This window comes from Nocardia sp. NPDC004151, assembly GCF_042874235.1.
In the GTDB taxonomy this organism is placed as follows: Bacteria; Actinomycetota; Actinomycetes; order Mycobacteriales; family Mycobacteriaceae; genus Nocardia.
The window spans coordinates 1-54,662 of record NZ_JBIAMR010000028.1; the positions used below are offsets into that span (position 1 = coordinate 1).

Genomic DNA, 54,662 nt, shown 5'->3' on the forward strand with positions numbered 1-54,662 from the left:
CACAACAACAACCCAAAAAACCCAACCCGTCTTTGTGTTGGTTTTTGTGCCCGCGCCCGGCGGCCCCTCTGGCCCCCCCCCCCCCCCGGGGGGGGGGGGCCCCCCCCCCCCCCCCCCCCCCACCACTCCCCTGTCCCGGTCCCTCGCTTTACCGCCGGTAAAGCGCTCCAGTGGCGGGCTTGCGGACACCCAGGAAATGTTCCGGGCCCTGTGCTTACCTGCTGGTGCGGCTGCATACGCCTCCTAGGGTCCCTGTCTATGACCGAACCCGCTGTCGCCGCGCCGGTGAAGCTGCCCGTGCGCCACACCCGTTCCCAGAGCGAGAAGCGCTCGTTCTCAACGCAACTCAGGCTCGCCACCCTGCGGCGCCTGAGCTGGGTCGTCCAACACGGCTACGTGCTCACCGACACCGTCGACGCCGCGGTCAACGCCTACCTCGACTCCGCCGGTGTCCCGCACCCCGACCAGGACGGCGTCATGCCGCCAGAGTTCTGAGCCGCTCGACGGCACACCGATCCCCAGAAGAGGCACGCCGATGTTCCTTCGCCCCACCAGAACCGTCCCCGACACCGATCCGCTGCTCACCGCCGACCTGCCCGAACGGGTCCAGACCGGCCGGGACCGCCTCGCCTACCAGCACGACCCTGCCTTGCGTGACGCGTTGTCCGAGCAGGAACTCCAGGCCGAGCGTCAGCTGGCCGAACGGGTCCGTGAGCACCGCCGCACCGAGCAGCTCGCGGAGCTCACCACCGCCGAAGCGACCGCGGCCGAGGTGCGCAAGACCACGACCGAGATCGTGCGCACTGAAGCCCGCGACCTCACCCTGGCCCGCCGCGCGCTGGCCGAGCAGCGCCGCGCGTCGAGTCCCCACGCCCAGCTGGCCCAGCTGTACCGCATCAAGAAGTGGTCCGGTCGCGCGCTTGCCGGCGTCGTCGCCGGCGCCATGGCGTTCTCGGCCGCCAACGTCCAGCACAACCTCGCCCCCGGCGGCCCCAACGAGCCGCTGTACTGGATGAGCTACCTCCTGGAGGCGCTGATCTCGACGGTGCTGGTGGTCTTCATGGTCTCCGGGTCGGCGGTCGCGCGCTGGAAAGTCGTCGAGGGCGAGAAGACGATCCAGCGGATCGAAGTCGCCCTGCTGGGCGGGTCGATCCTGCTCAACACCTACCCCTACCTGCGCGCCCCGCAGGACTGGGCCGCGGTCGCGGTGCACTCGGTCGCGCCGATCATGATGGGCGTCGCCCTGTTTGGGCACACCGCAGTCGCCAAACGGATGGGTGCGGCCATCACGAAGGCCTCGCTGGAAGTCTCGGCCACCGACGACACCGCCGAGCGCCTGGCCGAACTGCTCACCCGCGCACGCACCACCACAGCGGTACCGGAGCGCGGCATCGAGCCGCGCGACGACGCCGCGGCGCAGGAGGACTTCGCACACGAGTTCACCGATCTTGCCTCGCGCGCGGAAGGCACCGCTGCGCACGAGTCGCGCGCGCGCGAACGGCTCGCCGCGCACGCGACCCAGACCGCGCGCGGAAGCGCGCGCGACGACGTCGATCGCGCGCCGCTCGCGCGCTACGAATCGGAGCTGCCGCGCGCGGAATATGCCGAGCCGCGCGCGACACAGGGCACGTCATCGATCGCGCGCGACATCGACACCCCGCGCGGTAATCCCCCAGCGGATCCAGAGGGGATCGCGCGCGACGATCGCGCGCCGCGCGCCGCGCATAGCCCCGATGAGCTGGGAAATGACGGCGAACCGATCGCCGAGCGCGAGGACAACGAAGAGCCCTCTGCGCGCGACGACTCCGAGGCGGTCGCGCGCGATCTGACTCCGCTCATGGCGCTGGTTCGCGCGCCCCAGGCCTCGCGCGCGACGCGCGAAACGACCCGGCCGTCGCGCGCGCACCGGGCGCCGATCGCGCGCGCAACGGCGGTCGACGGGGCGCTCGCGCGCGCGGCCGATCGCGCGCCGCGCGCGACACCGATCGCGCACGAGGAACGCGGCAGCGGCCCGTTCGCGCGCGAGATGACGCCGGCGGAGGCAACCCGGCTCGCGCGCGCGGTGGGGGAGCGGGGCAAGTCCAAGCAGCCGATCGAGGTGCTGGCGCAGATCTACCGCGCCAAGTCTCAGGGCATGACGACCAACTTCATCGGCGACACGATCGTTCACCTCCCGCACTCCACGGTCGGGCGGGCAATCAGCGCAGCGATCGCAGTATCCGGTCCACATGCGCTCGACTGAGCACGCACGTACGCGACAGCCCCGGCGGTACCCGCCGGGGCTGATTCGTGTCCGGGCACTACTCGGCGCGCGACAGCATCTCGGACATGGCGTCCGACAGACAGCCCGTCCGAAACTGCCGATCAGCAGCCGAGTTCGCGGCCACTATTTCCCTATGAGGTCACGTCAGCGAACGCTCCCGCCCGGTCGGCTTCCCGGTACACTCATACTGTGCCCCAGGCAGAGCAAGGTAACATTTACCCCTGGTAAATGAGGTCTCCTCCTTGGTGGAGGAGCCCACCCTGGGCGGGTGGTCGCTGCGCTGGGCCGTGGTTTTCCGACGAGCGGAGGTGGTCGCGAGTGGTCGCGGAGCAGGGTGTGGCGGGGTCGTTGGAGGGCCGGGCGCGGGGTTCGCAGAACCTGGCGCGGGCGCGCCGGCGGCGGCGTCGCCCGAACATCGAGGGGAAGAAGCAGACCCTGGAGGTGGTGTTCTCGGAGGCGGAGTTCGCGAAGGTTCAGGCGTTGGCGGACGAGGTGGATTGCACGGTGCCGTGGTTCGTGGTGCAGGCGGCGGTGTACCCGGCGCCCGCGTCGTCGAAGGGCGATCGGTCCTCGGACAAGCCGTGGCTGCCGTGGCCGCAGCGCAAGGCGCTGTCGGCGTCGCTGATGAGCGCGACGGGCGCGTTGGACGAGGTGCGGCTGGAGCAGCTGGCGAAGATCGGCAGCAACCTGAACCAGATCGCGCACGTGTTCAACGCCGACGGTGTCGCCTCCGATGAGATCGCGGAGGTGCTGGAGGCGGTCGAGGAACTGCGCGAGACGATGACGGAGTTGCGGGAGCGGGCCGAGCGTATGGAGGAGTTGGCGCGGGAAGCGGTGCGCCGATGAGCCGCCAGGGTCCGCGCGGTCGGGGGTGGTCTGCGTGATCGCGAAGATTTCCCGTGGGCAGAAGCTCGGTGGCCTGATGGTCTACCTGCTGGGCAAGAGCGACCACAACGAGCACAAGGATCGGCACATCATCGCGGGCTCACCGACGGTGATGCGGGCGGCGTGGCTGGAGCATTTCGACGGCGAGAGTCCGGAGGTCGGTGCAGCGTCGCGTGAGGCGGCGTTGGCGGTGGCGCACGAGATCGAGATCCCGCGCGCGCTCTACGGCACGCAGGCCCGGATGAAAGCCCGCCCGGTCGCGGTCGGGGTGGGTGGCCGTGAGCCGGGCCTGGACGTGGTCGAGCCCGCGGGCAAGGGCGAGAAGTCGGTGATGCGCAATGCGCCGGTGTGGCATTGCGTGTTGGCGTTGCAGCCCGGCGAGGAGCTCGACGACGCGAAGTGGTCGCAGATCACTCACGAGTTCATGGCGCGCATGGGATTCGCGGGCACCAAGGACGGCAAGGTCGCTCAGGCACGGTGGGCGGCGGTGCGGCACGGGCATTCCGGTGAGCACGGCGACGGTCAAGATCACATCCACATCGCTGCGAGCCTGGTCCGTGAGGACGGGTCGAAGGTCTCGACGTTCGACTATGGGCCGGGTAGGGCCAAGGGGGATTGGAAGCGTGCTGATGAGGTGTGCGGGGAGTTGGAGCGTGAGTTCGGGCTGCAGATCCTGACCACCCGTTCCGAAGGTGGTGGGCTGTCGCAGAATTCGCGTGCGGAGATCGAGCGCGCCAAACGCCTGGATGCTTCCGAGACCGAGCGGGAACGGTTGCGGCGCCTGGTGCGTGCGCACGCGGTGGCCTCGGATTCGGAGTCGGAGTTCGTGACCGGGTTGCGGGCGGCGGGGATCTCGATCCGCCCGCGCTACGCCGCCGGCACCACCGACGAGGTGACCGGCTACTCGGTGCGCTGGCACCGCGACGGCAGTGAGATCGGTCCGTGGGTCGGCGGCGGCAAGCTCGCCAAGGACCTCACCTTGCGCGCATTGCGCGAACAGCAGTGGGACGACAGTCCCCAAGCTCGCCGAGATGCCCTGTCCGCGTGGAATGCGCGCACCGGCGGCGCGTCGAAGACGGCACGCGGTGGGCGTGGGGACGGCGTGGACGCGTGGCAGCGGGCCGCTGACGATATCGCGGGATGGCGCGAGCGGCTCGCGCAGATCCCGCACGATGACCGGCGCCAGTGGGCCTACATGGCGGGCCAAGCCGCCGGGGTCTTCGCGGCCTGGTCGGAGGTTTTCGAGGGCGATCAGCCCGGCGCTTTCGCGGCGGCAGCGAAGGAAATGACACGGTCGGCGCAGGTCGAACGCGCGGCCCACCGCTGGCGGCCAGCGCGCGCGGCGCGGTCGAACGTGTTCGCGGACACCGCGAAACTGCTGCTGGACAACCCCGGAGTCGGTGTCCCGCGCAGCCATCGGCGGGAGGCAGCCGAGGACGCCGCGGTACTGATGGCGGCGCTGCTGCTGGCGTTGATGCTCCTGCTCCTGCTGCTGGCGGTGGCGGTCGTGGCCGAAGTCGCGCGGGCGCACCGGTCGCGCGGGGAACTCGGGCGCGCGGTGGAGGTCGACCTCATGACCCACCACCACCTGGATCCGGTTCTGTCGCAATGGGAAAGCGAGCTCGAAGACCGCCGCTTCCAGTGGGACCGCGACGCCGCGCAGGTGTTCACGGCCGCCGCCGGGCGGGCCGCGCAACGCGGCCTGGCCGCCGCGGCCGTCACCGTCTCGCCCGACACCGACCAGCCGACCGGACTCGACCGCACGACCGATGTCGAACGGCGCCAGGTCGCTGCTGTGGCCGGTGAGCCGGTCGCAGCGTCGGCGGCAGAACCTGTTGCCGCACATCCTCGTCGGAGGTTCTACAGCGATCTGCCTTATACCGAGCGGGCAGGGCTACGGGCGGCGGCAGTAGCCAGTCGAGCGTTCGGGTCGGATGACCTGCGTCCACGCGGGTGGACCGATGCCCTGCTCGACGGCGAGCTGGCGCACCGGCGGGCCGAGGTCGATCTGCTGGCCGCCGACATCGAGGCGTGCCGCGCGGGTCAGGGCCCCCATGCGGTGGAGGTTCGTGCGGCCATCGTTGCCGAGACGCGGGCGGCGGAGAAGATTCCCGCCGCGCAGCAGGCGCGAGACGACGCCGACCAGCTCGCCGTGGAGCAGCGCAAGCTTGTCGGGAAGCGCACCCGGTTGGAGCAGGAGCTGGCCGAGCTGCCACGCCGCAAGGTCCTGGCGCGGGGCAAACTGCAGGCCGAGCTCGCCGAGACTCTCACGGAGCTCGACGACATCGCGCCACACGTCACCGGCGCCGCCCGTGCCGCCGAGGCTGCCGCGAAGGCGACCGGTGTGCCCGAGAACGACTGGAATTCGACGCTCTCGCATGCCGATCCGCGGCACCAGAAGATGCGACTGAACGCGGCGCTGAGCACCGACCGGCACAACACCGACGAGGACGCCACCTACCTCTACGGGTTGCAGCGGGATTTGCAGGCCATCGAAACCGAACATGCGCGGCGGGCGAAGCTCACCCCTGCCCAGCAGGCTCGTGAAGCCGACTCGCGCACCGAGACCTCGACCCGGAACCCTGCCCGTTGGCAGGTGTCACCACCGACCGGTCCCGCACCCGAGATGCCTTACCGGTCACCGGATCCGAGGCGCGGGCCCGACCACGGGATCGGCCGATAAACAGGCGAGACCGCACACGGGTGCGTCCAGTTTTCTGGACACACCCGTGTACTCGGCAACTGGTCAGGCGGCCCGCCGATTCAGCACAAGGGTTTTGCCGAGGTCGGTGGCCACCTTCTGGGCACCCACCGTTCTCACGAGGCGATGGACGTGTGCTCCGTTCCAAGGAGCGGTGCCGGCAGGGGTGGACAGCCCCTTCTCGTTGAGTGCGGCCGCGATGCGCCGGTACGACAATTCGGCGTCGAACAGAACGACGATCACGGTCAGCGCCTCACGGGAGCAGCTCATGGGCCTGCCCGGCCGACGCCCGCTCACTGCTTGCCTCCCCGCAGCAAGGCCCGCAGCGCAGTCAGCAAGTCGCGCAGGATATTCCGGGCCCGCAGGCCGCGTTCCCGGCTGCCGCACAGGGCGACGGCCACGACGACCGGAATCAGCAGTGAGATGACGAGGACGGGCGCAGCGACCAACCAGATCACCGCGGTAAGCCCGGGCGCCAGTGAGGCGATAGCCGGGGTAAACATGTGGCCCCTCCTAGGGGAGTTAGGCAGGACCACACGCCTGACCAGGGGTCAGGTGCGCAAAAGTCCTGCAAGTCGATGAGTTCGGATCGACTTGCAGGAGTTGGGGCCGCGGGTGCGGCGAGGGCGGGCGACGACCAGTCGCCCGGGCGGCATGCAGCCGACTTCGCGGTGAGCCAGTCGTGCTCGCCCGTAAGCGATCTCGGCACGTTTGGCCGCGAGCGCACGGAGGAAAGCCTCGCGCTGTTTGTCCTCGCTGCGGATTCTCGCAGCAGTATGCGCCCCGGAAATCCAAGCCTTCGACCGCTGGCGGAACCGGATGACTCGAGAGAGGACTTCCCGCCGGGCCGCAGCTTCGCGGAGCGCCTGAATATTGACGAGCAGTGAGCTCACGCCGCCGCGCAGCTGGTCCTTGAGGTCCTTCCAGACGTTCTGTAGTTTGTCCCCAAACTCTTTCCAGACGTTCGAGACGCTCTGCAGTTTGTCCCCGAACTCTTTCCAGGCGTTCGGGAGCTCCAAGGTGAGGAAGGGTGCAGACAAGTCGGGCTGGTAGGCCCGGACTGCCGATTGGAGGGCCAGGTCGGGCTGCAAAGTGGCAGCGAACCGACCCATGTCCATCGTGGACACCGTGGAAGAGAGTTGCTTTGCTGCGTCCTGCAGCACGGACGAGGCAGAGAACGCCGCTGTTGACGCCTCGCTGGCAAGTGCTTGCATCGCCGGCATCGCCGGGGCGAGTTCTCTCACTGCCGCCGTCATCGACGTCTCGCGGGGGAGTGCTTGCATCGCCGAGGCCACCGATATCTCCGGGGCGAATGAGAGTTGTCTGGCTACGTCCTGCATCGCGGACGAGACGGAGAACGCTGCCGTCGAAGCCTCGCGGGCTAGTGCTTGCATCGCCGGCATCGCCGGGGGGAGTTCTTTCACTGCCGCCGTCATCGACGTCTCGCGGGGGAGTGCTTGCATCGCCGACACCACCGAGAGGGCACCGACCGAGAACGGCTCATTGAGGCGACCGAGGACAGCCTGCTGCACGCCGGTAGTCACCCGGCCGGACAGCTCGGCGCCGATCGTCATGGCTGCCAGTGTAGGAAAGGCCCTCGGGTGTCTGGTAATTCGCCCGCCACGTCGTGTCGATCTTTTTTCGGGCCCGCCATATGCCAAGACGCAGTCGAACCTGCCGATAGCGGTGGGGTCACGCAGCCGGGGCTGACGCGACGGCCGATGCTCACCGGTCGACCACTAGTCCGGGTTCTGGCTGCTCAGAACCTGAGCCAGAGACGGCCCGTGCGGTCGGTGACGTGGTCGCGTCCGATGTTGCTGCCGCACCAACTTCGTTGGCTTGCCACGGATCGACCTCACCGCCACGGGAGCAGCCGGTACTCCTGGAGCGTTTCGTGAAGGGCTGCGGCGGCTTTCAAGGTGGCGGCGTGCTCGCCGCGGGCGAGGGTTCCGGTCCGCGCCCAGCTGCCCAGGGTGGTCAGCACCTCGCGGATGCTGCGCGGAGAACCCAGGACCAGGGCGACCGCGGCACGGTGCGCTTCGGCTGTGGCGGCGGTGGTTTCGGGCTGGGTTTCGGGCATCTCGACCGGGGGGACCGACCCGTCCACGCCGTGATACGCCTGCCACAGATCGCGGATGAGCCACTCCATCCGATCCTGTTGCCACGCCTCGCGCGGCCGCGGCGGGTCCTTGCGTAGCCGTGCAGCGAGTACCCGCAGCAGTCTGTCGGTGGCCTCCCCGTCGGACAGCACGCGCTCGACCGCGCCGTCGGGGGAGAGGGGACGGCTGCGGTCAACGACTCGTTCGCGGATCTCCTCGTGGACCTCGATCACGCGGCCGGCGGAGCGGGCGGCACGGCGTTCTTCCGAAGCCAGGCGGCGGCATTCCGGCGAGCACCACACGCGAGGACGGCCGCGCCGACCGGTCGAATCCTCGACGGTGTTGCCGCACCGCTGACACTGTTTGGCGTCCATGACCGCGAGGGTATCCAATTTTCGCCGGACGAAATTTCCCGAAATATCCACGTTGGTGCAAGAGGTGTGTCGGATTTTTGAGATCAGTTGGTGATCGGGTTGGGGGAGTTCGCGGGTTGGGCGGAACGGGTCGTGGTGGTGGTGCGTCGGAGTAGGTGTGGTTGAGGTTGAGAGAGTCGGTCAGGTTGTCGAGATGTGGCCGCGGCCTGACGATGTCGCGGCCCGCTGGCGACAGGCGCGTGTGCGGATCGCGCTGCAGCTGACCTACGGGCGCGCGTCCGAGCGTCGGCGGGCGCGAATCCTGGCGCGGTCTGAGAGGCCGCCCGGCTCCCACTCGCCCTCCATCTGATGCAGTAGGCAACCCGAAGCCATATGCGGCGGGCCGTCGAAACGTAGGGTTCCGCCCATGACCGGCACCCGGCTCGCCGACCTTCGTGCAGAGCTGTCCGCTGTCGTCGACCGGATCGAGCGCGCACTCGCCGCGGGCGAAGACACCACCGCTCTGGAGGACCACGCGAACGACCTCCAGGACCAGATCGACGCCATCCTCGAAGTCGGCGGCGCCGAGGAGTACGAGGCGGTGCGCCGACGCGAACGCCCGCAGGCCGAGCCGCCGCCCCCATCGGATCGACTGTTCTGAGCGGGCCTTCCGGTCGCGGCACGTGTTTTCGCCGGACGAAATTGCAGAAGTGAACGGCCAGAATGCAAGAGATTTGACCTGTATGAGGCATTCGCGAACAGGGTGGTGATGTCGGTGCGGCTGCCTACCCTCAGGAGGGAGCAAGAGAGCTTCGGCGACGCATGGGGGTGACATGGGGACGCAGTACAGGTATCTGTGCGGGCACTGCAGGATGTGGCACGACTACCCGTTCTGCCCCTTCCGCCGGCCGCAGCCGCGTCGGGTGATCACCCGCGGCGAGATCCAGACTGAGCTGGAGTTGCGCGAGCTCGAACGTGCGGGTGTCATCTCGCCGCGCAAGCCGTTTCGGTTGCGCTGGGTGTTCCTGCCGATGCTCGCTCTCGTCGTGTACTTCGTGCTGCTGCTCCTGCTCTGAGCCCACGAAAGGCGCCCACCGACGGCTCCACGCCGTGGGCGCTACCAACGCGACAGGACCGATCCTCGGGCCTGCGGTGACAGCCTGGAAAAGCGCTCACCGAACACCGTTGGACTGCAGCAACTTACCCACACCTCAAGGTGTGCGCTGAGCGCTGGTGCGATTTCCCTGAGGTGTGTCGGTGAGGGTGGGCACCATGAAAGGTGCACCGATCCTGGTGCATCGCAGGGGAATTCGATAGGGGGCCTCTCATGGGCCGTGATACCAGCCGTCACCACGCCTACGAGCTGTGGACCGACGAACGATACGCCGAACTGGTCGAGCTGCTGGCGACGGAGTTGCCGCTCGCCGAGATCGCGCAGCGGACCGGCCGCAGCATCTCCGCCCTCCAGATCCAGCTGCGCAAGCTGGTCCCGCTGGAGTACGCGTTGCGCCCCGGCGACGCCGAGGAGGTGGTGCGGACGCTGCTGGTACCCCCGAGCTACGACTGGCGGGCGGTGCTGCGCAAGCGGGCAGGCAACGATCCCGCAGGTGACGGCCACGCCGTCGTCGGATCCGGTGGTATTCAGACCAGCCGCAGAACGGGGCGCTCATCGGGTTGGCCGAGCAGAAGCCGCAGGCGGGGGATCTTCCACTTCAATTCGCGGGCGAGGTCGACGGCGGTCAGGGTGCCGTTGGATTCGGCGAGTTCGAAGGCCTTGGCGAGCAGGCTGGGGACCTCGCCGGGGTAGTTCGTCGCGGGGTCGGGGGCGATGATTTCGAGCTCGTAGAGGTGGTTGAGGCGCTGGTAGGCGCGGCGGGCGCTGGCGTCGGAGATGGTGCCGAGCTCGCGGCAGCGGTACACCAGCGATTTGAGCGAGACGCCCCATTCCTGGCTGATCTGCTCGAGCGCCTTGACGTCGAACCGGTTGGGCAGGTGTTCGTGGATCTGCTCTGCGGGGGTGAGGAATTCGGCGGCGAAGGCGTCGGCTTCGCGTTCCTGCTCGGCGTCGCCGGGGGCGGCGTCGCGGTGTAGGACCAGGTGGCCGAGTTCGTGGGCGGCGGTGAACCGGTGCCAGTAGACGTCGCTGCTGCGATCGGGAGTCAGCACGATCAGCGGCCGCGGCATCCGCGAGGTGGAGAAGGCGTTGATCGTCGGGGTGTCCGCGCCGGCGAAGGGCACCATCGTGGCGACGATGCCGTGGCGTTCCATGGTCCGGATCAGGTGGGGGATGGGGCCGATGCCCAGACGCCAGTGCAGGCGGAGTGCTCGGGCGGCGGCGGCCGGGGTATCGGGGAGCCTGGTGGTGTCGTCGGGCAGGAAGCCGGGCAGGTCGACCGGCGGGAACTGCACGTACTTCTCGAGTGCGTAGGTCAGTTCCCAGACCTGCTCGACGAACGCGACGGCCTTGGCGCGTTGGGAGGCTCGGGTCGAACGCAGGCTGCGGAAGTGCGCGGCTGATCCGTCCAATCGGGCGAACGGGCGGCCGCCGGCGAAGAATTCAACCGGGACGTCGAGTACCTCGGCGAGCCGGACAAGATGATCCGGCCGGGGCGGGGAGGTCTGGGATTCCCACTGACTCACCGCCGCGCCGGACACCCCGACCTGCTCGGCCACCGCGGCCTTGGTCAGGCCGGCCAGCTGCCGGGCCTGGGTGAGGCGACCGGCGTCGAACACATCGGCCACCACGACAGCGGTGGCCGGCGCCGAGTCGGCGCCGGTACGGAACAGGTGTAGCTGGGATCGTTCAGTCATCACTTCCGGTTTCAGATTCGGGGGCAGGAGGCTGGCCACCATCCGGGGTCACCGCCGGGTTCCGAGGCGAGAGCACGAACTCCTCGAGCGGGGCCTGATCGAACCGCGCGGCCGTAACGGTATTCGTATCCGGGCTCGGAACGGAGGTGAGCGGTCGTGCCGAGACCGGACGCGATTCCCCGCCGCCGATCTCGCCCATACGAGGAATTTCCTCGACATGGCTCCAGTCCAGACGCCCGGACTCATCGCCCAGCGAGGCATCACCCCAGAAAACGCGCAGAACGCCAGCGTGCGGGTTGGCGGCGAAGGCCAGCACGATCAGACGCCCCGCCTCCGCGGCATCGTGCAGGAACGCCTCTTCGGCCTGCAGCTCAGCCTGCAGCTCCTCGTCGGACATCGCGGCGTGGTCGAGCGAGAGCTGATCGGATCCGTTCGTCGCACCGAGCGCCAACAGCCGTTTGCGCACGTCGGAGAGGTTCATCTTCGCCGACTCCAGCGGGGCGTACGCGGTGTCGCCGTACTTCCACGGGTAGATGATCAGGTTGCTCTCGTCCAGGACGGTCAGGCAGTAGCGCGCGCCCTTGGGCCGGGGAGTACGCACCGGGGTGACCGCGGCCAGCGCCTTGGCCAGCTCCTCGGGCAGGATCAGCCACATCAGCCCGTACGCGTCGTTGGAGCTCAGCCCGCTGCCTTCGTGGCTGGCCACCGCACGCAGGTGCGCGGCTTCCAAGGCCTGCCACACCGCCGCACGCACCTCGATCGCCAGGTCCCCGAACTGCGCGACCTCCCACGCCGTCGGCACTGCCTGCTCGCTCATAACACCCTCCCTCGCCTGCCCGCTGGCTTATGTTTCAGACAGTCGGAGCAGAGTATCACTTAAGTTTTGCGCAACAATAGCGCGCCGCGCCGACGAGTCAGCACTTCCCATCGTCGGGCAGCAGCCGCCTGCCTGCCGCCGGAAAGCGCGAATACGGCACGCGATGACACTGGTACGCAACGGAATTCATCCTCGGCGGTGGCGCGAAGCCCCCGGCCCTCGGGGCGCGAAGTCCGATTCCGGCGCTAAACCCCTCGCGGAGATTCATTGCCGCGCCTCGACGCGATTGAGATGGAGGTTCCGCCACCTGCTAGGTGATGATCAGTGGTCCTTACCTTGATCACCACCTAGCAATTTCGGTCCAGCTGCACTTAGGAATACCCGGTCCTCCGTGCGGATGTGGCCAGGCTGTCACCGTTCGTCCGCGGTCCTATCGGCATCGATGGCCACTGCAGCTTCTATCTGCCCAATCTCGGCGGAACGCACCGACCGCTGCGTGATCCCGACGCCCTTGGCGGCGAATACTTTTGGACTTTTGGCATCGATGCCTGTGCCTGCAAGAGCGAGAGTCCGGGTCGAGGGGTTGACGGTGGTGAGTTCGGGGATCGGTTTGTCGGTGCCCTGCAACTCGTCCACTTTGCGTGCCTGCGGCAGGACTCGCCGCTCCATGGAGCCCACCGTGGCGTTGAACGTGTCCACCGTGGCGTCGAGTTTGGTACCGAGTTTGTTGAGGTGGGTGACCACATCCCGCAGGCGCTTGGTCATTTCCTTGCAGATGTCGACGGTGCGCTTGATGTTTTCGACGGCCGCTTCCTGCCGCAGGACTGCCGCCACCGACCGCAGCAGCACAAGCAGGCTGGTCGGAGTGGCGAGGATGACGTTGCGGCTCGCCGCGTACTCCCACAGCGCTGGGTCCTGCTCCCACGCCGCGTACAAGAACACCTCCGACGGTACGAACATCACCACGAATTCCGGTGATCGCTCCGGCAGCGTCCAGTACTCCTTCTCGGTGAGCTGGTCGATATGCCTGCGCACGTTCTTGAGGTGCGCGGACATCTGCTCTTTGCGTTCTTCCTCGTCGCGAGCGTCATGGGCGTCCAGGAACGCCTTGAACGGTGATTTGGCGTCGACCACGATCGACATCTCGCCACCGATACGCACCACCATGTCGGGCCGCAACGTCGCGCCCTCGCTGGTGGTGAGGCTGGGCTGTTCGGCGAAGTCGACCTGGTTCAGCATTCCTGCTGCCTCCACGACGGTCCGCAATTGCCGTTCGCCCCACTTGCCGCGAGTGTGGGGCCGCCGCAGAGCGTTCACCAGCCGCCCGGTCTCCTTCTGCACCTGCTCGTTACTCAGCCGCAGCTGCTCGTTGGTGGTGCGCATCTGTCGCAGTTGCTCACCGAGCGAAGCGAATGATCCGACGCGGTCCTTCTCGACACCACGCACATATTCAGTGAGGGTCGCCACCTGCGTGGACAACGGTTTGATCAGCTCGTCGACCGCGGTTCGTCGCTGATCGAGCTCCTGGCCGGTGGCCTGGGCACGTTGATCAGCCAGCTCGGTGAACTGTTTCACCAGCCGGGCGCCGGACTGCTCCAACACCTGCGCGGCCATGTGCTTCATGCCGTCCTGCGCGCTGCTCAGCAACGCGATCTGTTCGGTGTACCGCTCCCGCGCTGACACCAACTCCGCCTCGACCCCGGCCCTCGCTGCTGTTTCCGCGTGAACCCGCTCCTGCAGCGCCTCCGCTCGGTCGACCGCAGCATCACGATCTTGTCGTGCCTGTTCGATGGCTACGTCGCGTTCGGCCCGCACCTGGCTGATCGCGGCGTCACGTTCGGCCCGCGACTGGGCGATGGCAGCGTCCTGCTCTGCCCTCGCCTTCTCACCCGCGGCGTCACGTTCGCGCCGCATCTGCTCGGTCGCCTCGCGCTCGCGCCGGGCCTGCTCCTCGGCAACGGTCATCCGGCCGCGCCCAACCATGAACCCGATTCCGCCGGTGAGGCCGGCCACCACGATCACCATCACCACGAACACACCAATGCCGATCAAGTCGAAACCCTTCTCCCTGAACGCCGATGCGACCTCGGCCCCTCGTGAGCCGGGAAGTGGAACTGCGAGCGGCCTACCCAACCGCCGAGCGCGCAGGGAGATGTATCACCACCCACCGACACATATCGGTGTCGCCGTGAGCTGCGAAAACAGACTGTTCACAAGGTTTTTGGAAACTGGCGCTGAGAGAACAATCCTCGCGCCCGCTCCGCCGCGGACCGGGCCCTGGGTGATGCCCGCGGGGTAGTCGGCACGATCGGTCCGGACCACGACACATGTCGTCACTGCCCGGGTCTGCTGGGGAGTCCGAATACCCTGCTGACTCCATCACACACAGCGGGGTCGATGCGGCTGCACGCGCCCATTCCTTCGGACACCGCAATCCGGACCTGCGTGCAGGCGCACCGCAACACCACAAGGCGGCGACAAAACCACAACACACCATGTATGTTCCGGGAGCGCTACGCCTGTGTCCGTGCGGAGTGTCAGCAGTCGAAGTCCGGATCCGCGGAAGTCGTCGGTGACGCCGTCCTCGTCGAGGCGCTCCGCCGCGACGGCCAGGGCCGAGACACCTTGCATGGCAGGCGCGAGTCGCTTTCCTTCTTGAAGTGGATCCGTGCCTGCCCTTTGGCCCTGGAGTGCCTTGCGGGCATGCTGGTTGTGCATCGAACAGCGTTGTACCCCCCACTCCGGTTCTGAGTGGGGGCATCGCAGCACTTCAGGGCATCGGCCCCTGCCTCGCTCGGTCGGTCGGCGCCTGCGCCGGGTCTACTGGTCGAGCCTGTCCTCAAGTTTCGGCAGCCACTCTCGGTGGAACCGAGGTCGGTCAGTTCCGCTTGGCCGAACGTCTTTTCTTATAGCTATCCGCGGATGACGATTTCGATGGAGTCGACCTCGACGCCGTAGTTGATCGCGAGCCCCGCCTTGGCCTGCGCGATCGTCAGCCCGGTTGATGCATCCGGCAGCGTGGCGGTAGCGGTGGTGCTGCGTTCCATCTTCTGGAATTCCAGCCCGTCAAGGTCGATGCCCAGCGCGCCGAGGCGGGTGTAGCGGACCGGGTTGCGGTCACCTGCCCACACGTCGGGCTCGTTGATGCGTGCGTACTCGCTGACCTCGATCTTCCAACGGCCAGGCATCTCGTCCGGCTTGGTGGACGGGCTTATGCGCGAGATCCGGCCGATGAGGAAAGCGCTGCCGTGCGGTTCGCTGCCATCGGCGAAGGCCTCGTAGTTGTGGGCGTTCTGCGTGCAGACGAGCCATTTGCATCTCTTCGCACGGGCAGCGTCGAGCTTCCACGCCTGGGACCCGCCCTCGCTGAGGATCTTCTCGAGGCTCTTGCCGGTGAACACGACAACGGTGTCTTCGATCTCGGTCATAAAACTATCGTAGCAACTATCTACAAAGTATCATTATTTTATTTATGAAATACCGGGATCGACGGGTGTCACTGTGACTCGGGCGGGCGCAATAGTCCCAAGGTGCGCCGGGCCCCATGGACGCCCTGTGTGGCCTCCGCTTCCGGGTTCTGGGGCTGTGCAGCTGCCGCGTAAGGGTCGGTGCTGGGCTATGCCCTCGGCCAGGATCCTGGAGAGCAGGTTCTCGCGCGCGGCTTTGTAGGCGGCGATGACATCCAGAATGCGGTCTGTAACGGAGGGGTCGAGGTGTCTGACAAACTCGTCAGCACGACCCACACACGAGCAGGAGGTTGGTCGTCCCTTCGGCGCAGCTGCGGGGTGGAGATGACGGAAGGTAGTGCCCGGTGACGAGGATTTTCGACAATATCGAGACTCGACTCGGGACCCACCTGCAGCAAACCTTCGCGATCTCCGAACGAATGGACGTTGCGGTCGGCTACTTCAACCTTCGCGGCTGGTCTGCCTTCGACGAACTGGTCCAGAAGAAGATCGTCGCCGGCGTGACAGGCCCGGTGGTGCGGGTTCTGATCGGCATGGTGATGACCGGGCCGCAGCAGGAAGCCCTTGAGGACCTGCAGGCCACGGTCGACGGCACGCCGCGCACCGATGCTGACGCCAACGCGGCACGTGAACGCAAAGCGCAGTTGCTCGAGCAGTTGCGTACGCAGTTGATGCGCGGGATGCCTACCAATGCTGACCGCGCCACCTTGCAGTCGCTGCGCGATCTTCTCGATTCCGGGGCAGTGGAGATCAAGGTATTCACCCGCCGGCCGCTGCACGGTAAGACCTACATCTGCTACCGGCAGGATCTGAACAACCCGATCACCGGGTTCGTCGGCTCATCGAATCTCACAGGCCCCGGGTTGACCTCGAATTTCGAGCTTAACGTCGATGTGCTCGATGTCCACGCTGCCAAGACCCTTGCCGACTGGTTCGAGGCACGCTGGAACGATAAGTTCAGCCGGCCAGTGACCACCGATCTGCTCGATCTGCTCGATGAGTCGTGGGTACGCAAGGAACCTTGTCGTCCGTACGAGGTGTTCTTGAAGGTCTGTTACGACCTGTCCCGCGATGTGCGCGAAGGCTTGGCCGAGTACTCGGTACCCACCGAGGTCGGTAAGCAGCTACTCGAATACCAGGCCACGGCGGTGCAGACCTTGGCGCGGCGGATCATGACCCGCGGCGGCACCATGCTCGGCGATGTGGTCGGCCTCGGCAAGACACTCACCGCGATCGCGGTGGCGTTGATGCTGCGTGACGAGCACGGCTATATGCCGCTAGTGGTGTGCCCGAAGAACCTGGTATCGATGTGGGAAGAGCACTTCGAGGCCTATGACTTGCATGGCCGGGTCGTCCCGTACAGCATGGCGCACCGGATCCTGCCGGAGCTGCGACGCTACGCGTTCGTCATCGTCGACGAATCTCACACCCTGCGCAATGAAAACCGGCGCGACTACCAGGAGATTCAGCGCTACATCCAGGACAACGACAGCAAGGTCTTGTTGCTGACGGCTACCCCCTACAACATCCGCTTCCGGGATGTGGCCAATCAGCTCGGCCTGTACCTCGACGACGACGACGATCTCGGGATCGCGCCGACCAACGCGATCGCCGCCGATCCGCGCTTCATCGACAAGGTCGACGGCAAAACCACCACGTTGGCGGCATTCCGTCGGTCCGAGGATCCGGACGACTGGAAACGGCTGATGAGCGAGCATCTGGTGCGCCGCACCCGCACGTTCGTCAGAAACAACTACTCACGTATCGACGCGGATGGCGGCCAGTACCTCGAATTCGCCACCGGGCAGCGGTTCACCTTCCCCATGCGCGTCCCCAGGCCGGTCGATCACTCCTTCGGCCCCGATGATCCGGCGGCGATTATGGCCAGCGACGCCACCCTGGATACGCTTACCAACCTGGTCCTACCGCGCTACGAACTCGGCAACTACATCTCCCGGGGCGCCAAGTTGACCACGGCCGAGCAAGAGTTCGTCGACAATCTCACTCGCGGTCGCGGCCAAGTCGCCGGGTTCGTGCGCACTACCTTCTACAAGCGCCTGTCCTCGTGCGGGCACTCGTTCACCTTGTCCCTGCAGCGCCATATCGCCCGCAACGAACTGTTCGTCTACGCGATCGATCAGGGCTTGGCGATCCCGACCGGCACCATTGTCGACACCAGCCTCGCCTTCGACGACGACGAGGACCCCACCGACGACGACCTCGCCTCCGGCGAGAATCTCGGCGACGAGCCGTCCCGCCGCTACGAGGCTCTCGTCGCCGCCGACCCGAACTCGGTGACCTGGGTCCGCCCGGAAATCTTCGTCCCGGCGCTGCGAGCCGATCTCGACCGCGACACCACCGCCCTGCGCGGCTTGCTCGCCTCGTACGGCGGCTGGAACACCGCCCGCGACTCCAAATTCGCCGCCCTGCTCGCGCTGCTCACCGGCGAGCATCCGGACGAAAAAGTACTGGTATTCACCGAATACAAGGACACCGCCGACTACATCGGCACCGCCCTGCGGGCCGCCGGCATCGACAGTGTCGGGGTCGCCACCGGTGACAGCGAAGATCCGACCGCGTTGGCGCACCGCTTCTCCCCGCGGTCGAACGCCCTGCCCGGGCAGGAACAGCACGACATCGACAATGAACTGCGGGTCTTGATCGCTACCGACGTGCTCAGCGAAGGCCAGAACCTTCAGGACGCGCACATCGTGGTCAACTACGACCTGCCGTGGGCGATTATCCGCCTGATCCAACGCGCCGGCCGCGTCGACCGTATCGGCCAAGCCTCCGACACGGTCCTGCTGTACTCGTTCTTCCACGAATCGGTCGACACTGTCATCTCCCTGCGCCAACGCATCAGCGACCGTCTGCACGCCAACGCCGAAGCCTTCGGCTCCGACGAGCAGTTCTTCGGCACCGACACCGAAATCCGCGCCATCACCGACCTCTACAACGGCACCCTCGATGACCAGGACAACGCCGACGACGTCGACGCCTCGAGCCTGGCGTATCAGCGCTGGCACGAAGCTGAGAAAAACGACCCCGAACTTGCGAAAAAGATTGCCGCGCTGCCGGACATGATCTCCGCAACCCGCGCCCTGCGTCTGAGCGACCGCGCCGACGGAGTCCTCTGCTATGTGCGCACCGAATCCGGCATCGACGGCTTTGGCGAGGCTGGCATGGACGGACAGATGCGACTGCTCACCGGGCACGAGGTCCTGCGCGCGTTCGAAGCCACACAGGAAGAACACGGCCTCGAACAGCACGAGCAGCACAACGAGCTCCTCGAACAACTAGTGCGCGGCCCACTGGCCACCCCACAGATCGCGGCTGGCCGGTTGCGCGGGGTGCGCCGAACCCTGTGGCGCCGGCTCGGCGAAACATTGAACAACTACAGTGCCGACACTCAGGCCGCCCTCGACGAGCTGTACCAGCACCCGTTGACCAAATACGCCGAACAACGCCTGCGTAAGGCCATCCGCTCCGGCGCCAGCGACGAGGATCTGACCACCCGCATCACCGCCCTGAATCGCGACGGGGACCTCGTCATCGCGTCCAGGACCGGGAAAGACCCGATCCGCATCGTGTCCAGCATGGGAGTTCGTTCGTGACCGACAACCGCCTACTCGACCTCGTCGACAGGTGTGACTTTCGCACCCTGTTCATCGACGAACTCGGCTGGAACAACCCCGACCGGCCCGACTTGTCGATCGAGGTCGACGACGACACCTACACGCTGCACCAGGTCGCCAACTACAAGGGCCTGCGCATTTGGCACTGCCCCGTCCTACCCCCGCGCAAGATCCAGCGTCAGATCGACGTACTGGTCGGGAAGGACAACCAGGAACGTCTGGTCATTTTCACCGACGGCCGCCGACAGGAATGGCGGTGGCCACGGCGCGCTCAACTCGGCAGTACCAACGCGAAACTCCTAGTCCACGAACACCTTGTCGGCGACCGCAGCACCCACCTGGCCGAGCGGCTGCAGGCGATCGAGCTCGACTTCGACGAAGACCTGCCGCTCGTCGAACTACTCGACCGGATGCGCGACGCCTTCGACCACGAAGCCGAATCCGCGTCCGTTGCCGCCGCGCGCCTCATGGGCACCCTATACACCTATCTCGAAACAGCGGGCGTCGGTGAATACGACGCCACCCTGCTGCTCGCACGCCTGCTGTTCCTGCTGTTCGGCGACGACGCCGATATGTGGGAGCCCACAGGCCTGTTCGAGCGGTACCTCCGTGACAGCACCACGCCCGAAGACCTGGACCGCCAGCTAATCGACCTGTTCGGCGCCCTTGATACCCCCGACGACCAGCGGGACCTCGAAGCGGACTCACCACTCGCACAGTTCAGGTACATCAACGGCGGGCTCTTCCACGGTCCCCTCCGTCTCTCGCAGCTGCCAGCTGGGTTCCGCGACACGTTACTGGAGGCCTGCGAGTTCAACTGGTCGGTGATCTCCCCGGCAGTGTTCGGGTCTATGTTCCAGACCGTCAAGAGTAAGGAGGCACGGCGGCACGGCGGCGAACACTACACAACCGAGGAGAACATCCTCAAGACCATTCGGCCACTCTTCCTCAACGAGTACCGAGACCGCCTCAAACGGGCTTGGGATGACAAGGGGCAGCTCACACGTCTGCACAACGACCTGGCGAAACTCCGGTTCCTAGACCCCGCCTGCGGATGCGGGAACTTCCTCATCGTCGCTTACCGAGAACTTCGCGCGCTCGAACTCGAGATCCTCAAACGCCGACGGGACCTGGATACGCTTGACGGAACCTCCTCCGGCGGCGACCGCGCCCAGCTAACGCTCGACGTCAGTGCCGAAATCAAGGTCACACTCGACCATTTCTACGGCATCGAGATCGAAGAGTGGCCCGCCAGGATCGCCGAGACAGCCATGTTGCTCGTCGATCACCTGGCGAACCAGAACATGGCCGAGGAATTCGGCGTCGCTCCAGATCGTCTGCCGATCGCGATCGCGCCCACCATCATCCACGCCAACGCACTACACACTGACTGGGCCGCAGTCGTCGCCCCGTCAGCCCATGTCGTGATCATGGGCAATCCACCGTTTCATGGACCCAAAGAACGAAGCCCCCGCGAGACTGCCGATCTTCAACTCGTCTGGGGACCGGAGTACGACGGCTTTCTGGACTACGTCGCTGGATGGTATAAGAAGGCCACAGAGTATTTCGGGCAAACCCAAGGCCAGTGGGCCTTCGTATCCACGAATTCTGTGTCGCAGGGGCAAGCGGTTCCAGCTCTTTGGGGCCACGTCTTCGAGATGGGCTGGCGGGTCAAGTTTGCGTATCGGAGTTTCCCATGGAAAACCGAGGCTCCCGGCGGAGCAGCAGTCCACTGTGTGATCATTGGATTCACCCGGAGTGCGGGAGAAGCGACGCTGATCGAGCCCAGCGCAGGTGGCCATGCGGTATGCAGGATACCGGTCCCAAGTATCAACGCCTACCTGGTGGATGGTCCGAACGTCCTGGTGACCAAGCGGATGCGGCCGCTGTCTCCCGGGCTGCCCGAAGTCGACGCAGGCTCAAAAGCCGTGGACTGGGGCTACCTCACGGTTGAGCCGGATGACTACGAAGCTGTCGCGGCCGACCCCGTTGCTGCGAAGTATCTCCGTCCTTACCGCGGAGGCGACGAACTGATCAATGGCGACGAGCGCTGGTGCCTGTGGTTCGTAGACGCAGACCTAGAGGAACTTGAGCAGAGCGATCTGATCGCAGCGCGCCTAGCGGGGGTCAAGCAGAAGCGTGAAGCAAGCCCGAAAGCCGCCACCAGACGAATCGCAGACACGCCTCACCTGTTCGGCGAGATACGACAGCCTGCGGTCGACTATCTCGGAATCCCACAAACGTTTACCGACAATCGAGCGTTCGCGACGGTCGCACGCCTCTCCGCAGACGTAGTCGCATCCATCAAGCTGTTCACATCACCGGACCCTGACGGGTATCTCTTTGCGATGATCTCGTCATCGATGTTCATGGTCTGGCAGCGGACGGTTGGAGGCAGGCTGAAGTCTGATCCAAGCTTCACGAACACCATCGTCTGGAACACGCTGCCGCTGCCGGAAGTCTCCAACACGCTGAAACAGGAGATTATCGCAGCTGGCAAAGGCATCGTCACCGCGCGGCAGTGTCACCCAGATTGGTCATTGGCGCAACTGTACAACCCCGTCTCCATGCCAAGCGAAGTGCTGGAGGCGCACAATCGGCTCGATCTGGTCGTAGACCACGCCTTTGGCTGTGCAGCTGGACCCACTGCTCGGAAACGTCAAGAAGTTCTGTTCAAGCGATATTTGCAGCTACGCGGCCGCGGTTGATTGGCTCGGGGTTCCGGTAGTAATCGCCGAAAAAGCGGACATGAGCGTTGGTCCCTCGAGCGGCAGCGGTGTCTCGCTTTCCCCTGAAGGGTTGATGGCTACAGCTGTGCGGTACTGCCAGGCTGGCCAACGGTGATCTCGGGTACGTACTTGTAGGGGTTCCGGTAGTACTCGAGCGAAAAACAACACATATGGCTGGACCAGCAGCGATGCCGTGTCGGTGCCAGGTGTGTTGTTTTTCGCCCGAGTACTACCGGAACCCCGTACTGCTCGCAGGTCTCTCTGGATCGCACAGCTACTGCATCAGCTCGATCTCGCTGCGCTTGCAGCCTGCACCGAGTGCGACCAGCTGAAGCACTGACGACCTGCTCGACGCCCTGCCGACAGATCTGCCCCGCTATCCGAAGTGGCTCGACGACGGTCACCAGGTGCCGACCACTCCGCACCGACTGGTCGCCCTTGCTTGACCGATATGCCTACCGATACGTGCTGATTGTTACCTGGGTTCCGGCTGGATAGGGTCGCACGGTTCGGGGAGGGACATTCCTGCTCGGCGAATCTTTGCAGCGGGAGGTTTTGTGTTTCAGCGGTTTTCGGGGTCTACCCGGAGCGTGACGGGCTGTGTAGTGGCCGTGGCTGCCTCGGTGGCGTCGGTGCTGTGGGCTCCGTTGAGTCCGGTCGCCGATGCGAGTGTATGCCCGGCCGGGGCCGCGAATCGTAATGCGTGCGTGTCGATCACGTTCGATGGCATGGGCCTGAACGCGGACGGGGTCGGTTGTTCCGGCGCCTTCCCCGGGACGCTCAATGGCGTGCGGTACCTGGTGTCGGCAGGCCATTGCTATCGGCCCGGGGCGCAGGTTTCCGAAGTGAACGGCCAGGTGATCGGCTCGTACGAGTCCGGTACGCCGGATGACCTGCGCGCGATGAGCTTCGGGTACTCGTTGATCCGGCTCAACAACAACATCAGCACGAATTCGATTACGTTCGAACCCGGTCCGCACCTCGTCAACCTGTACGCGGTCGATATGAACCCTCAGACGGGTCAGCAGATCTGTCTGAGCGGCTGGACCAGCCGCTCAACCTGCGGGTCGATTGCCGAAGTCCACGACAATTACATTCTTGCCGACGGGATGGGCTCCGAGCAGGGTGATTCGGGCGGGGTCGTCTACCGCTCGACGGGATACGGCAAGGGAGCCATCATCGGGATTCTCATCGGGAAGAACGATGAGACGCATCAGTCGATCATTCAGCCGGTGGGGAACCTGTTCTGGGCGATCGAGTCCGACCGTGGGGCGCAGTTGATTCCGGATTTCGTCTACTGAGCGGACAGAACAGGCCTACGGGTCTACCCAACGCCTTCGGTGTGCCGCTCAGCGACACACCGAGGGCCGGAATACCCAGTGATCAGTGATTCAGGCACCGAGCCCTCAGCCCGCGGTGGCTAGGCCCTTCTCGGCCTTGACCGCCTCACGCGCCAGGATGCGGGCTCGCTGTTCCTCGAATCGGAGGCCATCCTTCTCGAGTTTCTCGAGGTAGGCGCCGAGCTCTTCGCGAACCTTCTCCCCGCGAGCGGTGAAGTCGTCTGTACCTGATTCGGCCGCGACAACGCATCCATTCCGATTGGATGCCATGTCATTTATGCCGTCACGCCTCGATCGTCCGACTGACCTCGGGCACGTATTTGTAGATCGTGGACCGGGAAACGCCCAGCAGCCGGGCGATCGAGGACACCGATTCGTCGGGGCGGGTCAGTAGAGCGCGGGCCTGGCGGACCTGTTCCTCGGTCATGGCCGGCGGGCGGCCCAGGCGCTGCCCGCGGGCGCGCGCGGCGGCCAGGCCCTCGTTGGTGCCTTCCACGATCAGCTCGCGGATGAACTCGGCGAGCGCGGCGAACACGTGGAAGACCAGGCGCCCGCCGGGGGTGGTGGTGTCGAGTGCTTCGTGCAGGGACTGGAATCCGATGCCGCGGCGGCGGAGTTCGGCGACGATCGCGAGCAGGTCCTGCATCGAGCGGCTGAGCCTGTCCAGTGCGGGCACGACGAGGGTGTCGCCGGGGCGCAGGTATTCCAGGCAGCGTTGCAGTTCCTCGCGTTCGGCGTTCTTGCCGGACTTCTTGTCCGCGAAGACTTTCTGGCATCCGGCCGCGGTGAGCGCGAGGAGCTGGCGGTCGAGCAGCTGGTCGGTGGTCGAGACCCGGGCGTAGCCGACGAGCGCGCCTCCGCCGCCGATCGGGTCGAGCGCGTCGCCGTCGAGGACGAGCGGGGCGGGGCTGTCGAGATCGCGTGTCGCGGTGGCCATGCCGGAGACTGTACGAGAAAGGGCCGACAAGACTTGTTGGACACCAACACTTTTCGACACGTTTTCTCGACACATGGCCGGTTCGGGTGACCTGGGATTCCGAACCACACGGCACCGAGGTGTCGTGGGTGTTGTAAATCGACCGTTTTCCGAACGGCTGTCGGCATGGGGCACCCCAACTGGACGCAATGCGGGGTGCGGCCACTTGGTCTTCGTAGTTGGACGATTCGCGTTCTCGACGAAGATCTAGGTTAGATCGTTCCAATGCCATGCTGAGGCAGCAGCCCCACCCGGTTCTCGACCAAATCGGAATGCCTCCCCATCACCGACCAAGTACGAGAACATGCCTCTAGTGGCTATTCGGTCTAACAGCACTTGAGGCGGGCGATGACCGATTTCGGCCATCGCGTGCGCCAACCAGACGCCGCCGCCCGGATCGTCGAGGGCGATGTGTTCGGGATCGACACGCTCGGCGAGGGCAGTGGCTGCGTCCTTCGCATTTGCCCTCCACAGCTCACCCAGCAGCACGGCGACGGCGGACGGGTCGTCCAGGATGTGTTCGGGAACGACCCCCTCGGCGATGGCAGCGGCTGTGGCCTTCACATTCATCCCTGGCCGCATCTCCACCGACACGGTGGCAGTGTGCGGGCCGTTGAGGGCGATGTGTTCGGAATCGGCACGTTCGGCGAGGGCAGTGGCTGCGTCCTTCGCACCCGCTCTCCGCAGCTCACCCAGAAGCGCGGCGACGGCGTGCGGGTCGTTGAGGGCGATGTGTTCGGGATTGACATGTTCGGCGAGGGCAGTGGCTGCGTCCTTCGCATTTGCCTTCTGCAGCTCACCCAACAGCCCAGCGACGGCGTGTGGGTCGGCGGCGGCGGACGGGTCGGCGACGTCGACATGGGTGATGACCCAGTCCACTGCGTGATTGTCGCTGGCGTGTGCGCGGAGGCGATACCGGATCAGGTGTACTGCCGCCCAGAGGTCACCGTGCTGGGTGGCGTTCTTCCACAGTTGGGTGGCATAGCGGTAGAGGCCGCGGTCCCACGCGGACATTCCGAGGGTCACTTGGTCCTTGGGAGGTGCGTGGCGGGCGGCGGCCTTCCAGAATTCGATTGGCAGGATTTCTTCGGCGCGGTGTTTGCGCCCGTGCTGGTCCAGGTAGTCGGCGAACTGATACATCGACGGGTTCTCTGCGGGACCGGGGCGCTGTGCCCGATATTCGTTGCGGGCGGTGGTGCCTGCTGGCAGTCGGCGTGACCGTTTCCGGGTGAGCGGTCCCGGCGCTCCTTTGCAATGCACACCCAGATCGGCGAGGGCTTGTTCGAACCAGTTGTTCTCGACGCGATTCCAGTTGCTGTCGCTGATATAGAACGGCGCGATCTCACACAACAGATCGGCCGGCAACGCGTTGCGATGCCCCAGGCGGCGCAAATCCATCGCGACCTCGATCACCGCCCGCGCCGCCGGGGACGCGGAATGCTGGTATCGCCGGATCAGTTCCGGGCCGCCGGCCAGATACTGGGTGACCTCCCCGTCCCGGGCGCGTTCGACCGCCATAGCCAGCCGCGGATCCCGGCGCGCGGCCGCACGCATGGCGTCGAGGTCGTCGCCGATGAAGGCGTCGGGCACCCGGATCACGGTGTCTTCGAGCAGTTTCGACACCGGCGAGGTCGAGTCCTTGCACAAGACGTCGTGGTGGTCGGGCCATAAGGTTCCCAGCACCAGCACTGGCGCGCGGGAGGGGTCGCGCAGCAGATTCCGGATCTGCTGCGCCAGCTGCTGCGGATCACCAGCGACGTTGCCGAGATAGTTCTGTGTCTCGTTGAGCCACACCACCGTGTGTGCGCGCACCCGCCCCAGTTCCTGGCGCACCTCGCTGTCGGCCGACTCCTGGAGCGGCTTCCACAAGCGCCACCCGCCCAACTGTTTGAGTGCAGCCAACGCTTCCCACAACGCGCGGGTTTTGCCCCCGGAGGACCCCGCGACCAGCACCACCATGACGCTGCGGCCCTTCAGGGCCTGGCCGACCCGCTCAGCCAGTTCGCGATCGTGAGCGCGAGGCACGTACTCCGGTAGCAGGCTGAGGTCACCGGGAGCATCCACGGTGATCGACCGGTGAACATCGAGAGCGAACGGATCATCGAGAACGGTCAATCGCTGCCCAGGACGTCGCGCCTCGTCAGCGGTGACACGTTCATGCGCGCGCTTCCACGCCTCCATGTCCTGGGCTGCGACCTTCCAGACCGGGAGCACTTCGGCGAGCGTGGACCACCGCGGAAACGAACCGCCGGTGGCCATACCATGGATCGCTGCCGTAGAGACCTTGCACAATCCGGCGACTTTGCCGTAGCTCAGGCCGCTGGCTTTGTACAGGGCTCGTAGCGCGTCGTGGAGCTCGTCGAGAGTGCCGATTCGGTCGGGGTCCACTCGCACGGTTCACCTGCCCTGGGAATCATTCGGTTTTCGTTCAGTTGTAGACGCAAACGCACTGTGTCATCAGGCGGTTCCGGAAGCTTCGCCCTACCGGATGCGACCGAACGGGCTACTCACCGACGGTGGGTTCGTGACTCTCACCAGCATCCTCGCCGCTATCGCGGCCATCGTTTTGATCCTGCACGCTGCGGCCCAGATCCCCCTCGCTCTGGCCGGGCTGTTGAGCGCGTGCAAGCCGGTCCTCACCGCCCTGCGAGATCTGCGCAAGTCCGATCAATAGAGAGACAGGTTTTGTAGCGTCCCCACCACCGCATCGGCCTGGCCACCCAACGACGCTCCAAAAGGTCAGCTCCAAATACTCGGAGGAGCCCCGCCATCTTGGCTGGTCACGCCGACCTCTACGACGCACCGCGGACCCGGACCGCCGGATCAGCCCGCCCGGCGCGGGCGCGGCGGGTCTCGCGGGCGGATAGTCGGAGGGCACTTCCCAGCCCTGTCCGATAACGAGCCGCACGCCCTGTCCCGCGAGAACGTCCGGCCCGTCGACGGAGGGCCCGCGTTCATTCGACCGACCGATTCTCAACACACCACAGTGCACGTGACTAGTCCGTCGCTACAGCGGGTGGCCAGCTCTGCGGTTCGACGTTGGCAGGCTTCTGACGGATGTCGTGGTCCCAGTCGAACACCGGAGGTGGTGGGCCCCACTGCTTCGGCTCTCCGAACGAAACAGTTTTCGCCCCGAATCTCACCTCTTCAAACCTGGCGGGGCTGGAAGAGAAGAACACACCATCGAACCGAGCGCCGCCGGAGAACTCCGCGCTCACGAACCAGACTCCGCCGGAGAAGGTTGTGTCATCGAACCGGACGCTACCGGAGAAGGACGCGTCATCGAACCTGGCGCTGCCGGAGAAGGACACGCCATCGAACCGAGCGTCGCCGGAGAACTCCGCGCTCACGAACAGGGCGTCACTGGAGAACGTTGGGGACTGCCCCCGGTTTGGTTGATTCCTGATCTGTGAGGACTTCGTCCTCGCTGGAAGGATGTCCACCATGCCGAAGCCGTATCCGGAGGAGTTTCGCCGCGATGTCGTTGCGGTCGCCCGCAAGGGCAACTCCTCGATCAAGCAGGTCGCCAGGGATTTCGGGATCTCCGAAGCCTGCCTGCACAACTGGCTCAAACAGGCCGACATCGAGGACGGGAACAAGCCCGGCCTGACCCGGGAAGAGTCGGCGGAGCTGCGTGAGCTGCGTAAACGCACCAAACAGCTGGAACAGGAGAACGAGATCCTGCGCCGGGCCGCGGCGTTCTTTGCCCGCGAGCTGCCCCCAAAATGAGGTTCCCGCTGGTCCTCGAACTGGCCGCCGACGGGTTCGCTGTCGCGGTGATCTGCCGGGTTCTCGGATTCACGCCACAGGCGTTCTACAAGTGGAACAAAACCCCTGTCTCGCAGCGTGATTGGGACGATGCCCACCTGATCGACGCGGCTCGTGACATCCATGCCGACGACCCCGCGTTCGGCTACCGCTTCATCGCCGACGAGCTCGGTGATCGCGGGATTCGTGCGGGTGAGAATCGGGTGCAGCGATTGTGCTCGCAGCAGCGGATCTGGTCGGTGTTCGCCCGCAAACGCGGCCTCAGCAAGCGTGCGGGTCCGCCCGTCCATGACGATCTCGTCGCTCGCGAGTTCACCGCGACAGCACCGAATCGGTTGTGGCTCACCGACATCACCGAACATCGAACCGGCGAAGGAAAGCTCTATCTTTGCGCGATCAAGGACTGCTTTTCCAACCGGATCGTCGGTTACTCGATCGACGAGCGCATGACAGCCGCCCTGGCGGTCGCGGCCCTGCGCAACGCGGTCGCGATCCGCTCGCCGGTCGGCACCGTGGTTCATTCCGACAGGGGGCAGTCAATTTCGCTCCCGACGATTTGTGCATGCGTTGTCAGCCAACGGATTACGGGGCTCGATGGGGCGAGTTGGGGCGTGTGGTGACAACGCCGCGATGGAGTCGTTCTTCGCGCTGTTGCAACGCAATGTCCTCGACCGCCGGCACTGGGCGACCCGCGAGGAGCTGCGTCTGGCGATCGTCATCTGGATAGAACGGACCTACCACCGCCGTCGGAGGCAACGTCGACCCGGCCGCCTGACGCCGATCGAGTTTGAGACAATCAATCAGCCCGCACTCGCGTCCTGAAACACCACACCCCGCGAGTCAACCGAACTCGGGGCAGTCCCGAGCACGTTCCTCCGCCCAGCCGGGTCCTTGTTGTCGTCGACCGCGTTGACCGCTACGCGGGCTTCTGGGCCGACGGAGGAGGCACGTACGGTTGTTCGATGGTGTAGAGGCGCCGGCGATAGGTCCGGTAGTCCGTGCCGCCGGTCGTGTCGATGGAGCGCTCCTGGAAGCTCACGACGTTCTCGTCGACGAGTTCGGCCAACCCCTTCAACCGGGTGCTCTCACCCAGTCCGTGCAGGTCGTGGAAACCTTGCTTGTTGAACCAGATGCCCTTGTCACGGTCGTTGTGATCGTGATGCGACAGCAGGCACAAGTACACCGCGAGACCCCGGCCGGTCAGACGTGAGATCAGGCCAGTAGTCCACAGTTGGTGCGGTACCCGCACATAGCTGCTCTCTTGGTCCTTGTAAGGCAGCTGGTAGGGCGTCCCGTCGCCGGTCTCGCTGAGGAGCCGCACGGTCGGCGTCTGGCCACCTTTGCCGCCCTCGAGAACCAGAAATCCGCGCTCATCCAGATCGTGCAGAGCATTGAGTACCCGACGGGCACCTGCAGCCGAGGGATCTTCCAGACCAGCCAGATCGGCCCACCAGCGGGCCGGCCGTGTCGCGTCGTGCGGTGGTGCCGCTGCAACCCAGATGATGGAAAGCAGTGTGGCCAGTCGGACGTGCCCACCGCGACCGCCACCGCTGCCACCGCTACTGCTGCTCATGAGCTCAGCAATCGGGCTACGCCCCCGCGGTGAGGTGGTCTGCAGGAAGTCCCTGCGCAACGGAGCTCCAAGGCGATACCGACGGTCCAACCGCGAGTTGAAGCGCTTCGCGGCCGAGTCGGTCGTTGCGGTCCGCGCCATCGCAATCTGCCTCTCCGCGAGTTTGGACGCATCGTGTAGTCATGTTTTAGTTATTACATAGTGCGTTGCGCTAACCATACTACACCCGTTGCGCTAGCGTACTTCGCGCGTTGCGCAGGGCAAGATTTGTCGACGAAATACGTTGCGCGGAGCCAGGCCGGTGTCGTAGCGTTCTTCACGCACAGGGTGGGATCGTGAGTCATGGATCGCCCCGTCTGCTGGTCGCTTGAGCTGAGCCCCTCTTTCGGGAAGGCAGAGTTGGCCACCGGTCGGTAAAGCCTGTGTACGGGCCTCGAGTGGCGCGCCACTCGAGGCCCGTTCTATATCCAGGGCCATACCGTCTGCCGGTCGGAGCGCACCATCCGGTGCCGATGCTCGCCAAATGGGCCCAACCGCATCGATTCTGAGCCCGATCTCGGCGGCGGTTGTCCGGCCCGGCCTACCTCCTCAAGGTCACCACCGCCTTGTAGTAGGCGGTGGTGACGCCGCACATGTTTAGGCGAGGACGAGGACCAGGTGCCACTGGCAGCAGTTGCAGAATCCGATGACCAGGGCCGCAGAGCCTCCAGTCGGCGCGTCCTCGGTTGTCGGCTCCCGTCCTTATGGTTGGGCCTATGACCGACATTTCGCCCCTGGCCGCCAGCGCGCGGGCCCAGTTTGGCGACGCCGGCGTGCACGCGATCGTGCGGGCCGGGCGCACCGTGCACGCGGTCAGCCTCGGCGCGTGGGTCGAGGACGAGGAAGTCCCGGAGCTGCTGTGCCGCACAGGGATCGCGGGATGGTCTCCCACCGTGCTGCAGCCGACCCGCGCCGCGGTCACCTGCGCGAGGTGCCTGCGTCGTCTCGGCGGGCCCTCCACGTCCCGGCAGCTCCCGCTGTTCGGTGACGACCAGGACGGATAGCCCTCTTCACTGGTGAACTCCTCGCGCGCGGGCGCGCGTACGCGCGCGAGACGCGATGGGACGAAAGGCCGGGACGCATGGAGCCCGGGACACGGGGGTGCAATACCCTCACACAGCGACAACCCCGGCGGATAGTCCCCGCCGGGGTTGTCGCTGTCTTCTGAGATATCGGAGTTATCGGCTGATACCGGTGGAGCTCGTCCGCCCGCGGCTGGTGGTGCGGGCCCGCGAGTGTTCCTGCCCGTTGGAGCGTTCGGGCCGGGTGGTGCAGGCCCGGGCGGCGCTTGCGGCCTGTCCGGCGTTGGCGGCCTGACGCTGGGCGAGCTGGTCGTCACGGGCCGCGACGACGCGCTCGATCTTCGCTGTCCACTGGTCGGTGCGCTCGGCGGCGGCCCGACCGATCTCCCCGGCTTGGCGGGCGCGCCCGTCGATGAGGACCCGGACGTCTTTCTGGACGTCGGGGTGGACCTTCTCCTCGGCGAGGGCCTGGGCCAGCTGGTCGCGCCGGTCCATGTAGTTCTTGCGGTCGGCGGGCAGGTCACCGGAGCGGGAGCCGCAGGCCACGGTGTAGATGCTGTCGGAGATCGAGGTCACCGCGTACCGCAGCTGGTCGTGGCGGTGATCAACAGGGACATCGGCACCCTCGATCACCTGCGTGACGGCCTCACGCGCGGCCGAGGACAGGACCGACGCGGTCGCGCTGATCCGCCCGGCCTCGGCATCAGCCTTGCTGCGTTCGTCGGCGAACAGCAGCTCCGGCAGATCCTCGCGGTCGCGGATACGGCCGGCGTCGATGTCGTAGAGGGTCTCCGAGAGCTGGCCACGCTCGATCGCCGCCAGGCCTTGGCCGCTGCTGATCGTCGCCCTCAAGTCGTCGTTGTTCTCCGCGAGCCGGGCGATCCGTTCGTGGACCTCGTCGGTGAGGTGCCCGCCGGGGCGGGTGTAGACCACACCGAAGCGGTCGCGCTCCTCAGCGGTCATGGCGCCCTCGGCCAGGTAGTCGGCCTCGGCGCGCAGCTCGAAGGTGTCGGCGACGTAGTCGGTGAGCTTCTCGCGGATCTCGTAGCGGTCGGTGTATCCGGGCCAGATGTCGAGGTCGGCAGGCTCACCGTGGGCGATCTTCTTGCCGACCTCGCGCACCTTGGCCTGGTCCGCAACGGTCATGACCGCGATTTCCTCGGTGACGAACCGCGCGGCGTTCGGGTTGCCGCGGAAGACGTCGAGGACTCGGGGGATGCGCCCGCGGGCCTCTTCACCGGGGTCGACGAACACCGGCGACGCCAGCAGGTTCGCCTCGCGGGTCTTGCCGCGCAGGTAGTCCACAACGAACTCCACCCGCGCCCGGTCGGCCTCGGACAGCTGCACGCCACTCAGAGCGGTCGCCAGCCTGGCGCGCCGGTTGCTCTCGCTGGTCAGGTGCGCGTTCGGGTTGTCGGGGTCGATCTGGTCGCGCCAGGCCGTGATCGCTTCGGAGACGGGGCCTTTCACTGCTGCCCGCAGCCCCATGGCGGAGACGATGTCCATCACCGCCGATTCCCGCTGCCACAGCCGGTCCGCGTCCGCGCGGTCCTGAGGGGGTTCCGGTAGTAATCGCGCGGAAAACAACACATATGGCTGGACCAGCGGCGATGGTGTTGTGGTTGGTTCGGGCTGACGTGCAGATGGGCGTCAGATCTGGGGTGGGGTGGGGTTGCTGATGATGCGGTGGATGGTGGAGCGGCCGACGCTGTATTCCTCGGCGAGGTCGGCCAGGCTGGCGTCGTCGTCGGGGTCGTGGTAGCGGCGGTGGATCGTTTTGCGTGCTGCGAGAGGCAGTTTCGGCGCTTTGCCCTTGAGACGGCCTTTGGCGCGGGCCTTGGCCATGCCTTCGCGGGTGCGCAGGTGATTCAGGTTGGCCTCGAATTCGGCGACCATGGCCAGGGTTTGCAGGAAGAGTTTGCCGAACGGGTCGTGCCAGTCGTAGACGGAGCTGCCGAGCCCGAACAGGACATCGCGCTGGCGCAGGTCGGTCAGGATCTCTCCGGCTTCGGCCATGTTGCGGGCGAATCGGTCGAATTTCGTTGTGGTCAGCACCACCTGCCGTCCGGTGACGGCCGCCGCTGCCGAGGTCACCGCGGCGAGCGCGTTGTCGAGGCCGGCGCGGTTTTTGCGGGTGGTGCCGGAGAACCCGGTGTCGATGAAGATCCGTTCGCGTGGAACGCCGAGCGCGAGCAGTTGGTCGGTTTGGATCTCGACGTCTTGTTCGTCGGTGGAGCAACGGCAGTATCCGACGCGGAACGGTTCACCCATACCCGGAATTGTTCCGGATAGCGGGGGTTGAGCGGGACAGTGCTCGGAACACCTCTACGGAACAGGTGCGAGCTGGGTCGGAAGCGGCGCGGCGGGGTGTTCCGTTGGCCGATCGGCATACGGAACACCCCGCCAAGCATTTCGGGCCCGCCCGGTTGCGGGCGTCCCGAAAGTTGGGTCAGTGAGCGGAAGTTGCCCTTGGGGCGGGTCGGGTGCGGCGTGGGTAGGGGTTGCGGGCGTGGGGGTGACGGGGGTCGGGGGATCGAGGTGCTGCCGGATCGGCGCGCATGGCGGGCTGCATGATCGTGTCCCACCACGGGCGCAGGGGGCTGGGCTCGGGCCAGTACACGACCGAGGAGTCCTCGGGATCGGTTGCGGCGGCGGGTATCCGGCGCCCAGCAGCGCGAGGGCGCGGGTGGCCGGCGGCTTGGGGCGGGTGTGTAGTAGTCATGGCGATTACTGGAGTCGGGCTGTGCTGGGAAGCAGGTGTGATGCGGTCGCGTCTGGTTCGGTCAGGTGCTGGTGTCCGGCTCATGCGGCGCGCGCACGGCAGCGGGATCGATACGGCCGATCGGGTCGGGTTCGGGGGCGCGGCCGGCCGGTGCCCGCTGCGGGTGTGGGCCCGACGCTGGTGGTGCGGGTGTAGGGCACGACGCGGGTGGCTTCGGGGCCGCGGGCGGTATCGGTGGCGGTGAACACCACCGGTTGCCCGGTGTGCAGGGTTTTGAGTCCGGGGACGTCGATCGCCTGGTAGTCGACGAACACCGCGGGGCCGGTGTCGGGTGTCAGGAACCCGAAGCCCTTTTCGGTGTTGAACCAGGCGACGTGGCCGTGCTGCCAGCGCGGCAGCTGCTGTGCGTCGTGGGTGTGGGGTTCGCCCCGGGAGGTGGCGAGGTCTGGGCACTCAGTCGGCATTGTGGTGGTCGTAGTCGTCGTCATCGCAGTCCAGTGGGGTGATCCAGGCTTGGTCGATACGGTCGGTGAGTGTGGCGTGCTCGAGCGCGCCGCGCATGGTTTCGGTCGTCGGTGCCAGTGTCGTCGGGTCCAGTCCGGCATCGCGGTCGCTGTCGCCGATGGGAAGGTTCTGTTCGGCGCGGTCGAAGTCGCTGCCTGCCGGGGCGAAGGTCGCGGTGCTGCTCATTGCTCTGCCCTCCTCGGGTCGATCGTGGTCGATGAAGCGAAAGGGGCCGGGTGAGCCCGGAAGAACCACAGCTGACCGGGCTCACCCGTCGACGGAAGGAATCTGAACAGGACTTCCCTGTGAGGTGTTCTCGCGCGGGCCGACGAACCCGTGCCCTGCCGGGTGCCACTCGCGGTGGCTGTGCACGCGCCGGACCGAGGGGTGTCCGTGAGGCGCGGGTGCAGGTGCGCAGGCCCGGACACGGTCGTCGGCCCGTGGTCGCGAGAACTGTTGTGTAGGAGAACGTTTCGTGTGATCGGCGTTGTTTGTCGATGTCTGACGGGCATCACCTCGCTCTCACTGGTCGTCGAACACCGGTTCGAGCCGGGCTCGGGTGTGCTGTGGGCGGGCCGCGTCCTCGACCCTGCGCGGGGCCGGGCCGATGACTAGGGTGCCGTGCGCTCGGCCGCCGGCGGCCCGGCCGTGGCCGGGGTGTGTGGGGTTCGCGGTGCGGCGGGCAGTCCCAGCGGTCGACGGCGCGGCACAGGATGTCGTCGATCTCGGCGAACAGGGCCTCGAGATCGGGATCCAAGCCCAGCAGCCGCGAATCCAGCCACGACAGCTCCTGCGCGGTCTCGCTCGGTGCGCGCCCGGTCGCGCATCTCGTCACGAGGATCATCACAGGGCCTCCCGTGATGGCGCCGGCGCTCAGGCGTTGATGGCCTGATGCTCGCCGTTGTGGTGGATGATCTCGATCTTGCGGGGTTTGGCCTTCTCCGCGACCGGGATCACCAGCCGCAGTACCCCGTCGCGGTAGTCGGCGCGGATGGCGTCGGTGTCGAGGTTCTCACCCAGGAACAGCTGGCGGGAGAACACCCCGCGGGTGCGTTCGGCGGCGAGCATCGACCGGTCCGGGTCCAGTTGCGGGCGTGATGCCTTGACGGTGATCACGTTGCGTTCGATGTCCAGGTCCAGGGAGTCGGGGTCGATGCCGGGTAGGTCGAGTTCGACGTAGAAGTCGTCGCCCTCGCGCCAGGCGTCCATCGGCATGACTGCCGGACGCGCCGACGTGCCGAACATCTGCTGGGTCAGGCGATCCAGATCCCGGAACGGATCGGTGCGCATCAGCATGGTCGCCACCTCCACTCACTCCATTCTCTCTCGGTGGTGCTCAGATAACCTCTGTCATCTGGCTTAGATTTGTTTTAGCACTCTAGCGAGGAGAGTGCAAGCGGCGCGCTGAGGTAATCTGGTGGCATCGAGAAAGAGAGAGCAGATGCTGGATCGACACGACCCCCTGCCCGGTCCGGGTGGTGCTCACCGGCCGGGCCCTGGACAAGCGGTGTACGGGATCTCGGTGGCCGCCGAGCTGGCGGGGATGGGGGCGCATTCGCTGCGCCTGTACGAGCAGCACGGGCTGGTCACCCCGGCCCGTAGCGCGGGAGGTACCCGCCGCTACAGCGACGACGACCTCGCCCGGCTGGCGCGCATCGCCGCGTTGGCCGGCCAAGGGATCAACCTCGTCGCGATCGCGCGGATCCTCGACCTCGAAGACAGCAACACCGCACTACGCCACTCCAACGCCGCGCTCACCGCCGAACGCGACCGGCTCCGCGACACACCATGACCGCCACACCCCCGCCGATCGGCCCGCCCGCCACCGACACCGCGGTCCTCGAGCGGATCAACCCACTGCTGCACGACATCGCCCGCGACCTGGCCACCCTGCGCCAGCTCGAACACATCCAGCGCCAGCACCAGATCACACTCGCCTGCACCGAGGCCATCGCCACCGACCTGCACGCCGAGATCACCACGCTGGCACAGGATCTCGCTCATGCCCATACACTCCCCGAACCCGCGCACCCGCACACTTCCCCCGCCGTGCCTCGCCGGCCAGGATCAGGATCAGGATCAGAACAGGGTGTCGCGCATCCGTAGCGGCCGGTAGCCGGTGGGTCCGAGGGCGGCGAGTTCGGCGTCGATGTCGACCTCGATGGCGCCGAAGAAGTTGATGTTCTCGCTGTGCGCGGGCGAGATGTGGGCCAGCACGTCGGCGTCGATGCGGCGGCCTTGGCGGCGCATCTGGTCGACGGCGAGCCCGTAGTACTCGGTGGTCCAGGTGATCAGGGCGTTGGTGACCAGGGTCAGACACCATGCCTGCTCGGTCTGGGCTTCCAGGTGACGGGCGCGGATGGCTCCATCGTGGGCGTAGATGAGGCCACGTTTGAGGGCATGGATGGACTCGCCCTTGTTGAGCTGACGCGAGATCTTGCGCCGGTAGTCAGGATCGGTCAGATACCGGCAGGCGTAGATCGTGCGGCGCATCGCCCCGTACTCCTTCAACGCTGCGGCCAGCGCGTTCTGGCGCCCGGACGCGGACAGCTTGCCGACCAGCAGGGACGCGGTGGCGTGCCCGAATTTCAGCGATCCGGCCAGCCGCAACAGGTCGTCGTAGTGCTCGGCGATCAGGTCCAGATTCGACTTCCGTGTCAGCAGAGGACCGGCGTGTGGGAACCGTGTTTCGGCCTCGGTGCGCTGCACCGGCCGGTACAGGGTGATCTTGCCCAGGTCGCGGATGCGTGGGGACAGCTGCATCCCCAGCAAATCGAACAGCGCGAAGTTCACCAGGGTGACGCCATGGCTATCGGTCGCATGCTCGGTGATCGGCAGATCCGTTGCGTTGCCGAGGATTTCGTCCAGTACGTAGTGGGCTTCGCGGCGGGTGGTGACGATGACCTTGGTGCCGTAGGTGGTGTGCTGATCGGTGACGTGGGTGTAGGTCGACAGGCCTTCCTCGGCGAAGAAGTGATTGACCGCGCGGGCAGTAGTCGATTTGCCGCGGGTGGGGAAACGCTGCCCGTCCGACGACGAGAGTGTGCCGGTGCCGAAAGCGGCTGTCAGCGGCAGCCTTTGGTGGTAGCCGATGATCGCCAGGTTCGCCGCGCGCAGCGTCTCCTCCCGCACATACCATTCCACGGTCCAGGACAGGATGTCGTAGGAGATCCCCGACGCCGCGGCCATATTGGTCAATCCGAGGTTCGTCGAATAGGCCAGCAGCACCGCGATCAGATTGCGTTTCAACTCGCGGCTGCGCGCCTGCTTGCCGCCCGCGTGGGTGAAGCAGTCCAGGTAGCCGGTGCGTTTGTCCATCTCGATCAGCACCGACACGATCGGCGCGAACGGCAGCATCTCGGTCAGCTCGGTCTTCAACTCGATGGCCTCGGTCGGGATGTCCTCGGCAGTCAGGGGAGAGATCACCAGATCACCGGCCTCGTCCAGGCGCACCGGCCCGTCACCGGCGGTGAGCATCTGCTCCAGCTCACCGACCGCCGCTGTCCACTCGTCGGTGAGCGCGGCCAACGCGGCCGCCGGGTCGGCCGGTTTGTCGACCAGGCGGCAGAATTCGGCCCGCTGCGGCTCCCATTGGGCCGAGGTGAGCAGGTATGCGGCCGGGTCGGCGTAGCGGCGTGATCCGGGCACGAACACGTCCCCGGTACGCAACCCGTCCCGCAACCCCAACAGCACACACAGCTCCCAAAAGTGCCGATAGGCCACGGTATTGCCGGTCTTGCGAGCCTCGTCGAGATAGCCGCGCCACTTGGTCGGCACGAACCCCGTCGGTGCGTCGTCGAACACCTTGCGGCGGCCGGTCGCGTTCAGCTCGCGCAGCATGTTCACCGCGATCAGCAACTCCGTCGCCGCCGTGCCGCCGCAGAACCGCACCGCCGAGAGCACCGCCGGAGTGAACTTCCGCAGATACGAATACGACGAATCGAGAGCGGCCAGATGCCCGTGATCACGCGGTAGCCGCGGCTGGGCCTGCGCGGTCGCGGCCCGTAGCCGCTCCAACCCGATGCTTTCGCCCCGGATCAACCCGCCCACATCCTCATCAGGGATCTGCGGGTCGATGAGGATCGCCAGCACGTCATCCAGCAGCGCCTGCCGGTCCTCCCCGGTCTTCGCCCGGTCGGCCAGTCGCTCCCGCATCCGGTTCTCCGCGGCGCTGAACTTCCCCGACAGCGCCTGATCGAACAACGCCACCACCTCATCGAGCACATCAGCGGCCGACTGCGCCAACACCGTCAACAAGATCGGATACCGGCGCTGCGGATCACGACGCTCCAAAGCCTGCCCGGTCAGCCGGCGACCGAGGGTGGCCAGAAACCGGCGGCGCTCCGCCGGCAACACCGACAGATCGAGGGTGTCCGCGCCCAGGCCGCGCACAAACCCCAGCTTCTCGACCTCGTTGCGCACCGCGGCCGCCGACGCCTCCACCGGAGGTGTCGACAGCCACCGCAGCCGTGACATCCGGATCGAGGCATCGGTGACCAGCAAGCCGTCCAACTCCGCGCAGCGTTGCGGGGTCAACTCGTGCGCCAACCGGTCGTAGGTCTCACGTTGGGCCTGCTCACGCGCGTGCACGACGCGGCGAACCACGGTGTCGGGGCTGGGCCGGATCACCCGCGCCGAGATCAGATACTCACACCCCAACCGAAACAGCAGGGTCGGGGAATCGTGCTCCATCGCCCGCGCCAACAGGAACTCGTCGAGCTCTTTCAACTCCATCGCCCCCGCGCTCCGCCAGCTCAGATACTGGGCCACCAGGCGCAGATGCGCGGTGCGGGTCTGCGCCCGACGACCATACGAACGGATCTGCGACGCATCGACTTTCAGCTGATCCGCCAACCGCGCCACCACCACCGCAGGCGCGGCCGCGACCCTGTCCGGCACGAACCCCAACCACGGCAACGTGCACAACGCCACCGCCAAACCGAGCTGATCCTCCGGACCACGACCCCGCCCCGGCGCAACGAACGCGATATCGGCCAGCGTCAGCGTAAAGAACCGGAACAGCTCCTCGCGGCTGATCTCCGGAAACTCCCGCAGCCGCACCAACTCCTCAGCCGCGAACACCTGCGTCGCCACGAAACCCGCCCTCCAGCACACCGACCAACCTCATCGGCAGCCAAGCCAAGCACCTGCCGAACCCGCCCGCAGCCCAACCGATCACAACGCCATCCGTGCTGGTCCAGCCATATGTGTTGTTTTCCGCGCGATTACTACCGGAACCCCCTGAGCGGCCACGGCGTCAAAGCCCGGATCGACACTGACGCTGAAGGTTTCGGGGTCGACGACCACACCCCACTGGGCGGCGTAGCGGCCGGTCAGCTCGTTCAGCGCTTCCTGGGCGATCTCGGAGTTGCCGCTCCACAGCATCGCGTCGGAGAACACGGCCACGGTGGCGGGCAGGTTGTGCCAGGGGATCGACTGCATGCGGGCCTCGGCGGCGGCCTGGTCCTCGCTGTAGCGGGCCCGCAGCGCCTCCACCGCGTCCTCACCCTCGGCGCGGGCGTTGTCGATGTTCTGGGCCAAGGCCGCGTCGTCGACCCGGGCCTGGTTGGCGGCGACGGTGGCCAGCAGGAACGCGATGCGCTGGTTGTGGCCGTGCGGGGCGACGGCCGGGTTGTCGGCGCGGTCGATGTCGGCGTAGTGCTCGGTCCAGTGCGGATCGTTGGACAGCTCGACGCGGTATTCGCGCAGATGCTCGGCCAGGGCGTGCTCGGCGCGCAGCTGTTCGTCCTCCGCGCCGACCTCGCCGGCCGCCCAGACCGCCCGCTCCAGCTCGTCGGCACGCAGGTGCATGTCGAGCGTGGAGTCGACAGCAGGGCCGTAGGTGGCCTGCACCTGCTCGAACAGCTCGGTGTCGGGGATTCCGCCGTGCCCGTGCTGCGGTGCGGCGGTGCCGAACTGGGACGAGACCACCAGCTCGGCGGCCTTGGCGAGTTTGTTGTCGGACATGGGATTTCCTTCTTTCGGGGTGGGGGTGTGCTCCCAGCCGGGAGTGGGATCGATGGGTTCGGCCAGTTCGGCGCGGGTGACGCCGTGACGCTCGGCGGCGCGGACCTGGTGTTCGACGGTGGCCTTGCGGATCGCGGCCAGCTGGGCCGGAGACGGCTGCCGCTTGTCGGGGGCGATGCGGGAGTCGTACAGGCGCGTCGGTCGCGCGCCCCTGCCGGTCATCAGCGCGACCAGCGACCGGCCCGGGGACTTGCCCATCGCCCGCAGCTGGCGGCGAGTTTTCAGGTGAGCGGGTGCGAGACCCCAGTCGTATTCCTGGGGCTCCCGGTCGGTCTCGGGATGCGGGCGGCCATCTGCACGATGAGCACGCCCGGCTCGGCGAACAGGCCGGCGTTCTCAGGCACCGCGAGCAGGTCACGGGCCAAAGCGTCGAGCGCGGTGACGGATGTGTTGTCGGACATGGTGGTTCCCTTTCTGGGGTCCTGCCCCGGAGGTTCCGGGGCAGGGGGTTTCAGCGGCCTCGGCCGTGGTCGCCGGGGCCTTTGCCGCGGGCGTGGTTGATGCGGTGCACGCCCGCGCCGAGGTCGGTGCGGCGCGGTTCGTCGCGGAACTTGATCCCGGCCGCAGCAGCAGCGGAGGCGGGTTTGGCCTGCCCGGCATCAGCGGCCAGGTGCTGGGCGACCTGGTCGGCGTCGTAGCCCTCAGCTCGCAACAGGGCCGCCAGCCCGGCGCGGCGCTCAGGGCTGTCGTAGGCGACCGGCGCCGGGGTCTGGGGTGCGCGCTGGGCGGCGAGGGCCTCACGGCGCTGGTCCCACTGATCGGCGATGTGGTTGGCGGTTTTGCCCATGCTGGCGGCCTCACCGGCGGCGGCCCGCACGAGGGCGGCGGTCCTGTTGCGCAGCGGCTCGCTCACCCCGACAGCGGCCAGGCGGGCGGTGAACCGTTCCGCGACCCCGGTCTGCTCGTAGTCGGGCAGGCTCGCGCGCCCCGCCGCCATGGCGGCGTGGGTGTCGGCGACCTTGGTGAGCTCGTCGCGGGTTCGGCGCACCGTGCCGCGCGGGACCGCGTTGGTGTCGAGGACCTTCTCGACCTCGTGGCGGCGTCCGGTGGCGGCCTCGTGAGCGAGCTGCACGGAGCGTTTGGCGTCGGCCTTCGCCCCGGAGCGGTCGTCGGCGAACAGCATTTGCGGCAGCTGCTTGTAGTCGCGGATCGCACCGGCCTCCAGCTCCCGCAGGACCGCTTTGAGCTGGTCCTTCTCCAGCTGGTGCAGACCTTCGCCGGTGGTGATGGCGGCGGTGATGTTCTTGCGGTGCTCGCTGATCTGCTTGTCCATCAGCGCGAGGGTCGTGCCCTCGACGATTCCGCCGGCGCGGATCGCGTCGGCCTCGACGAGCGGGGCCAGCTGCACCAGCTGCTGCACGTCGCGGGTGAGCGCGTCACGGTCGACGTGAGCGGGCCACAGCTTGCCGAAGTGGGCAGACGGGTTGGCCATGATGGCCTTGCCGCGGGCTCTGACCTTCTCCTGGTCCTCGGGGGTCAGCACCGACATCGCGTCGTCGAGCTCGGCTCGCGCGGCGGCGGTCATGCGCGTGTTGCCCACCCGCAGCCGGTCCTGGTAGCCGCGCAGCAGGTCATCGACGGCCGGTTTGACCTCCTCACCCGGGTCGACCAGGGAGACGCCCATCCGGCGCAGCTCCGCGGCCGGGGACACCGCCGAGATCACGTCGACCTTCCCGTCGGGGACCTCATCGAGCGGGGCCCCGAGATAGGAAGCGACGAACCGGATCTGGCGGCGGGTCTGCTCCCCGACGCCGTTGCCGGTGAGCTTGCGGGTCAGCTCACCCAGCCGCGACGCGCTCGGGTCGAGGTGCCATTTGTCGATCTCGGCGTAGAGCTGCTCCTTGGTGTTCTGGTCGATGTCCTCGGCCGCGACCATCGTGATCATGCGGTCGCGGGCGGTCTCGACCCGCAGGCTGCGGGCGTTGTCGGCTTCCATGCGCCCGAACTCGGCCAGCAGCGCCGGGGTCTGGCCGTCGCGGGGACCGACTTCACCGGTGAGGGGGTCGATGTCGAGGCCGTACCGGTCGCGCACGTGGGTGCGCAGCAACGCCAGGGACTGGCTGGCGACCTCGGACTCGCCCGCCCAGCCGACCGCCTCGGCGACAGCGTCGGCGAGCTCGCGCCGGTCGAGGTTGGCGAACCCGTTCGCGCGCAGCTTGTTCAGCTTCGCCTCGGCGGCGGCCTGGTCAGCGGCCAGCTGCGCCTCCGCGCGGGCCTTGGCCTCCTGGTCGGCGACGGCCTGGCGCTCGGCGGCCTCGCGAGCGGCTTCGATGCGGGCCCGCACGCGCTCGATGAGATGCATCATCAGCACCTTCAGGAAGGCGCTGAACTGGGTGGAGATGTGGTCGACGGTGTCGTCGTGGAGCGGGGTGTGCGGGTTGTCGCCGTAGGCGAAGCTCATGTCGGGTCCTTCTTCCTGGGGAGATGGCGCAGCCGAGACGGAATCGGTCTCGGCTGCAGGGTTTTCCGGTGTCCGGGCGGGCCCGGTGGGGGTGAAAGGATCCAGGTGCGGGACAGGCTCCAGATCCCCGATCTCGTGACCGGCCTGCAGGTGCTCGTGCAGGTCCTTGCCGGTCGCGGCCGCCACGACCCGCACCCGGGCGACCCGGCCGACGAGGCTGGCCATGACCCGCTCGGCGCGGCGGTAGCCGGGGGCGTCGCGGTCAGCGACGATGACGACGGACCCGGCGCCATGCAGCCATTCGGCGTGCTCGGGGCGCCAGGCCAGCGCGCCGCCGGCGTTGGTGGTGGCGGTCAGTCCGGCCTGTTCGGCGGCCAGGACGTCCTTCTCGCCCTCGCAGAGGTAGACGGTCCGCTGCTCGGCGATGGCTTCCAGGACCTGCGGCAGCCGGAACGGGACCGGCGCGAAACCGGTCTCGACCCAACCGTTCTCGGTCGCGGCGCGCTGATGGAACTTCTTGTCCCGGCCGCCGGCGAACCGCGCTTCGTGGCGGATGACCTCACCGGCGGGGCTGCCGTCAGCGCGTTCGTAGGTGTAGACAGCGGTCTGGCGCCACGGCGAAACCTGCTGGCCGAGGTCGCGTTTCGGTTTGACCAGGGGCAGCCCGGCGGCATCGATGGCGCGGTCGGCGCGGGTGGGCTGGCGGACCGGGGTGCGCTGTGGCCGGACCCGCCCGGCGTCGAGCCCGGAGGTGCGGGGGCGGTCGTACAGGTCGCGGACCTGCATGCCGAGCGAGGCGAGGACCTCACGGTCGTCGCAGCCCGCCCGGCACGAAATCTTCGTCTTCGCCTCGTCGGGCAGGTATTTCGCGATCAGCGACGGGTTGTGACGGCGGCCGTCTGCCTCGTGGACCGGGCAGTAGAACTTGGTCCACTCCCGCGCCGGGCGGCCCGGGCCCACCGCCCGCTCCAGCGCGGAGGTGATCCGCTCCCACGAACCCTGCGCGGCAGCGTGGGAGACGGTCCGGTCGGAGGTGGCGCTCACTCGGGGATCTCCCACGCGATTCTGCTGCGAACCGGGCGCTGCTCGGGCACGTAGAACCCGGCGGCGGTGATGTACTCGAACGGGTTGTCGGTGGCCGGGGTCTCGTCGGCGGCCTCACCGAACACCGACTCCGGGGCGGGCGTGCACGGCAGCTTGCACAGCTTGTCCTTGTGCCCTTCAGCGACAGAGCAGTATTTGAACGCGCCGAACTGGGTGTCGAGCAGGCGGTCCATGTGCGGGTCGAAGTGGTCGGTCCACCACTTCGACGGCTCCACCGTCTCGCCCTGGCGCAGCGCCTCGAAGGCCCGCCACATCGCGGAGAACCGGCCCACGGCCTCGCCGTGCTTCCACCACTCCGGGCACCAGCGCAGCGTCTTCTCACTGCCCGGCTTGGACACCTCACGCCGGTAGATCTGGGTGACGTAGTTCTCCACGAAGGCTTTGAGGCTGCGGTACTCCTTCTGCGGCGGCTCCGGCTGCTCCTCCTCGGCCTCGACGACCGGCTCCGGCTCCGGTCCAGGTTCGGGCTCCACGACGACGGGCGGGTTGAGCGCCAGTTCGGCCTCGTAGATCGCGGTCTCGCGCATCCCGGCGACGACCTCGGGGGTGAGCATGGTCGCGACCACGCCCTCGGCGATCTTCTTGGCCTTCGCACCGATCTGCGCGCCCACGGCCTTGCGGATCGCGTCTTCGAGCAGCTCGCCCAGGTGCTCGGCCGGGATCACCTCAGCGGCAATGGCTTCGGCGGTCTCGGTCCCGGCCTCGTTGTCGGCCTCGTTGTCGGCCGCGGGCTCGGGGGTGGTGTTCTCGGTGGCGGTCATGCGGTTTTGCCTTCCTCGTCGTCGGTCCAGGACGGCAGCGCGCGCAGATGCGGGCGCGCCTCGGCCTGGGTGGTGGGGTTGTCGAGTTCGTCGAGCACGGCCTTGATCTGGGCCGCGTACGGGCGGTCCCACCACGGGACGGGCTCGGCCAGGACCGGGCGGTGACCGTGGATGAACAGCACGACCCGGCCCACCGGCAGCGCGGCGAGATCGCTGGCGTGCAAGGTGGTTTCGCTGGTGCGTTGGGTGGAGGTCGAGTTCGAGGACCCGGACTTGCTGCTGGAATGGGAGGTGGAGGCCAGCAGCTCGTAATGCGGGCCGATCAACTCGGAGCGGTCCCGCAGGAACGCCGCGTCGTCCAGGCCCGGACCCAGGACCTTGACGTTGGCCGCCGACCACAGCGCGGTCATGCCGTCCGCACCCCAGCACCGCACACCCTGGGCCCAGGACTGCAGCACGGTCATCACGACCAGCCCGCGCGACCCGAAGTGGGAGTACTGCTTGGGCAAGTCCTTCCAGCGCACGATGTTGGCGGCCTCGTCGAGGACCATCAGCATCGGAACCGGCAGCCGCCCGCGCGGGTGCCTGCTGCCCTCGGTCGCGCCGGCGTCGGCGATCGCCGCGCACAACGCGGTGACCAGCGGGCCCGCGGAGCCTTCGTCTTCCATCGACAGCGGGTAGAGGGTGTCGCGCGAGCGCACGAACGCCTCCACATCGAAAGCGCGCCGCGGCTTCTCACCCTCGACAGGCGGGGTCACCCACGGCCGGATGTCCTCGAACTGCAGGCACATCGCCATCTTCTTGGCCGTCGAGAACACGCCACCGCGCTGCTCGACCGGGCTGCTGTACTGGTCCGACAGCGCCGAGGAGACCAGCGGGAACCCGGCATCGTGCAGGATCTCGACCGGCTCGTCGTTGTCGAGCTTGGTCACCCACTGGAACACCTGCGTGATCGGGCGCTTGGCCACCGCACACGCCAGGATCAGCGCCGACAGCAAGCTGCGGGCCTCAGGATCGAAGAACGCGTCGCGCTGCCCGGAGTCGTCGTCATCGGCGAAACGACCCGCCAGCTGCACCGCACGCCGCTGCACACCCGCCGGGCGGCCATCGCCGAACACCCACGCGATCGGATCCCAGTACCAGCTGCACTCCTCACCGGCGACACCCTGCGGGTCGAACACGTGCACGTCACCGACCTGCTTACGGGCCGCGCGGGTCGCGTCCACGACGTCACGCTTGTTCGACGTCGCGACCACCGCGCCGGGCGCGTCGAGCACCGCCGGAATCACCCGCGAGCTCGACTTACCGGTACGCGGCCCCCAGATATCGAGGTGCAGGTCCTCATAGGAGCCGTAGATCTCACGACCGTCGAGGACCGCCCGCGCTACCAGCACACCCGGTGCGTCGTTCTCGCGCAGCTGCACCTTCAGCGCGGCAGCCTTGGCCGCACGGGCAGAAGCGGTGAGGTCGTCGAGCTCGTGACCGCGGCCCATGTAGCGGGCCTGGGAATCGATCGCCTCGCGGCGGATCGGCTTTGCCTTGGCCGTAACAGGTTTCGTCTGCTTGGACCGCTTGGCCGCGTTCTTGGCGGCCTTACGGACAGCTTTGCGTTCGGCGGCGCGGTCCTTGAGCTCACCGCACTTCTCGCAGGCCGCGCGCCACGCCCACACCGTCCCGACCACACCGGCGACGGTCGACACCGCCACCGTTCCCAGCCCGGCCCACGCTTCGGCGGGCCACTGAAGGGACTGCTCGGCGAACAAATGCCAGCCCAGACCCACCGGATTCTTCAACGGAACGTCCTGGGCGGGCCCGCCGAACACCGGCGCCAGCCACACCGACAGGCCCGCGACCTCGATCAATGTAGGGACACCGACCGCAACACCGGCAGCGACGTACATCTGCCGCCACTCCTGATCCATCTCGCTACCAGGGGCTTTCACGCTGCGGTCCATAGCTACGCCACCTCCAGGGCGTCGGCGGTGCGCTCACCGATGAAGCGGGCGACATTCACGGAGACGGCGTTGCCGATCTGCACGCGGACCTCGTCGATGTAGCGGCGCTTGCCGTTCTTGATGACCGGGACGTTCCGGCCGTGGAACTGGTAGTCGTCCGGGAAGCCCTGGGCGCGTGCACGTTCGCGGTTGTTCACCAGCCGCCGGTACACGCCATCGCTGGTGAGGGTCGCGATGCCGTGGTGGTTCCCGCCGGCGGCGACCGTCGCGAGCTGGTGGCGGTCAGCGCGCCGGGCCCGGCCGTGATTGCGGTACACCGTCAGATGCGGCACGTTCAGCACCTCGATCTCGGCGACCTGCGAGGCGACGTAGCCGTGGCTGGTCTTGAGCTCACCGAGGTCCGGGGTCAGGATCGCCGCCGCGGGCGTGCGGGGCCCGGGGGTGAGGGTGAGGTCCACCTCGCCGTGGCGGGTGAACACCGCATAGAAGCGGATCCGGTTCTGCGCCACCGGGTTCGGGCCCACATCGGCGCTGTTGAGGGTGACGACCTGGGCCTTGTAGCCCAGCTGGGTCATGCCGTCGAGCCACCAGTCATAGAGCGACCAGCCCATGAACTCGGTGACGTTCTCCACGATCACCGCGTCGTAGGCGTGGACCTCGGTCGCGGCGATGACCGCGAAAGCCGTTGCCCGGTCGACCGATCCCTCATCGGCGCGGCGCAGCTCGGCCTCGACCGGCGGCTGCTTGCGGCCACCCGAGCGGGCGTGCCACACACAGCTCGGGGACACCCACAGCAGGTTCGTGCGGCCGAAGGTCCGGAAGTCGGTCTCCGACAGGTTCGCCAGCCGGTGGTCGGTGTCAGGGTGGTTGGCCTGATGGGTGTCCACCGCCGTCTGCCAGTGATTGGCGGCGTAGAGCACCTGGTAACCGGCCTGCCGCAAGCCTTCCGAGCTGCCACCCGCACCCGCGAACAGGTCCGTAGCCGTGAGTCCATGCGTCATCGCGTCGCCTCCGGCGTGCTGGTGCGCGGCCCGCAGAACGGCTCGCACGAGCCGAGAGTGGAAGGGACGGTGGAGTTCCCGTCGCTGAAGTTCGCGGTGGTTACCGCCACCGCGATCAACGCCGCCGCCACAGCCGCGATGACCAGGCCCCACAGCAGGACACCGATAGCAGGCACGGCCAACACAACCGGCACGTAGACCGTCGTCTGTAGGCGAGCCATCACGCCACCAGCCCGTCTGAGCCGCCAGCGCCGGCCCCGGTACAGATCGCATAGGCACGGCGCGCGGTGTCCGGACTGACCTGGAGCCGAGCCGCGATCCGCTCCCAGGTCAAGCCGACCTCGGCCCGCAGTCCGAACACCTCGTGCTGGAAGGCCGGATCGCGCCACACCGCCTCTCCCGGGTTCACGCTGACCCACTGCGACGGCTCACCGGTTCGCGCAACGTGATCGAGCCGCTGTCGGGCCGCCTCACGGCTGGACTTTCGCGCCGTGGCCGCCGGCATCCACACCGACGCCACCACTCCCTCGGTGATCCCGGCTCGCTTCGCCCAGCTCGCGCACTCCGCCAGCACGGGGCAATGCGCACACACCCGCTGCGCGCGCCTAGCCGCCGGAGCGTCGTCGGGAAAGAACAGCTCCGGATCCACATCCGCACACGCGCGATCGGCGTAGTTGGACGGATGACCCTGCGGTGCAACGACGGTGATCTGCCGCATCACGCGGCCTCCTCACGAATGGAAGGGGATTCGGGAATGTCGGCGGCAATGCGACGCAGCTCAGCGAGCTCGTACACGGGGTTCGCGCTGGAGTTCGGCATCGGGACCGACGCGACCACACAGGAGGTCATCGGCGTCTTGGCCGCCCACGACGCGCAGCGCCTCAGCGCCGGGCAAGCGCGGCAGACCCGCTGGGCCTCCTCGACCGCCTCGCTGTCGCTCGGATCCGGGAAGAAGGTGTCGAGGGGGTACTGCGTGCACGCCCGATCGGGCCACGACTCGGGGCAATCGAACTGGTAGGGCATTGTCTTCACGCCGTCACCCCCGACCGAAGCAGCGCGGATGCTGCTACCGCGGTGTGGATGTGCTGACGCAGCGGGCCGGTCATCCGGGCAAGCGCACCGGGCTTACCTGCGCCCGGCTCGGTCGTGATCAGGTGCCGGGCGCGGGGGGCTCTCAATCGGTTGGCCACGGCGAGGGCGGTCAGACGCTCCATCTCCGGCCCGTTGAGAGGCGAGGATTCGTCTGTGAGGTCGTCGAGGGCCAACTGGGTGCGGTGCAGTTCGATCTGCAACCGCTGTACCTCGGCGGCCAGCTGGACGGCTCGGTCCAGGGCCAGGTCCGCCGCGGGCCCAGCCGGGCGGACGGCCAACTCCGGCAAAGGGAATGAAGCGCAGGTAGAAGCGTGCTGAGGGTATGCGTTACCCTGAGATCTGCCCATTTGCAGTCTCTCCTGTGGTGTGAAGGACCCAGGGAACTGCCTTTCGCAGGCAGGCCCTGATGGAGGGCTGCGGGCGCGGAGAGAACTGTGAATTCTCTTCTGCGGTGAAATCCCTTTTGGCGAAGGGATTTCACGTGCGCCCGGAACCGGGTGGCGATCGATGAAATACGGGAATGCCCCGCTACTCAGAACATCTCGTTCAGGAAATCGAGGTCCAGTGCCTCCTCTTCCGACCGTTCAAATTTAGGAGGTGAGCTCCTACGGGATATACCCAGTTTAGGAGCTCACCTCCTATGGCGTCTAGAGGGGAGTTCAGCCGGCGTTCTGTTTGGGTCGACCGCCCTCGTTCCAGTCGATGATCACTTTCGGCTCCCAGATGGGTGAGCCTTCGATCCGACTCGACGGCTCCGGCAGGCGCTTCGCCGACAGATACGAGCTCACGGTCTGCGGTACCCACCCGAGATAGGCAGCGACATCCCGCCGGGTCCAGTACGGCGCGTTGGGATCCGGTGAGGTGCTCATGACCCCTGATCGTAGGAGCTGCCATCCGACAGACCGCACACACAGCATGATCAGCGCGGCCAGTCGCGGTGCTGATCAGCCGGAGATCCTGGAATGTCGTGCCCATCATGCAATTCAGAATCGGCCCGGAGGCGTCTGGTCGGAACTGACGTCGAACCGCGTTCCACCGAACTTTCACCGAACATCGCCCCTGCAGGGGCTGCTGTTGAACTGGTCGGCGATGAAACACTGACCGCATGGAACTCGACGGCAACCCGGTCGACCTCGATCAGGTCCAAGCTCTGGCGCTGGTGAACTACGGACACTTCACCTCGATGCGGGTAGAAGGGCGTACCGGCGTCCGAGGGTTGAACCTGCACCTCGACCGCCTGATCCGGGACTGCCGCACGGTCTTCGACTCTGAGCTCGACCCCGAGCGGATCCGCGCACTCGTACGCCACGCCCTCAACGGCACCGACAAGGTAGTCGTGGTTCGGGTTACCGTATTCGATCCGCAGCTCGACCTCGGCCACATCGGCGCCGCTGCACAGCCCCGTGTTCTCGTAACCCTGCGCGAAGCCCCGCACACCCCTGTAGGTCCGGTCCGGCTGCAGTCGGCGGTCTACTCACGAGACCTGCCCAGGGCCAAACACATTGGCCTGTTCGGCGCTCTCCACCAACGCCGCACTGCCCAACGAAATGGCTACGACGACGTCGTGTTCACGACCGCCGACGGCACCCTCACCGAGATCGCGACCTCGAACATCGGGTTCATCGATACCGACGGCCGCCTCATCTGGCCACGCGCGGAAGTGTTGCCCGGCATCACCATGAGATTGATCAGCCAGACCCGAGACGAAGACGTCCTCACCGCACCGATCACTCTCGCACAGCTGCCCCAGTTCGTCGCCGCCGTGGCCACCAATGCCGCAGTCGGTGTACGGGCGGTCAGCAGCATCGACGAGACCGAATGGTCCGGCGACCACGACATGATCGGGGTCCTCCGCAAGGAGTACGAAGCAATCCCGCCTGAACGCATCTGAAGTCGGTAGGTCGGCTTCGCTCTCGCCGGTCAAATCGATCGTCCCACCGAGGGTTCCGAACATCCCGGCCGCAACCGGGGCGATCGATCGGATTGGCTTCAGTCATCCTCTGCCACAACGGATATCCAGTCACTAGGCTCGGATGCAGTCGGCAAAAGGACACGGGGATGATCACCACGGTCAAACGTTGGACCGGCGTCGAAGTCCGCGCGCTGCGCGAGGCCCGGCGCATGAGCATCATCGACTTCGCTGCGCACCTGGGCGTCAGCGACCGGATGGTCTCCAAGTGGGAGGCTGGTGGCGCGAATATCACCCCGCGTCCAGTCAATCAGGCCGCACTCGACACATCCCTGGCTCGGCTCAACGGCGAAGCCCGCGTTCGGTTCACGGAATTCGTTGCACCGGAGGTGCTAAGCGAGACCCGCGACACTGACGTCTCCGACAAACCCACCCAGATTAGGCACCCCGCAGACGGCAAGCTGATGACCTGGATCGAGGAGGGCATCTACCTTGCTGGTCCACGTGACGAACCCGTCTGGCTCGACGGCTATTACCTCGACATCTACCCGACCACCAACGCAGACTATGCCCGTTTTGTTGCCGCGACCGGCCACCCCGCACCCCAGCATTGGGGATCAGCCGCCCCTGCAATAGAAATCGCCGACCACCCGGTGGTCTGGGTGACCTGGGACGACGCCAACGCCTACGCAGTGTGGGCGCATAAGACCCTGCCTACCAGCCAGCAGTGGGAGAAAGCGGCGCGCGGCACTCGGGGAAACATCTATCCGTGGGGAAGCCAGACCACGCCGGCCAAATGCAATGTCCGCGGTTCGGGACCCGGGTGCACCACACCCGTCGACCGCTACAAGAGCGGCGTCAGTCCCTTCGGTGTCTACGACCTCTGCGGCAATGTTTGGGAATGGCTGGCAACACCAACAACCACAACCCGATTCGAGCTCAAAGGCAGTGCCTTCACCAGCCCCTTCGACCGCTCAACGCCCTCGATCTTCAACGACGCCGATCGGAGCATGCTCGACGACGACACTGGGTTCCGCTGCATCACAGCTGTTTTGACCCCCTGAAGCTCGTGATGGCGACAAGCGGCCACCAAGCGCTACCGCCGAACGCACCCTCAAGGTCGGCGTGTCTCCGGGGTTTTCGATCAACATAGGTTAGCGTTAACGACCATGGCTAGACCGGTGACAATGCCCCCCTCGAAGTTGTCTGGTGTCCGCCTGTCTATCGACCTGATCGAAGCGTGTGACCGGGAGATAGAAGAGCGCGGAATCACGAAACGAGAGCTGTTCGAGCGCGCGCTTCGGCGGGAGCTTGGACTGCCGGAACCAGCCCAACGACTGCACAGCCAAGAAGCACTGGAGATCGACTTGGATCGAAGGGAATGCGCCTAGCGAGTCGACGTCTGAGCAGGTGAGAGGCCTGCACATACAACTTCATTAACGACGAAACCCCCGGCGTTCGCACCGCCGAGGGTCTCGCTCCCCGAAGGGATCATGTCTTTGCTGGACAGGTCTCAGGGTAACGCACGCACGCATACAGGTGCGCGGCAACACACCCTTATTCCTGGTGACGATGTTCACCGCCCCTCTGAACAGCGCAAATACTGCACCAGCCCGCGACACGGCCGTGTCGCGGGAGCGATGGGCTGGCTTTTTCCCCTGCCAGCACTGCGGCTGGAGCTGCCATCCAACGCCTACAGCAACGTTCCGGCGTGCTGGTGGGGTCGAGAACGGTGGATCGCGCACTGCCTGGCGCTCTACGACGAGCACTACGCCCTGCTGCGCCGGCAGCGCATGGTCGACTCCGTCGGCCGCCGAACGTTTCTCGCCTACCTGGTCGTCGAGTCGGGCGGCGCCGACTACCGGACCGGCCGAGACTGCCGCATCACCGTCGAGCGGCTCCAAAAGGCCGTCGCGCGTTCGGAATCCACCGTCCACCGCTGCCGGCGACTGGTGAACAAGCTCGGCTGCCGCACCGTCGTCTTCCGTGGCCGCCTCCGCACCCGCGAGGAACGCCTGGCCTCCTGGAAGCGTCGTGACCGGGCCCGCGGCTGGGCCGCCGTGTCCGCACTTCACGAGACCACCGTCCTGCCTGTGGATAACGAGCACGTGAAAACCCTTCTTCACCAGGGTTTTGGCACCCCACCGGAGCGAAGCGACGGTTCCGTTTTCCTCTCACGCCCACCTAAATCTTCTCCGCCACAAACCGTGACGAAAAGACGCGCTCCGCGCGGCACAGACAAGAGGTGGTCGCGGGCTTACGACCAGAGGGCGCTGTTGCTGGCCGAGAAATGCCGTAAGGACGAACGAATCCCGTTGTGGGCACGGCAGATGCCGCGTGGCCAGCTGGCTGCGGCATTGACGCGGTACGCGGTCGCGGGCTGGCAGGTCGACGACGTGTACGGGGCGTTCGAGGAGTTCCGGATCTCCGGTAAACGCCTCATCCAGACCCCGGACAAACCCATCGGCTACCTGTGCCACGTGCTGCGGCAGATCCCGGTCGACGTGCCGCCCGCTCTGCTGGACCGAGCCCGCGAGGTCGATATCGAAGAGAAGCGGCGGGCACGGCAACGCGAACTGCGGGAGGAGATCCGGGCCGCGGCGATGGCGGCCGCCGGTGAGCACTCTCCGGGCCGCGAAGCTGCGCGCCGGGCCACGGCCGCGCTGCGGCTCCGCACGGTCGGCAACGACCGGGCCCGCGCCCGCCACGCCGACGATGAGACGCGTGCGGCGGCCAGGCGCGCACGCGGCGAAAGCTGAACAGGTGGTGGACCTTTCACCTCGGAAAGCTCGAACAGCGACTATCAGGCTTTACCGGCGGTAAAGCCTGATACCTGTGGCAGGTGTTCAGTGATCTGAACCGGAATCGCGCGTAAGCGTCGGTGTTTCGCCGTGACGGGGACCGGGCGTCCTCGTATGCTGCGGACGCAATCCGAGTAGCCCCATAGGGGTGAAGCAACGGAAGTGAGAACACAATGGCTGCCGTATACGTGCTGCTGAACCAGAAGGGCGGAGTCGGGAAGTCGACTCTCGCAGTCAATTTGGCGGCTGTGACCGCCGAAGTCGCCGGCGACGGCCACGACGACGGCCCCTCCCCCGTCGCCGCCGTGTCGATCGACCCGCAGGGATCCGCAGTCTGGTGGGGATCCCGCGTCGACAATCTCCCCTTCCACGTCGTCCAAGCCCACGCCGACCTCGACGGCCTGAAACGGCTGCGCGAACTGCCCGGCATCGACCACGTGTTCGTCGACACCCCGGGGTGGCTGGACATGGCCGAGGAAACGGAAGGCGACGATCCCCTCGGCCAAGGACCCGCCGGCGACGCGCTGCGCGCCGTGCTGGAATGCGCCGACCTCGTGATCGTGCCCATCACCCCCGAACCGCTCTCGTTCGACCCCACCGCCCGCACCATCCGCAAGGTGATCCAGCCCCGCGGGCTGAAATACAAAGTGGTGCTCAATAATTGGGACCCGCGCGACGGTGAGCAGGACCGCGACGACACCATGGCATTCATCCGCGGCAACAACTGGCCCGGCGCGAAGACCGTCGTGCGCCGCTACAAGCTGCACACCCGCGCGTCCCTGAACGGTCAGGTCGTCACCGAATACCCCACTAACGGCACCTCCCTGCGGGCCCGCGAGGACTTCTACAAGCTCGCCCTTGAACTGCGGGTGGCGTGATGGCCGCCCGCGGAGGAACCCGCAAGAGCCTGACCGAACTGCTCGACGCGGTCGGCGACAAATCACCGATCGACGGCAACGAGACGAACCTGCTCCCCGCGGCTTCGCCAGCCCCGCCGACCTCGGCGCCGCTGGACGCGCTGGTCGCCAACCCCCGCAACCCGCGCGATGACCTCGGTGACCTGTCCGAACTGGAATCGATCCTCAAACTCCAGCTCCAGCCGGCGCTGGTCGTCACCCGCGGCGCGTACCTGGGCCTGTACCCCGAGGACGAGCCCAAGCTCGGCGCGGCCCAGTGGGTGGTCATCAACGGCTGCCGCCGCCTGGCCGCCGCCCGCCGCTACGGCCGCCCCGACCTCGAGTTCGTGGTCAAGGACGAGGTCGCCGCGTCCCGCGTGATCCTGCTCGGCGCCGCCATCACTGAAAACGTTGCCCGCCAAGGCTTCGACGTCGTCGAAGAAGCACGCGCCGTCGAGGCGATGGTCGCCGAATGCGGCAGCGCGGAGATCGCGGCCCGCGAGCTGGACCGATCCGAAGGCTGGGTGTCGCAACGTCGCGCCCTGCTGAAACTCGCCCCCGAACTGCAGGCCGCGCTGCGCCGCGGTGACCTCGCGGTCCGGGTGGCCAGGACCCTGGCCAAGGTTCCGCTGGAGGCGCAGGTGGAGAAGTGGCTGGCGAGCCGGGACAAGCCCAAGGACGCTGACTTCGAGCGCAAACCGAAGGAGCTTGGGCCGGTGGGCCCGGCGCAGATCGCCAAGGCCCTCAAGAAGTTCGGTGCCGAACCCGACACGCTCGCCGAAGCGATCACCGACTACCTCGACAACGACCAACTCCGCAAGCTCGTCGATTCGTTGACCGCGACGCTCGCGCCGACGCAGGAATGAAACAGAGTGGTGTGGTTTAACGCCGGGAAAGCACACCACACCCCAGTCCCGGTCCCACGCGTTACCGCCGGGAAAGCGCTCCAGTGGCGGGCGTGGGGGCACCCCCGAAAAGTTTCGGGCCCAGTGCGTACCTGCGGGTGCGGCG

The 54,662-nt window shown here is 66.8% G+C and carries 48 protein-coding genes and 1 pseudogene; 19 read left to right on the forward strand and 30 right to left on the reverse strand.

Annotation, left to right across the window (positions count from 1 at the left end; genetic code table 11):
• Window positions 1-258: 258 nt before the first annotated feature.
• The 4 genes from ACFYTS_RS35495 (at window position 259) to ACFYTS_RS35510 (ending at window position 5,831) form a co-directional block, all read left to right on the forward strand.
• A complete protein-coding gene (locus tag ACFYTS_RS35495; RefSeq protein ID WP_387309609.1) occupies window positions 259-495 on the forward strand; it encodes a hypothetical protein in 237 nt (78 codons plus the stop codon).
• Window positions 496-535: 40 nt separating this feature from the next.
• The gene (locus tag ACFYTS_RS35500) at window positions 536-2,242 is read left to right on the forward strand and encodes a hypothetical protein (protein WP_387309610.1); all 1,707 of its coding nucleotides are present in this window, start codon (window positions 536-538) and stop codon (window positions 2,240-2,242) included.
• A 339-nt stretch (window positions 2,243-2,581) separates the two neighbouring features.
• Window positions 2,582-3,109, forward strand: coding sequence for a MobC family plasmid mobilization relaxosome protein (locus tag ACFYTS_RS35505; protein WP_387309611.1), 528 nt, complete (start codon window positions 2,582-2,584; stop codon window positions 3,107-3,109).
• A 34-nt stretch (window positions 3,110-3,143) separates the two neighbouring features.
• Window positions 3,144-5,831 carry a relaxase/mobilization nuclease domain-containing protein gene (locus ACFYTS_RS35510; RefSeq protein ID WP_387309612.1) on the forward strand — a complete coding sequence of 896 codons (2,688 nt, stop codon included), beginning with the start codon at window positions 3,144-3,146 and terminating at the stop codon, window positions 5,829-5,831.
• A 63-nt stretch (window positions 5,832-5,894) separates the two neighbouring features.
• Here the strand turns inward: ACFYTS_RS35510 and ACFYTS_RS35515 are convergent, their stop codons facing one another.
• From ACFYTS_RS35515 to ACFYTS_RS35530, 4 genes are all read right to left on the reverse strand, one after another.
• Entirely contained in the window at window positions 5,895-6,092 is a 198-nt protein-coding gene (locus tag ACFYTS_RS35515; protein ID WP_387309613.1) for a recombinase family protein, read from the reverse strand.
• A 50-nt stretch (window positions 6,093-6,142) separates the two neighbouring features.
• On the reverse strand, window positions 6,143-6,352 hold the full coding sequence (locus ACFYTS_RS35520) for a hypothetical protein (RefSeq protein WP_379403636.1): 210 nt from the start codon (window positions 6,350-6,352) through the stop codon (window positions 6,143-6,145).
• 48 nt (window positions 6,353-6,400) lie between these two features.
• Window positions 6,401-7,423, reverse strand: coding sequence for a hypothetical protein (locus ACFYTS_RS35525; RefSeq protein ID WP_387309614.1), 1,023 nt, complete (start codon window positions 7,421-7,423; stop codon window positions 6,401-6,403).
• Window positions 7,424-7,704: 281 nt separating this feature from the next.
• Window positions 7,705-8,322, reverse strand: a complete 618-nt coding sequence (locus ACFYTS_RS35530; protein ID WP_387309615.1) for a hypothetical protein — start codon at window positions 8,320-8,322, stop codon at window positions 7,705-7,707.
• Between the two features lie 406 nt (window positions 8,323-8,728).
• Here ACFYTS_RS35530 and ACFYTS_RS35535 point away from each other — a divergent pair, with 406 nt between their 5' ends.
• On the forward strand, window positions 8,729-8,962 hold the full coding sequence (locus ACFYTS_RS35535) for a hypothetical protein (RefSeq protein ID WP_387309616.1): 234 nt from the start codon (window positions 8,729-8,731) through the stop codon (window positions 8,960-8,962).
• 211 nt (window positions 8,963-9,173) lie between these two features.
• Window positions 9,174-9,377, forward strand: a complete 204-nt coding sequence (locus tag ACFYTS_RS35540; protein WP_387309617.1) for a hypothetical protein — start codon at window positions 9,174-9,176, stop codon at window positions 9,375-9,377.
• Window positions 9,378-9,942: 565 nt separating this feature from the next.
• Here the strand turns inward: ACFYTS_RS35540 and ACFYTS_RS35545 are convergent.
• The 4 genes from ACFYTS_RS35545 to ACFYTS_RS35560 all read right to left on the reverse strand — a co-directional run bounded on the left by ACFYTS_RS35545 (window position 9,943) and on the right by ACFYTS_RS35560 (window position 15,357).
• Window positions 9,943-11,112 carry a helix-turn-helix domain-containing protein gene (locus ACFYTS_RS35545; protein ID WP_387309618.1) on the reverse strand — a complete coding sequence of 390 codons (1,170 nt, stop codon included), beginning with the start codon at window positions 11,110-11,112 and terminating at the stop codon, window positions 9,943-9,945.
• Window positions 11,105-11,929, reverse strand: coding sequence for a hypothetical protein (locus tag ACFYTS_RS35550; protein WP_387309619.1), 825 nt, complete (start codon window positions 11,927-11,929; stop codon window positions 11,105-11,107). Before ACFYTS_RS35550 ends, ACFYTS_RS35545 begins: the two co-directional genes overlap by 8 nt.
• A 411-nt stretch (window positions 11,930-12,340) precedes the next feature.
• The gene (gene rmuC / locus ACFYTS_RS35555) at window positions 12,341-13,981 is read right to left on the reverse strand and encodes a DNA recombination protein RmuC (protein WP_387309620.1); all 1,641 of its coding nucleotides are present in this window, start codon (window positions 13,979-13,981) and stop codon (window positions 12,341-12,343) included.
• A gap of 860 nt (window positions 13,982-14,841) precedes the next feature.
• Window positions 14,842-15,357, reverse strand: a complete 516-nt coding sequence (locus tag ACFYTS_RS35560) for a hypothetical protein (RefSeq protein ID WP_387309621.1) — start codon at window positions 15,355-15,357, stop codon at window positions 14,842-14,844.
• A 383-nt stretch (window positions 15,358-15,740) separates the two neighbouring features.
• On the opposite strand from ACFYTS_RS35560, the gene ACFYTS_RS35565 reads away from it, so the two are divergent.
• From ACFYTS_RS35565 to ACFYTS_RS35575, 3 genes are all read left to right on the forward strand, one after another.
• Window positions 15,741-19,010, forward strand: a complete 3,270-nt coding sequence (locus tag ACFYTS_RS35565) for a helicase-related protein (protein WP_387309622.1) — start codon at window positions 15,741-15,743, stop codon at window positions 19,008-19,010.
• Window positions 19,007-21,739, forward strand: coding sequence for a class I SAM-dependent DNA methyltransferase (locus tag ACFYTS_RS35570; RefSeq protein ID WP_387309623.1), 2,733 nt, complete (start codon window positions 19,007-19,009; stop codon window positions 21,737-21,739). The genes ACFYTS_RS35565 and ACFYTS_RS35570 overlap by 4 nt, the downstream gene beginning before the upstream one ends.
• Window positions 21,740-22,365: 626 nt before the next feature.
• Window positions 22,366-23,061, forward strand: coding sequence for a hypothetical protein (locus ACFYTS_RS35575; RefSeq protein ID WP_387309624.1), 696 nt, complete (start codon window positions 22,366-22,368; stop codon window positions 23,059-23,061).
• 105 nt (window positions 23,062-23,166) lie between these two features.
• Here the strand turns inward: ACFYTS_RS35575 and ACFYTS_RS35580 are convergent, their stop codons facing one another.
• The 3 genes from ACFYTS_RS35580 to ACFYTS_RS35590 form a co-directional block, all read right to left on the reverse strand.
• Window positions 23,167-23,370 carry a hypothetical protein gene (locus tag ACFYTS_RS35580; protein ID WP_387309625.1) on the reverse strand — a complete coding sequence of 68 codons (204 nt, stop codon included), beginning with the start codon at window positions 23,368-23,370 and terminating at the stop codon, window positions 23,167-23,169.
• Window positions 23,371-23,383: 13 nt separating this feature from the next.
• Window positions 23,384-24,037: a recombinase family protein gene (locus tag ACFYTS_RS35585; RefSeq protein WP_387309626.1), complete on the reverse strand. Its 654-nt coding sequence runs from the start codon at window positions 24,035-24,037 to the stop codon at window positions 23,384-23,386.
• Between the two features lie 246 nt (window positions 24,038-24,283).
• Window positions 24,284-26,464 (reverse strand): hypothetical protein, encoded by a 2,181-nt coding sequence (locus tag ACFYTS_RS35590; RefSeq protein ID WP_387309627.1) that lies wholly within the window; start codon window positions 26,462-26,464, stop codon window positions 24,284-24,286.
• Window positions 26,465-26,600: 136 nt separating this feature from the next.
• Between ACFYTS_RS35590 and ACFYTS_RS35595 the strand changes: the two genes are divergently transcribed.
• Window positions 26,601-26,750 (forward strand): hypothetical protein, encoded by a 150-nt coding sequence (locus ACFYTS_RS35595; RefSeq protein ID WP_387309628.1) that lies wholly within the window; start codon window positions 26,601-26,603, stop codon window positions 26,748-26,750.
• 322 nt (window positions 26,751-27,072) lie between these two features.
• Here ACFYTS_RS35595 and ACFYTS_RS35600 read toward each other — a convergent pair whose 3' ends face one another.
• Window positions 27,073-27,522, reverse strand: coding sequence for a pentapeptide repeat-containing protein (locus tag ACFYTS_RS35600; protein WP_387309629.1), 450 nt, complete (start codon window positions 27,520-27,522; stop codon window positions 27,073-27,075).
• Between ACFYTS_RS35600 and ACFYTS_RS35605 the strand changes: the two are divergent.
• Window positions 27,521-28,666: pseudogene (locus ACFYTS_RS35605) on the forward strand (IS3 family transposase). The gene ACFYTS_RS35600 and the pseudogene ACFYTS_RS35605 sit on opposite strands and share 2 nt — an antisense overlap.
• Window positions 28,667-28,760: 94 nt before the next feature.
• On the opposite strand, the gene ACFYTS_RS35610 reads toward ACFYTS_RS35605, so the two are convergent.
• The gene (locus ACFYTS_RS35610; protein ID WP_387309630.1) at window positions 28,761-29,417 is read right to left on the reverse strand and encodes a hypothetical protein; all 657 of its coding nucleotides are present in this window, start codon (window positions 29,415-29,417) and stop codon (window positions 28,761-28,763) included.
• A 755-nt stretch (window positions 29,418-30,172) separates the two neighbouring features.
• Here ACFYTS_RS35610 and ACFYTS_RS35615 point away from each other — a divergent pair.
• Window positions 30,173-30,460 carry a hypothetical protein gene (locus ACFYTS_RS35615; protein ID WP_387309631.1) on the forward strand — a complete coding sequence of 96 codons (288 nt, stop codon included), beginning with the start codon at window positions 30,173-30,175 and terminating at the stop codon, window positions 30,458-30,460.
• Window positions 30,461-30,634: 174 nt separating this feature from the next.
• Here ACFYTS_RS35615 and ACFYTS_RS35620 read toward each other — a convergent pair whose 3' ends face one another.
• The 5 genes from ACFYTS_RS35620 to ACFYTS_RS35640 all read right to left on the reverse strand — a co-directional run bounded on the left by ACFYTS_RS35620 (window position 30,635) and on the right by ACFYTS_RS35640 (window position 35,000).
• Window positions 30,635-31,987, reverse strand: coding sequence for a hypothetical protein (locus ACFYTS_RS35620; RefSeq protein ID WP_387309632.1), 1,353 nt, complete (start codon window positions 31,985-31,987; stop codon window positions 30,635-30,637).
• A gap of 141 nt (window positions 31,988-32,128) precedes the next feature.
• Window positions 32,129-32,749 (reverse strand): recombinase family protein, encoded by a 621-nt coding sequence (locus ACFYTS_RS35625; protein ID WP_387309633.1) that lies wholly within the window; start codon window positions 32,747-32,749, stop codon window positions 32,129-32,131.
• Window positions 32,750-33,280: 531 nt separating this feature from the next.
• The gene (locus ACFYTS_RS35630) at window positions 33,281-33,664 is read right to left on the reverse strand and encodes a cold shock domain-containing protein (RefSeq protein ID WP_387309634.1); all 384 of its coding nucleotides are present in this window, start codon (window positions 33,662-33,664) and stop codon (window positions 33,281-33,283) included.
• Complete coding sequence (locus ACFYTS_RS35635) at window positions 33,654-33,890, reverse strand: hypothetical protein (RefSeq protein ID WP_387309635.1); 237 nt, start codon at window positions 33,888-33,890, stop codon at window positions 33,654-33,656. The genes ACFYTS_RS35630 and ACFYTS_RS35635 overlap by 11 nt, the downstream gene beginning before the upstream one ends.
• A 687-nt stretch (window positions 33,891-34,577) precedes the next feature.
• On the reverse strand, window positions 34,578-35,000 hold the full coding sequence (locus ACFYTS_RS35640) for an Hsp20/alpha crystallin family protein (protein ID WP_387309636.1): 423 nt from the start codon (window positions 34,998-35,000) through the stop codon (window positions 34,578-34,580).
• Between the two features lie 145 nt (window positions 35,001-35,145).
• Between ACFYTS_RS35640 and ACFYTS_RS35645 the strand changes: the two genes are divergently transcribed.
• Both ACFYTS_RS35645 and ACFYTS_RS35650 read left to right on the forward strand, forming a co-directional pair.
• A complete protein-coding gene (locus tag ACFYTS_RS35645; RefSeq protein ID WP_387309637.1) occupies window positions 35,146-35,496 on the forward strand; it encodes a MerR family transcriptional regulator in 351 nt (116 codons plus the stop codon).
• Window positions 35,493-35,810 carry a hypothetical protein gene (locus tag ACFYTS_RS35650; protein ID WP_387309638.1) on the forward strand — a complete coding sequence of 106 codons (318 nt, stop codon included), beginning with the start codon at window positions 35,493-35,495 and terminating at the stop codon, window positions 35,808-35,810. Before ACFYTS_RS35645 ends, ACFYTS_RS35650 begins: the two co-directional genes overlap by 4 nt.
• Here ACFYTS_RS35650 and ACFYTS_RS35655 read toward each other — a convergent pair.
• The 12 genes from ACFYTS_RS35655 to ACFYTS_RS35710 form a co-directional block, all read right to left on the reverse strand.
• Window positions 35,784-38,798, reverse strand: coding sequence for a Tn3 family transposase (locus tag ACFYTS_RS35655; protein ID WP_387309639.1), 3,015 nt, complete (start codon window positions 38,796-38,798; stop codon window positions 35,784-35,786). The genes ACFYTS_RS35650 and ACFYTS_RS35655 overlap by 27 nt on opposite strands.
• An 81-nt stretch (window positions 38,799-38,879) precedes the next feature.
• Window positions 38,880-39,929 carry a hypothetical protein gene (locus ACFYTS_RS35660; RefSeq protein WP_387309640.1) on the reverse strand — a complete coding sequence of 350 codons (1,050 nt, stop codon included), beginning with the start codon at window positions 39,927-39,929 and terminating at the stop codon, window positions 38,880-38,882.
• Between the two features lie 23 nt (window positions 39,930-39,952).
• On the reverse strand, window positions 39,953-40,132 hold the full coding sequence (locus ACFYTS_RS35665; protein ID WP_387309641.1) for a hypothetical protein: 180 nt from the start codon (window positions 40,130-40,132) through the stop codon (window positions 39,953-39,955).
• Between the two features lie 50 nt (window positions 40,133-40,182).
• Window positions 40,183-43,176, reverse strand: a complete 2,994-nt coding sequence (locus tag ACFYTS_RS35670; RefSeq protein WP_387309642.1) for a toprim domain-containing protein — start codon at window positions 43,174-43,176, stop codon at window positions 40,183-40,185.
• Window positions 43,173-43,997: a DUF4913 domain-containing protein gene (locus ACFYTS_RS35675; protein WP_387309643.1), complete on the reverse strand. Its 825-nt coding sequence runs from the start codon at window positions 43,995-43,997 to the stop codon at window positions 43,173-43,175. The genes ACFYTS_RS35670 and ACFYTS_RS35675 overlap by 4 nt, the downstream gene beginning before the upstream one ends.
• On the reverse strand, window positions 43,994-45,952 hold the full coding sequence (locus tag ACFYTS_RS35680; protein ID WP_387309644.1) for a type IV secretory system conjugative DNA transfer family protein: 1,959 nt from the start codon (window positions 45,950-45,952) through the stop codon (window positions 43,994-43,996). Before ACFYTS_RS35680 ends, ACFYTS_RS35675 begins: the two co-directional genes overlap by 4 nt.
• A 2-nt stretch (window positions 45,953-45,954) precedes the next feature.
• Complete coding sequence (locus ACFYTS_RS35685) at window positions 45,955-46,953, reverse strand: DNA cytosine methyltransferase (protein WP_387309645.1); 999 nt, start codon at window positions 46,951-46,953, stop codon at window positions 45,955-45,957.
• A complete protein-coding gene (locus ACFYTS_RS35690; protein WP_387309646.1) occupies window positions 46,950-47,174 on the reverse strand; it encodes a hypothetical protein in 225 nt (74 codons plus the stop codon). The genes ACFYTS_RS35685 and ACFYTS_RS35690 overlap by 4 nt, the downstream gene beginning before the upstream one ends.
• Window positions 47,174-47,671, reverse strand: a complete 498-nt coding sequence (locus ACFYTS_RS35695) for a WhiB family transcriptional regulator (protein ID WP_387309647.1) — start codon at window positions 47,669-47,671, stop codon at window positions 47,174-47,176. Before ACFYTS_RS35695 ends, ACFYTS_RS35690 begins: the two co-directional genes overlap by 1 nt.
• Window positions 47,671-47,976 carry a WhiB family transcriptional regulator gene (locus tag ACFYTS_RS35700; RefSeq protein ID WP_387309655.1) on the reverse strand — a complete coding sequence of 102 codons (306 nt, stop codon included), beginning with the start codon at window positions 47,974-47,976 and terminating at the stop codon, window positions 47,671-47,673. Before ACFYTS_RS35700 ends, ACFYTS_RS35695 begins: the two co-directional genes overlap by 1 nt.
• A 5-nt stretch (window positions 47,977-47,981) precedes the next feature.
• Window positions 47,982-48,332, reverse strand: a complete 351-nt coding sequence (locus ACFYTS_RS35705) for a hypothetical protein (protein WP_387309648.1) — start codon at window positions 48,330-48,332, stop codon at window positions 47,982-47,984.
• Window positions 48,333-48,704: 372 nt separating this feature from the next.
• On the reverse strand, window positions 48,705-48,914 hold the full coding sequence (locus ACFYTS_RS35710; protein ID WP_387309649.1) for a hypothetical protein: 210 nt from the start codon (window positions 48,912-48,914) through the stop codon (window positions 48,705-48,707).
• A gap of 236 nt (window positions 48,915-49,150) precedes the next feature.
• On the opposite strand from ACFYTS_RS35710, the gene ACFYTS_RS35715 reads away from it, so the two are divergent.
• The 5 genes from ACFYTS_RS35715 (at window position 49,151) to ACFYTS_RS35735 (ending at window position 54,517) form a co-directional block, all read left to right on the forward strand.
• The gene (locus ACFYTS_RS35715) at window positions 49,151-49,936 is read left to right on the forward strand and encodes an aminotransferase class IV (RefSeq protein WP_387309650.1); all 786 of its coding nucleotides are present in this window, start codon (window positions 49,151-49,153) and stop codon (window positions 49,934-49,936) included.
• A 167-nt stretch (window positions 49,937-50,103) separates the two neighbouring features.
• Window positions 50,104-51,018 (forward strand): SUMF1/EgtB/PvdO family nonheme iron enzyme, encoded by a 915-nt coding sequence (locus ACFYTS_RS35720; RefSeq protein WP_387309651.1) that lies wholly within the window; start codon window positions 50,104-50,106, stop codon window positions 51,016-51,018.
• Window positions 51,019-51,447: 429 nt separating this feature from the next.
• Window positions 51,448-52,713, forward strand: coding sequence for a hypothetical protein (locus ACFYTS_RS35725; protein WP_387309652.1), 1,266 nt, complete (start codon window positions 51,448-51,450; stop codon window positions 52,711-52,713).
• Window positions 52,714-52,928: 215 nt separating this feature from the next.
• Window positions 52,929-53,633, forward strand: a complete 705-nt coding sequence (locus tag ACFYTS_RS35730; protein ID WP_387309653.1) for a ParA family protein — start codon at window positions 52,929-52,931, stop codon at window positions 53,631-53,633.
• Window positions 53,633-54,517, forward strand: coding sequence for a ParB/RepB/Spo0J family partition protein (locus tag ACFYTS_RS35735; protein ID WP_387309654.1), 885 nt, complete (start codon window positions 53,633-53,635; stop codon window positions 54,515-54,517). Before ACFYTS_RS35730 ends, ACFYTS_RS35735 begins: the two co-directional genes overlap by 1 nt.
• The last annotated feature ends 145 nt before the right edge of the window (window positions 54,518-54,662 follow it).

Excerpts from the sequence above, each read along its gene's own strand:
- ACFYTS_RS35495 (WP_387309609.1), top strand. The coding sequence starts at position 259 with ATGACCGAACCCGCTGTCGCCGCGCCGGTGAAGCTGCCCGTGCGCCAC.
- ACFYTS_RS35500 (WP_387309610.1), top strand. The coding sequence starts at position 536 with ATGTTCCTTCGCCCCACCAGAACCGTCCCCGACACCGATCCGCTGCTC.
- ACFYTS_RS35520 (WP_379403636.1), bottom strand. The coding sequence starts at position 6,352 with ATGTTTACCCCGGCTATCGCCTCACTGGCGCCCGGGCTTACCGCGGTG.
- ACFYTS_RS35525 (WP_387309614.1), bottom strand. The coding sequence starts at position 7,423 with ATGACGATCGGCGCCGAGCTGTCCGGCCGGGTGACTACCGGCGTGCAG.
- ACFYTS_RS35530 (WP_387309615.1), bottom strand. The coding sequence starts at position 8,322 with ATGGACGCCAAACAGTGTCAGCGGTGCGGCAACACCGTCGAGGATTCG.
- ACFYTS_RS35535 (WP_387309616.1), top strand. The coding sequence starts at position 8,729 with ATGACCGGCACCCGGCTCGCCGACCTTCGTGCAGAGCTGTCCGCTGTC.
- ACFYTS_RS35540 (WP_387309617.1), top strand. The coding sequence starts at position 9,174 with ATGTGGCACGACTACCCGTTCTGCCCCTTCCGCCGGCCGCAGCCGCGT.
- ACFYTS_RS35545 (WP_387309618.1), bottom strand. The coding sequence starts at position 11,112 with ATGACTGAACGATCCCAGCTACACCTGTTCCGTACCGGCGCCGACTCG.
- ACFYTS_RS35550 (WP_387309619.1), bottom strand. The coding sequence starts at position 11,929 with ATGAGCGAGCAGGCAGTGCCGACGGCGTGGGAGGTCGCGCAGTTCGGG.
- ACFYTS_RS35560 (WP_387309621.1), bottom strand. The coding sequence starts at position 15,357 with ATGACCGAGATCGAAGACACCGTTGTCGTGTTCACCGGCAAGAGCCTC.
- ACFYTS_RS35580 (WP_387309625.1), bottom strand. The coding sequence starts at position 23,370 with ATGGCATCCAATCGGAATGGATGCGTTGTCGCGGCCGAATCAGGTACA.
- ACFYTS_RS35585 (WP_387309626.1), bottom strand. The coding sequence starts at position 24,037 with ATGGCCACCGCGACACGCGATCTCGACAGCCCCGCCCCGCTCGTCCTC.
- ACFYTS_RS35600 (WP_387309629.1), bottom strand. The coding sequence starts at position 27,522 with ATGGTGGACATCCTTCCAGCGAGGACGAAGTCCTCACAGATCAGGAAT.
- ACFYTS_RS35610 (WP_387309630.1), bottom strand. The coding sequence starts at position 29,417 with ATGAGCAGCAGTAGCGGTGGCAGCGGTGGCGGTCGCGGTGGGCACGTC.
- ACFYTS_RS35615 (WP_387309631.1), top strand. The coding sequence starts at position 30,173 with ATGACCGACATTTCGCCCCTGGCCGCCAGCGCGCGGGCCCAGTTTGGC.
- ACFYTS_RS35625 (WP_387309633.1), bottom strand. The coding sequence starts at position 32,749 with ATGGGTGAACCGTTCCGCGTCGGATACTGCCGTTGCTCCACCGACGAA.
- ACFYTS_RS35630 (WP_387309634.1), bottom strand. The coding sequence starts at position 33,664 with ATGCCGACTGAGTGCCCAGACCTCGCCACCTCCCGGGGCGAACCCCAC.
- ACFYTS_RS35635 (WP_387309635.1), bottom strand. The coding sequence starts at position 33,890 with ATGAGCAGCACCGCGACCTTCGCCCCGGCAGGCAGCGACTTCGACCGC.
- ACFYTS_RS35640 (WP_387309636.1), bottom strand. The coding sequence starts at position 35,000 with ATGCTGATGCGCACCGATCCGTTCCGGGATCTGGATCGCCTGACCCAG.
- ACFYTS_RS35645 (WP_387309637.1), top strand. The coding sequence starts at position 35,146 with ATGCTGGATCGACACGACCCCCTGCCCGGTCCGGGTGGTGCTCACCGG.
- ACFYTS_RS35650 (WP_387309638.1), top strand. The coding sequence starts at position 35,493 with ATGACCGCCACACCCCCGCCGATCGGCCCGCCCGCCACCGACACCGCG.
- ACFYTS_RS35660 (WP_387309640.1), bottom strand. The coding sequence starts at position 39,929 with ATGGGCAAGTCCCCGGGCCGGTCGCTGGTCGCGCTGATGACCGGCAGG.
- ACFYTS_RS35665 (WP_387309641.1), bottom strand. The coding sequence starts at position 40,132 with ATGTCCGACAACACATCCGTCACCGCGCTCGACGCTTTGGCCCGTGAC.
- ACFYTS_RS35675 (WP_387309643.1), bottom strand. The coding sequence starts at position 43,997 with ATGACCGCCACCGAGAACACCACCCCCGAGCCCGCGGCCGACAACGAG.
- ACFYTS_RS35680 (WP_387309644.1), bottom strand. The coding sequence starts at position 45,952 with ATGGACCGCAGCGTGAAAGCCCCTGGTAGCGAGATGGATCAGGAGTGG.
- ACFYTS_RS35685 (WP_387309645.1), bottom strand. The coding sequence starts at position 46,953 with ATGACGCATGGACTCACGGCTACGGACCTGTTCGCGGGTGCGGGTGGC.
- ACFYTS_RS35690 (WP_387309646.1), bottom strand. The coding sequence starts at position 47,174 with ATGGCTCGCCTACAGACGACGGTCTACGTGCCGGTTGTGTTGGCCGTG.
- ACFYTS_RS35695 (WP_387309647.1), bottom strand. The coding sequence starts at position 47,671 with ATGCGGCAGATCACCGTCGTTGCACCGCAGGGTCATCCGTCCAACTAC.
- ACFYTS_RS35700 (WP_387309655.1), bottom strand. The coding sequence starts at position 47,976 with ATGCCCTACCAGTTCGATTGCCCCGAGTCGTGGCCCGATCGGGCGTGC.
- ACFYTS_RS35710 (WP_387309649.1), bottom strand. The coding sequence starts at position 48,914 with ATGAGCACCTCACCGGATCCCAACGCGCCGTACTGGACCCGGCGGGAT.
- ACFYTS_RS35715 (WP_387309650.1), top strand. The coding sequence starts at position 49,151 with ATGGAACTCGACGGCAACCCGGTCGACCTCGATCAGGTCCAAGCTCTG.
- ACFYTS_RS35720 (WP_387309651.1), top strand. The coding sequence starts at position 50,104 with ATGATCACCACGGTCAAACGTTGGACCGGCGTCGAAGTCCGCGCGCTG.
- ACFYTS_RS35725 (WP_387309652.1), top strand. The coding sequence starts at position 51,448 with ATGTCTTTGCTGGACAGGTCTCAGGGTAACGCACGCACGCATACAGGT.
- ACFYTS_RS35730 (WP_387309653.1), top strand. The coding sequence starts at position 52,929 with ATGGCTGCCGTATACGTGCTGCTGAACCAGAAGGGCGGAGTCGGGAAG.
- ACFYTS_RS35735 (WP_387309654.1), top strand. The coding sequence starts at position 53,633 with ATGGCCGCCCGCGGAGGAACCCGCAAGAGCCTGACCGAACTGCTCGAC.